Source organism: Paenibacillus sp. JT22N12, from assembly GCF_056269365.1.
This window is the reverse complement of sequence record NZ_JBWDNU010000002.1, coordinates 692,057-749,727: the sequence shown is the minus strand read 5'-3', so window position 1 is coordinate 749,727 and position 57,671 is coordinate 692,057. Positions and strand designations below refer to the sequence as shown.

General features: G+C 50.0%; 36 protein-coding genes and 1 pseudogene (1 of these 37 cut by a window edge). 8 read left to right on the top strand and 29 right to left on the bottom strand.

Going from position 1 to position 57,671, the window contains the following annotated elements:
• The first annotated feature begins 414 nt into the window (after positions 1-414).
• Positions 415-975 (top strand): cupin domain-containing protein, encoded by a 561-nt coding sequence (locus AC0YOA_RS08710; protein WP_475786271.1) that lies wholly within the window; start codon positions 415-417, stop codon positions 973-975.
• A gap of 315 nt (positions 976-1,290) precedes the next feature.
• Here AC0YOA_RS08710 and AC0YOA_RS08705 read toward each other — a convergent pair whose 3' ends face one another.
• From AC0YOA_RS08705 to AC0YOA_RS08695, 3 genes are all read right to left on the bottom strand, one after another.
• On the bottom strand, positions 1,291-2,643 hold the full coding sequence (locus tag AC0YOA_RS08705; protein WP_475786270.1) for an esterase/lipase family protein: 1,353 nt from the start codon (positions 2,641-2,643) through the stop codon (positions 1,291-1,293).
• A 502-nt stretch (positions 2,644-3,145) separates the two neighbouring features.
• A complete protein-coding gene (locus AC0YOA_RS08700; protein ID WP_475786269.1) occupies positions 3,146-3,418 on the bottom strand; it encodes a DUF4386 domain-containing protein in 273 nt (90 codons plus the stop codon).
• Positions 3,419-3,516: 98 nt separating this feature from the next.
• Positions 3,517-4,068 (bottom strand): glutathione peroxidase, encoded by a 552-nt coding sequence (locus AC0YOA_RS08695; RefSeq protein WP_475786268.1) that lies wholly within the window; start codon positions 4,066-4,068, stop codon positions 3,517-3,519.
• 310 nt (positions 4,069-4,378) lie between these two features.
• On the opposite strand from AC0YOA_RS08695, the gene AC0YOA_RS08690 reads away from it, so the two are divergent.
• Complete coding sequence (locus AC0YOA_RS08690) at positions 4,379-4,843, top strand: CHRD domain-containing protein (RefSeq protein ID WP_475786267.1); 465 nt, start codon at positions 4,379-4,381, stop codon at positions 4,841-4,843.
• 152 nt (positions 4,844-4,995) lie between these two features.
• Here the strand turns inward: AC0YOA_RS08690 and AC0YOA_RS08685 are convergent, their stop codons facing one another.
• A complete protein-coding gene (locus AC0YOA_RS08685) occupies positions 4,996-6,966 on the bottom strand; it encodes a 5'-nucleotidase C-terminal domain-containing protein (protein WP_475786266.1) in 1,971 nt (656 codons plus the stop codon).
• Between the two features lie 512 nt (positions 6,967-7,478).
• Between AC0YOA_RS08685 and AC0YOA_RS08680 the strand changes: the two genes are divergently transcribed.
• The 3 genes from AC0YOA_RS08680 (at position 7,479) to AC0YOA_RS08670 (ending at position 9,486) form a co-directional block, all read left to right on the top strand.
• Positions 7,479-7,643: a MerR family transcriptional regulator gene (locus AC0YOA_RS08680; RefSeq protein ID WP_475786640.1), complete on the top strand. Its 165-nt coding sequence runs from the start codon at positions 7,479-7,481 to the stop codon at positions 7,641-7,643.
• Between the two features lie 71 nt (positions 7,644-7,714).
• On the top strand, positions 7,715-7,903 hold the full coding sequence (locus tag AC0YOA_RS08675; RefSeq protein ID WP_475786265.1) for a hypothetical protein: 189 nt from the start codon (positions 7,715-7,717) through the stop codon (positions 7,901-7,903).
• Positions 7,900-9,486: an MFS transporter gene (locus AC0YOA_RS08670; protein ID WP_475786264.1), complete on the top strand. Its 1,587-nt coding sequence runs from the start codon at positions 7,900-7,902 to the stop codon at positions 9,484-9,486. The genes AC0YOA_RS08675 and AC0YOA_RS08670 overlap by 4 nt, the downstream gene beginning before the upstream one ends.
• A 131-nt stretch (positions 9,487-9,617) precedes the next feature.
• Here the strand turns inward: AC0YOA_RS08670 and AC0YOA_RS08665 are convergent, their stop codons facing one another.
• The 14 genes from AC0YOA_RS08665 to AC0YOA_RS08600 all read right to left on the bottom strand — a co-directional run bounded on the left by AC0YOA_RS08665 (position 9,618) and on the right by AC0YOA_RS08600 (position 31,970).
• Positions 9,618-10,529, bottom strand: a complete 912-nt coding sequence (locus AC0YOA_RS08665) for a phytanoyl-CoA dioxygenase family protein (RefSeq protein ID WP_475786263.1) — start codon at positions 10,527-10,529, stop codon at positions 9,618-9,620.
• Positions 10,530-10,612: 83 nt separating this feature from the next.
• Positions 10,613-12,211 carry an ABC transporter substrate-binding protein gene (locus AC0YOA_RS08660; protein ID WP_475786262.1) on the bottom strand — a complete coding sequence of 533 codons (1,599 nt, stop codon included), beginning with the start codon at positions 12,209-12,211 and terminating at the stop codon, positions 10,613-10,615.
• Between the two features lie 67 nt (positions 12,212-12,278).
• Positions 12,279-13,232, bottom strand: coding sequence for a carbohydrate ABC transporter permease (locus AC0YOA_RS08655; protein ID WP_379114043.1), 954 nt, complete (start codon positions 13,230-13,232; stop codon positions 12,279-12,281).
• Positions 13,233-13,245: 13 nt separating this feature from the next.
• Entirely contained in the window at positions 13,246-14,187 is a 942-nt protein-coding gene (locus AC0YOA_RS08650) for an ABC transporter permease (protein WP_210037790.1), read from the bottom strand.
• 225 nt (positions 14,188-14,412) lie between these two features.
• Complete coding sequence (locus AC0YOA_RS08645; RefSeq protein ID WP_475786261.1) at positions 14,413-16,038, bottom strand: response regulator transcription factor; 1,626 nt, start codon at positions 16,036-16,038, stop codon at positions 14,413-14,415.
• Entirely contained in the window at positions 16,031-17,824 is a 1,794-nt protein-coding gene (locus AC0YOA_RS08640; RefSeq protein WP_475786260.1) for a sensor histidine kinase, read from the bottom strand. Before AC0YOA_RS08640 ends, AC0YOA_RS08645 begins: the two co-directional genes overlap by 8 nt.
• A gap of 298 nt (positions 17,825-18,122) precedes the next feature.
• Complete coding sequence (locus AC0YOA_RS08635; RefSeq protein ID WP_475786259.1) at positions 18,123-18,524, bottom strand: hypothetical protein; 402 nt, start codon at positions 18,522-18,524, stop codon at positions 18,123-18,125.
• 234 nt (positions 18,525-18,758) lie between these two features.
• Positions 18,759-20,603, bottom strand: coding sequence for a Calx-beta domain-containing protein (locus AC0YOA_RS08630; RefSeq protein ID WP_475786258.1), 1,845 nt, complete (start codon positions 20,601-20,603; stop codon positions 18,759-18,761).
• A gap of 75 nt (positions 20,604-20,678) precedes the next feature.
• The gene (locus AC0YOA_RS08625) at positions 20,679-21,302 is read right to left on the bottom strand and encodes a Calx-beta domain-containing protein (RefSeq protein WP_475786257.1); all 624 of its coding nucleotides are present in this window, start codon (positions 21,300-21,302) and stop codon (positions 20,679-20,681) included.
• A 141-nt stretch (positions 21,303-21,443) separates the two neighbouring features.
• Positions 21,444-21,599 carry a hypothetical protein gene (locus tag AC0YOA_RS08620; RefSeq protein WP_475786256.1) on the bottom strand — a complete coding sequence of 52 codons (156 nt, stop codon included), beginning with the start codon at positions 21,597-21,599 and terminating at the stop codon, positions 21,444-21,446.
• A 297-nt stretch (positions 21,600-21,896) separates the two neighbouring features.
• Positions 21,897-22,757 carry an oxidoreductase gene (locus AC0YOA_RS08615; RefSeq protein ID WP_475786255.1) on the bottom strand — a complete coding sequence of 287 codons (861 nt, stop codon included), beginning with the start codon at positions 22,755-22,757 and terminating at the stop codon, positions 21,897-21,899.
• 272 nt (positions 22,758-23,029) lie between these two features.
• Complete coding sequence (locus AC0YOA_RS08610; RefSeq protein ID WP_475786254.1) at positions 23,030-23,902, bottom strand: helix-turn-helix transcriptional regulator; 873 nt, start codon at positions 23,900-23,902, stop codon at positions 23,030-23,032.
• A gap of 187 nt (positions 23,903-24,089) precedes the next feature.
• The gene (locus AC0YOA_RS08605; protein WP_475786253.1) at positions 24,090-25,256 is read right to left on the bottom strand and encodes a HupE/UreJ family protein; all 1,167 of its coding nucleotides are present in this window, start codon (positions 25,254-25,256) and stop codon (positions 24,090-24,092) included.
• A gap of 114 nt (positions 25,257-25,370) precedes the next feature.
• Positions 25,371-31,970, bottom strand: a complete 6,600-nt coding sequence (locus AC0YOA_RS08600; RefSeq protein ID WP_475786252.1) for a lamin tail domain-containing protein — start codon at positions 31,968-31,970, stop codon at positions 25,371-25,373.
• Positions 31,971-32,362: 392 nt separating this feature from the next.
• Here AC0YOA_RS08600 and AC0YOA_RS08595 point away from each other — a divergent pair, with 392 nt between their 5' ends.
• Complete coding sequence (locus AC0YOA_RS08595; RefSeq protein WP_475786251.1) at positions 32,363-34,513, top strand: helix-turn-helix domain-containing protein; 2,151 nt, start codon at positions 32,363-32,365, stop codon at positions 34,511-34,513.
• A gap of 4 nt (positions 34,514-34,517) precedes the next feature.
• On the top strand, positions 34,518-36,158 hold the full coding sequence (locus tag AC0YOA_RS08590) for an extracellular solute-binding protein (protein WP_475786250.1): 1,641 nt from the start codon (positions 34,518-34,520) through the stop codon (positions 36,156-36,158).
• A 40-nt stretch (positions 36,159-36,198) separates the two neighbouring features.
• Here the strand turns inward: AC0YOA_RS08590 and AC0YOA_RS08585 are convergent.
• Positions 36,199-36,480, bottom strand: a pseudogene (locus AC0YOA_RS08585) (transposase family protein); the annotation flags it as partial.
• 173 nt (positions 36,481-36,653) lie between these two features.
• Here AC0YOA_RS08585 and AC0YOA_RS08580 point away from each other — a divergent pair.
• The gene (locus AC0YOA_RS08580) at positions 36,654-43,835 is read left to right on the top strand and encodes an S-layer homology domain-containing protein (RefSeq protein WP_475786249.1); all 7,182 of its coding nucleotides are present in this window, start codon (positions 36,654-36,656) and stop codon (positions 43,833-43,835) included.
• A 149-nt stretch (positions 43,836-43,984) separates the two neighbouring features.
• On the opposite strand, the gene AC0YOA_RS08575 is transcribed toward AC0YOA_RS08580, so the two are convergent.
• The 10 genes from AC0YOA_RS08575 to AC0YOA_RS08530 form a co-directional block, all read right to left on the bottom strand.
• Positions 43,985-44,356, bottom strand: a complete 372-nt coding sequence (locus AC0YOA_RS08575; RefSeq protein ID WP_475786639.1) for a transposase — start codon at positions 44,354-44,356, stop codon at positions 43,985-43,987.
• Between the two features lie 115 nt (positions 44,357-44,471).
• Positions 44,472-45,299: a 5-deoxy-glucuronate isomerase gene (gene iolB / locus AC0YOA_RS08570; RefSeq protein WP_475786248.1), complete on the bottom strand. Its 828-nt coding sequence runs from the start codon at positions 45,297-45,299 to the stop codon at positions 44,472-44,474.
• A gap of 41 nt (positions 45,300-45,340) precedes the next feature.
• Positions 45,341-46,210: a class II fructose-1,6-bisphosphate aldolase gene (fba, locus tag AC0YOA_RS08565; RefSeq protein ID WP_475786247.1), complete on the bottom strand. Its 870-nt coding sequence runs from the start codon at positions 46,208-46,210 to the stop codon at positions 45,341-45,343.
• Positions 46,211-46,276: 66 nt separating this feature from the next.
• On the bottom strand, positions 46,277-47,737 hold the full coding sequence (locus AC0YOA_RS08560; protein ID WP_475786246.1) for a CoA-acylating methylmalonate-semialdehyde dehydrogenase: 1,461 nt from the start codon (positions 47,735-47,737) through the stop codon (positions 46,277-46,279).
• Between the two features lie 21 nt (positions 47,738-47,758).
• On the bottom strand, positions 47,759-48,754 hold the full coding sequence (gene iolC, locus AC0YOA_RS08555; protein ID WP_475786245.1) for a 5-dehydro-2-deoxygluconokinase: 996 nt from the start codon (positions 48,752-48,754) through the stop codon (positions 47,759-47,761).
• Positions 48,755-48,914: 160 nt separating this feature from the next.
• Positions 48,915-50,780: a 3D-(3,5/4)-trihydroxycyclohexane-1,2-dione acylhydrolase (decyclizing) gene (gene iolD, locus AC0YOA_RS08550; RefSeq protein WP_475786244.1), complete on the bottom strand. Its 1,866-nt coding sequence runs from the start codon at positions 50,778-50,780 to the stop codon at positions 48,915-48,917.
• A gap of 26 nt (positions 50,781-50,806) precedes the next feature.
• Complete coding sequence (locus AC0YOA_RS08545) at positions 50,807-53,956, bottom strand: alpha-mannosidase (protein WP_475786243.1); 3,150 nt, start codon at positions 53,954-53,956, stop codon at positions 50,807-50,809.
• 27 nt (positions 53,957-53,983) lie between these two features.
• The gene (locus AC0YOA_RS08540) at positions 53,984-54,736 is read right to left on the bottom strand and encodes a sugar phosphate isomerase/epimerase family protein (RefSeq protein ID WP_475786242.1); all 753 of its coding nucleotides are present in this window, start codon (positions 54,734-54,736) and stop codon (positions 53,984-53,986) included.
• Complete coding sequence (locus AC0YOA_RS08535) at positions 54,733-55,674, bottom strand: aldo/keto reductase (protein WP_475786241.1); 942 nt, start codon at positions 55,672-55,674, stop codon at positions 54,733-54,735. Before AC0YOA_RS08535 ends, AC0YOA_RS08540 begins: the two co-directional genes overlap by 4 nt.
• Before the next feature lie 33 nt (positions 55,675-55,707).
• Positions 55,708-57,671: the 3' portion of a glycoside hydrolase family 2 TIM barrel-domain containing protein gene (locus tag AC0YOA_RS08530; RefSeq protein ID WP_475786240.1), read on the bottom strand. The gene runs 1,078 nt beyond the window's last position; the window shows 1,964 of its 3,042 coding nt (coding positions 1,079-3,042); the start codon falls outside the window, past its right edge; it ends in the stop codon at positions 55,708-55,710.

Below are 57,671 nucleotides of genomic sequence, written 5' to 3'. Positions count from 1 at the left end.
CAATTTCACGCTATGCAGTAACATGATTGACATAACGTTTTTGTGACATCTTTCCAATTTCCCTTGTTTGGCTCCCAATAGAACAAGAAGAAACGGCTGTCGCCGTCCTTTGGCTCCGATGACGGTAGCGGTGTTCGGACCGACTTGCTCTGCCTAAGGATAAAGAGTTCCGCGTTCCACTGCACATAACTCACGTTCATGTGTCCAAATCACTTTTTGACATTTCATTTATTTTTTTTGAAAACTCGCTAAACTCTGGCAGGAACCTGATCCTGACCATAGAATCCTTTACAAAAAAGCGGAAACTTCAATTCAAAACCAGATTAACTAACTGGCTATCCTATTACCTCTTTCCTCTTTACTGGGTGCGGATAACGGCTGAATTTTATAAGTAAGTGACAGGGAGGGAGTCTATTGAGCGGTACCACTGAACGGAAGCTAGCGGGAAGGGAAATTACAGTAGGCAAAACATTGGTTCATCCCGATGGTCGGGCTGTCTCTTTTTTGGCAAAGGGAACGGACGAGAAGGGGGATTTTCTGATCATCGAACATAGCGTTACGCAACAGGGAGCAATGAACGGCCCCCACTGGCACCCGGTACTGACGGAAACGTTCCTGGTAGCGGAGGGTCGTATGCGATTCGTTGTGGATGGGAAGGAGACCATTCTCGAGGCTGGCGGACAACTGACGATTCATCCGAATCAGGTTCATCAATTCTGGAATATCGGCGATTACCAGCTGGTAGCTACTCATGAAATTCGCCCGCCGGGGTTGCACGGGAATATGTTCGTCCTGATTCACAAGCTGGAGTGCGAAGGCAAGCTGACATCAAAAGGAATTCCGCGAAATCCGTTGTGGCTGGGAGTCGCTTGGGAGTGCATTGACGGTTACCTCGCCGGACCTCCCAAATGGGTACAAAAAGTATTATTGGGAGGCTTGGCGAGGTTGGCCAAAGCGATCGGGTACCGGTTTTGATATCGGGGGACAAGGAATATGTCATTTTCCAGCTAAATCTTGTAGAGCGATTGGCGCTTTATTACGAACAGGCGAAGGGAACGCAGTAATTACCATTTGACCGTCTGGTACCTTGAAAGGCACCGTCCTATGGCCTTCCTTTTCCGTTCTCTCTCGGGTTTTGTCGGGAATGGGATTAAGTTCTTGTCATTGAAACTTGACAAGAACATGATCCCATAAAACAAAAATACCGCGATTTCCACGGTATTTAATGAGTCATGTTTTATCACCCGACAATCACGATTGCGAGACTGTCGGAGGTATTCCTCCATCGACTCAGTGGATTTTGTCGAACCAACACACTTTATTTGGTCCAGTAAGCGGAAGCGGTTCTCGATTAAGCCGTATTTCTACGAGTGTAGTTGTGTACGGATGGAAAAAATTCACTCTGCTATCTTTAAGCAAACTGGATAGTTTCAGAGAAGCTTGCCAATTACCATCTTCATCAATTGAATCGGGGATCGCGGATGCTCCTCCGACATATCCACGGTAGGTAACCATGGCAGTTCCAGAAGATGCAATGATTCGCAGTTGGAGACTCTTTAGGGTTTCAACCTTTAATTCACTCAGATTGACATGAAAGCTCCGGAGGCTGGGGTCATTGCTATAAATATGCACGTCCATGTCAAACGCCTGAAGTTCCTGTTCATCTTCATTTTCGCGACTACCTTCAAGCCGGATGTAATAGTCATTAATCGGATCGCCTCGCTCATCAACAGCACGGATCACAAATTGCTGCCATTTCTCAAGATTAGCTAGCGTGCTTCCGGTTCGGCTTGCAGTATAGCCATACCATTCGTTTAGTGCCTGCTCGCTCTCTACCTCAAGTGCTCGATGAACGAAATCGACAAGCTCGTCCGACGGTTCACTCATGATCGTTCCATGGTCAATTCCCTGGATGGGAATCAACGGAATGTCAACATTGCTCCAATTCGAGAATAAAATCCTATCATTCTCCTCCCCGCTCCTTGTTAGATCCAGGGTGATCTTCCGCGTATTTAACGCGCAGCCCGCCCATCTGACTGTACCGTCTGTACCTGGCTCACTAACCAGCCTCTTTATGCCATGGTATCCTTCTGTTCCACAGAAAATAAAGACATACGGCGTATTGTTATTGGGGCCGTAAAAAGGTTTGTTTCCAAGCAAGTCTTTCTCCGCCAATTCCCACGAGAAACGGCTACCGAGCTCAAGGCTGTCCAAGATGCGGTTCCCTGCCTCCAGGAAGTCTGGCCCCAGTTCCTTTCGGCCAACAAAAATACCTCCCAACCAACTGCGACCCTTGTGGGCAAGAGGAGACCCGAAGCTCGCTGGGGCTAAACCGATAAGGTGTTTTAAACGATCCCTCCGTTTGACAAATGCCGAAAGCCATGATCGGATGACCAACATCCCAGTCGAATGAACGATTGCATCGAACTCTTCATCGCCATTTAACCCAATTTTTTCACGGAGTGCTCGATCAAATCCTTCAGCAATGTCGGGAATTGACACCTCGTTAGTTAGAGTCTCATAGGTGATCACATGAATGGTTTCCTTATCATATCCTCGGCTGTAAAGCTTGTTGACCCAAGTTTCAAAGGAGTTGCCTTTACTTGAGTAACCGTGAATTAAGACAACTGGTCGTTTTTTCATAAACGGTCTCCATTTTAATAGAATCTATAACTGTATGATCGGCATCTGACTAAATTTTAATATTAATTGCTTGTCATACGAGGGCACCCCTGCGGGAATATCCAGATTGTCACCGGCTTCTAAAATATGGGTCTTGTCGTCAATATATAAAATTTTTTGTCCGCTACGGAGATTCGTAATGGTATGACCTGAAAATGTCATTAGCAGCCTCCCCCTTGTACCAGGAAAGTGAAAGCAGAATTCGTCCTCTATCTTTTATACTACTTGCTTTGAGCATGGAATGCTATGGAAGCAAATGTCGAAAGAGGTTAAGTATTCGTTTAGCCCGTATTGATGATGACATCAATATCAACCTGTCCAATCCGGTCCTCAAGCTCAAACAGCAGCCCGGAGTTTGCCACATCCGCAACACGATTATCTTGCCCTGTTTCGCCGGGAATGGGATAAAGATCTTGTCAAATCGGTATCCCATAAATGAAAAAACCAATATATAAGCGACTTTTTAATGGGACGATGTTCTCGTCTCTCGACAAGGCTCAATCGGTGCGTACCGGCAGTCTGGGTTAAATCCTTTAATGATTAGCCATATAGCCAAAACCAATTGTTGAACGGCTATTGGAAAGTTCAACATCATGTAGGTTGCATCCAGACCGATGAAGCGAATCATAAATAATAAGCTTGCCAATATGGACAATGTAGACCCAATAAGACCCGAAACTGACAACCAACGTGGAACTAATTTTGTTTGGTAAAATAGGCAGTTAAACAAGAACATAGCAAAACAAGGCTACAGTTATCCGTGTAATAAGTAGCGACAAAGATACAAGTTGACAACCTATTAGCTGGTACAGTTTAAACACCAACCGAATTCATTTACTTTAAAAGAAGAGATTCAATATCTGGCTCTATGCCTAATGGTTCCGTCGCAGTTTCGTATCTACCATAAACATAACCGTTCCGATCTATCAAAAACTTTGAGAAATTCCACTTGAACCCGTCACCGGCGTATATGTCCGGATACTTTTCCTGCAGAAATTCCTGCATCCTTTGACCGTCAAAGGTCTGAGTATCGTATCCTTGAAATGGCGCTTGCTGCGTTAGATATTGAAATAAAGGATGAGCAGATGGTCCCCTAACCTCAACTTTTTCAAATAACGGAAACCTCACTCCAAAGTTGCTCTCACAATATTCATGTACTTCCGAGTTGCTCCCCGGCTCTTTCTCGTTGAATTGGTTACAAGGAAAACCGAGTATTTCAAATCCCTGCTCATGGTGACTTTCATAAAGTTTTTGCAGATCAGCGAATTGGCGAGAATAGCCGCACCTACTGGCAGTGTTGACAATAAGGAGAACTTTTCCACGGTAAATTGACAATTCAACGGGCTTACCGTTAATTGCGTTCACTTGAAGATCATAAATAGACATGAGATCATTCCTCCTCTTTATTATAAATACATAATACAGCTGCAGACTATTATTGGTCTAATATATAATAAAGATATCATTTATAGGTATAAACAATATATTAACAAAACTTTATCACTAATTGCAAAAAGGATGTCCATCCAATATTGCTCCAGTATACTGCCACTTATGAAATCGAAGTCAATGGTTAACTCACTTGACTCCATATTCAGAAAGTAAACAAGATTGTATAGTCTCTTGCCGAAGAAAACTTCATAATAGTTGCCTTGTCAAAGAACCAGAAGTCCTGAATACCAACAGACTTGGACAGATGAACAAGCCATCACCTTCCACTCGGAATAGAATACCGTATCAACGCAAAGGGGTGAAGGATATCAAAACATTCAGGGCTATTTTGAAAGGAAGAAACGAAGTACCTCCTGTAAGAACAATTGCTACAGGAAATGCAGTTTTTCAGCTTAACCGTACTGGTGATAAATTATTTTTTAGACTTGTTATCCGAAATATAAACCGGGTAACTCAAGCCCATATTCATCTTGGGCAAAAAGGTGTAAACGGTCCTGTAGTAGCGTTTCTGTTCGGTCCGTCCAAATTTGGCATTTCCGTGAAACGAGGGGTTATTCGGGGAACCCTGACTCGCAATGATTTAGTCGGTCCTCTACAAGGTAAGACAATCCGTGATCTCGTCCGTGAACTTGAAAGAGGCAACGCCTATGTCAATGTACACACCATACAAAATCCAGATGGAGAAATCCGCGGCCAGATTTTTTCGTAAATCGTACTTGTTCTCCATACATGCCAAAAAGCACCTCTCCAATGGATCGGTGCTTTTTGCAATTCTAGAATCGTTTAAACACCCAAATTTATAACTCAAGACCGCTTAACGAGACTCATCCTCCCATAACGCCCTTCAACCCTAGGCTTATTTTATTCAATCAACCTCCATAGCAGATAGGCGGCTTCCGCACGCGTGAAGCCTTCCTTTGGCTCGAACATATTTTGCAACCTTCCTGTCACAAAACCTTCTTTGGCCAAACCGGCGACCGCAGCTTTAGCCCATTCCGATATCCGGTCGTTGTCAGCAAAATCCGTCGTTTCCGTTTTGGCAACCGATTGGCCCGTGGCTTCCAACACCCATTTCATGATAACGGCCATTTCTTCCCGGGTCAGAGGCGATTCCGAATTCAGACCCTTCAAGCCGTCTTGATTCCATGCCGCTGTGCAATCCATCGAAAATGCTTTATTCAGAAGATCGGCAAGCTCCGTTTGAGATAAGGTTTCACTGGGTGCGAAACGACCTGCGGCTGTACCTTCCATGATCCCTTTGCCGGTTAGTCCGTAAACTCCTTCTTGTGCCCAGTGGCCATACGTAACGTCTGCGAACCCGTTTACCTGGATCCGATTGTCGGTTTTGATGTTAATCTTGCCAAGCTTTTCCGCATAAGCGATAAGCAGTTCCGCATCAGTTAAAGCTTCATTTGCGGCTACGATACTTTTAGCTTTCCCAAACATAGTGTAATTGTCGCCGCCCGTGAACATATAGTTGGACAATGCAAGCTTGTATCGGGCATCTTTGATTACGGGCAGACCGTTAACCTCTGCCTTATCAATCCGCTGTCCCACAGGCTTATCGGAACTATACGAGTACGATATGCCAGAGACTTGCAGGAAGCCGCCTGCTAATTGTTCCGTTGCTGAAACGCCATTCTCAAGGGCGGCGAGCAGCATTTCCCCACTTACGTCCGCCACGACGATTTTGTTGCCGAAGGGCAAGATGGATTTGGCATCCTTTAAAGTGAAATCTCCTTTTTGGGCGCTTGCGCGGATGCCGCCGCCGTTTGCGAATGCGATGTCGGTTTTATAGTAATCCTTGTAGGCGTCCGCGATCAAATCGCCGATGGCAGTCTCCTGGAAACGGGATTCATGGTTGTCCCCATAGGACAGATCCGTTTCCGTTACGGCAATCGTTTTCCCCAATTCCTTATCCAGCCGGGATTGATACTTTCTAGCCATTTCCGCCAAAGGCGCATCGTCCTTGACGGTTTCGTCCGCCTTCATTATCTCGTGCGCCAGCTTCACTTGTCCGTTGGAGTCCTTGGTAATGTCCAATCGAATTACTGACCCCATGTTCCCCTGGGGAGAGAAAATGAACCTTTTCCCTCCGTCGACATCGTAGACGAACGACTTCTCTTCTGCTTCTTCCTCGGTAAAAACGACCCTGATGTCGGGAATGGCTTGAAGCAAGGATTTATCGTCGATAACCGGTTCCTGGGTCAGCGCAATGATGAGATCGGGCTTCTCAACCTGTTTCATCATCCCAACCGCTTTTTTGGCCGACTCGATAACGCTTAACTGCCTGACATTCTCGACCTGGGTCGTCGTATCCATGGCGCTGGTCAAACCAATGACACCTATTCGAATGCCCTGTCTGTCAAATACTTTATACTCCGGTACTTGGCCAAAAGGCTTCCCGTCCTTGCCAACAAGATTGGACGAAATCCAAGTGAAACGGGAAGCCTTAATTAATTCGAGCGCATTCGCCGTTCCTGCATCAAAATCATGCTGGCCGAAATTCGCCAGATCAAGCGGAATCGCATTAAAGGCTTCAACCATAGGAAAACCTTTGAATACTCCGCCGAAAAGAGTACCGCCGCCCAGGTCTCCGCCGAATGCAACGATTTTATCGTTTTTGACGTTATCAACCAGCGTCTTGATCCGGGCAACTCCGCCCCGGTCTCCAAAATCATCTGACACGGGGCTGATTTCATGTCCGTCATTAAAATACAAAAAAGAAACCGTATCCATCATTTTCGATTCCGCCCGAACCGGTATATCCCAACCAAATGGAACGGTAACAATTAACAGCAATAATATAAAATGAAAAATACGTTTTGACATGTACGCTCAATCCCTTCTTATGAAGCCGAAGAATGCAGGCTTTTTCCTGTATAAGTTTACAGCTAAGTGAAAATATCGTGCCAGAGGTCTTCGGTACCCTTCCTGAGTACCATTGCCGACGATGCTGAACAGCGTATTGATAATCACTTGTGGATTAATATCTGACAAAATCATATTAAACCGGTTTTATAATCGTGATGTTACTGATTTATTAAGTTAATTTGAATATTCCTTCATTTCCCATACCAGTTTTTTTGCCATATAGTGAAACCGGTTTAATATCGAATTAATAGTTTTCCCCATAATGATGGCCTCTGATGAAGCGGAAGATCGCGATGCTGCGATTTTGACATGGCTTTTCGTTAAATTTGACATGCCCTCCTACACAAAATTATCAGAAACTTTATCTTAACACTTGAAGCTTACGCAGCGTAATGTCTTATAATCAAACACACCGGTAAATACCTCGCGCGAAAAAAAGGGGATGATCCATGAAACGAAAGTGACACAGGATCTACAACGAATCGGATATTGAACGCCTGCAGCATATTCTGTCATTGAAGGAGCTCGGCTTGCCGCTGTATCAGGTCAAATCCGTTGTTGCCGGCAAACATTTCAGCCTTTTTGACATCGTTTCCTTTCAAATTGCCAGTCCAAAAGAAAATATAACAGAATAATGAAGCGTTGACCGTTCAAGACTTCATCGGTGAACATCCGAATGAGCCAACCAAGGGAGGAAATATAAATTATGAACGAACGATCTGTAAAGTACGCTACCTTTGTTATCGAGCGGAATTATAGCGCATCGCCGGAGCGGGTATTCGCCGCTTGGTCGGACCCATCGGCTAAATCCCAGTGGTACCCGAAGGCCGACGAGCGCGAGCATGGGATGAAATTTATGTTGGACAAGCTAGGCGAGCAGTGGAAGAACGAATGATGAACGCTGTGAATGGGAATGAGATGCATGCCGGCATTCGGGAATGGACAGGGCTCGCGGTACTAGCCCTGCCCGCTCTTCTCGTCTCGATCGACCTTTCCGTAATGATTCTCGCACTGCCACACATTGGCGCCGATCTCGGCGCGGACAGCGCCCAGCAGCTGTGGATCATCGACATCTACGGCTTCATGCTCGCAGGGTTTTTGATCACGATGGGCACGCTGGGTGACCGGATCGGCCGCCGCAAACTGCTTTTGTACGGCGGGTTGGCCTTTGTAGCAGCCTCGTTATTGGCCGCATTCTCCCGAAGCGCTGAGATGCTTATTCTGGCACGCGCATTACTCGGTATCGCCGGGGCGACTGTATCGCCCTCTACGCTAGCCTTGATAAGCAACATGTTTCGAGACCACAAGCAGCGCTCTCTAGCCGTTGGCATATGGTTAATGTGTTCCATGGGCGGCATGGCGCTTGGACCGGTAGTTGGAGGTATCATGTTGGATCACTTCTGGTGGGGTGCGGTATTCCTGCTGGGCGTCCCGGTCATGTTGCTTCTGGTCATAACCGGGCCGCTGCTGCTGCCCGAGTACCGTCACCCTGAACCCGGTCGGTTGGATTTGACCAGTGTCGCGTTATCGCTGGGTTCCCTCCTGCCGGTCATATACGGCCTCAAGGAAACCGCCAAGCACGGTCTGCAAATAGTCCCTTTGCTGTTCATTTTGACGGGTGCCGTCCTTGGCACTATGTTCGTATTGCGGCAGCGCAGGCTGACGAACCCCCTGCTGGACCTTCGCCTGTTCGCGAGTCCCGGCTTCAGCGCCGCACTGGGAGGTATGTTCGGCATCACGCTGACAGGCGCGACCATGCTCTTCGTCGCGCAGTACCTCCAATTCGTGCAAGGGCTGTCGCCGCTTCAGGCAGGGCTGTGCATGCTCCCCGGTGTAATTGCGTCGATGGCCGGGATGTTCCTCTCGCCGCTCATCGCGCGCCGAATCCGCCCAGCCCGCATTATCGGAACGGGTCTCTTGATCTCGACAATTGGCTGTCTGCTGCTGACCCAAGTTGAGTCCGGTCTCACGATTCTGGTGATCGGATATATTTTCTTCAACTTAGGCACAGCCCCGCTGCCGAGCCTCTCAAGCGACCTGATCATCGGTTCGGCCCCGCCCGAGAAGGCGGGATCGGCGGCCGCCATGATGCAGACCAGTGGCGAATTCGCCTTCGCCCTGGGCATCGCGGTCCTGGGCAGCATCAGCACGGCCATTTACCGCGACCAAGTCGCGGACTCCATTCCTGCCGGCTTGCCGGCGTCCGCAGTACAAGCATCCCGCGACAGCTTGGCCGGTGCCGTGGCCGTAGCTGAAGGCCTCCCCGAGCAGATAGGTACGGCACTTCTCACCGGCGCCAGCGCAGCTTTTACCGGCGGAATGCACGCTGTTGCGGCAGCCAGCGGAGCTATTATGCTAGGTATCATCATCCTTGTCGTGACGCGGCTCCGGCACGTACGACCAATCGGGGAGACTCCGTCTAACCAAACCGGCAGTATCCCAGAAACAGTATTAGGTGCTGCCAAAGAATCAAGTTAGTTGCACTGCATAGTCAGAGATTCTAAGCACCGAAAATCGTTGATTTGTTCTTCAGGAGTTTCGTCCTTGTATAAGGGCAAGTTCGTTGCTTGTAATAAAAAAACACCCGCGAGGGTGCTTTTTTACGATGTTTATCGGTTGAGGGCCCGTTTGACGCTGGCTTCCAAAGGTGAATAGTCCGTGCCATCGTTTCGGTCGAACTTCATCCGCTCTTTCAACGGAGTCGTGCGATTGCACATGAACCGGGTAATGCCGCTATGATTTTGCGAAGGGGTGTGATACAGGAACGGATGGCAGAGAATAACGTCGCCCGGCGATGCTATCGTTTCAATGACCTTCAGACGGGTACCGTGCTCATCGATGTATGCATGGTCCATGAACTTGCCAATCCGATCCTCCCCCGGCAGGAAAGCATCGCCGGCCTGACCCGTCAATGCGGCAAGCCAGGGATGCTGAAGGCTGCACTCGTCGATCCCCTCTTGCGACTCGACTCCCTCCGTCTTGCTTGCCAAATAGCGGGCCACGACCTGATGCGATCCTTCCGCTACCAAGGTCCCGCCACCGTGCTTCCCAATCTCGGAAAATATGCATAAACAGAGCAGTCCCTGCTCCGATGCGTCGACGTAATGGCGAAAATGCGCTCCGTCCCAGTGCCAGCCTGCCGCAGGCACATCCCATTCTTTGTCTCCTCCAAGTCGGAAGTTGACCGGCCACCAGCCCCACGTTGGGTAATTCCGGTTCGGGTCGCCGTTCCAAAGCACCTTCTCCGTCCATCGGCCGACGCCGATCAAGTCTTCGATAGCCCCGCCCAGCCGCTGCGAATTGCATCTGTCGAACGACGGGCTGCGGAATGATTCCTGCACAAACAAGATCGGCTTATCCCATGTTGCCGGATCACCCCGATCGATGCCATACCTTATTAACTGCTCCCATAAGAAATCCTGCGATTCGAGCGCCAGCGCAGTGGGGAATGCCTCCTCCACTTTGACCCAGCCAAGCTCCATAAACTGTTCGATTTGTGAGTCCATCAGTACTTTATTCATGGAAATTCAGTCTCCCTGTTGTCCTGGATTTAAGAAGGGCTAACGCAATTTGCACGTTAGCCCCGGCCGCTATTCCATCCAATTTACTTGGATGCCTTCCACTCATCCAACTGCTTTTGCACTTCCGCGTAAACTTTATCCATGCCGATCGATTTCATTTTTTCCAGGAATTTCGGAAGCACTTCCTCCGGATCAACCGTGCCGGTATGCAGACCAGGCGTGAATTCTTTCACGGCATTCTGGAATGCGGAAATTTCGTTTTTCACCGGTTCGATGTTGAAATTGAAGCCGAGCAGCTTGGATTCTACCGCCTCTCCATTGAACCTCTCGAACTCATTCCATTTTTCCGGATTTTCGTTGTCGAACAGATAATCGTTGAATTGATTTCCGAACATGAAGGGCGTACCCGGGTTATAGCCCGACGTAGTTCCGTCTATTCCTTCCGGGTAGGAAATGATGTTGTCTGATTTTTTGACATAATGCTTGCCCTCGATCCCGAATGAGAGCAAATTGACCAGGTATTTGTCGGTATAGAGCAGGTTCAGGAACATCATGGCTCTCTCCGGATCCTTCGATGTAGCAGAGATCGACATCATGGAACCGAGCGCGTCTCCGGTTGAAATAATTGGCTGCGTGAGCTCGACCTGAACCATCGGAACGCCGTGGGAATTGGTCTTCTCCGCATCCTTGCCGGGCTTGAGCTGATCCGTAAAGGCAAACCATTGGCCCGCTTTGATTGCGCCGTCGAAATCCTGAAGCGTGGCTGCATCTTTGTTAATATAGCCTGCCTGATACCATTTGCGCATCAATTCAAGCGATTCTTTATAACGGGGATCCGCGTAAATATTAAATACCTTCAACTCATCCCCTGCCGCTTCACGGTCGATCGCAGCGCCCCCATCCGTCATGTTCAGCACTAGTTCGGCTTCGTTGCCGAACGCGACCGTATTATCGATAGGATTGACGCTTTTGTTCATTAAATAAGGCGTAATACCCGGCTCGTTCTTCTTGATGATGTCCAGATACGGCTCCAGGTCGGTCAGGGTCTTGATGGTGCTGATATCGATTTTATATTTCTCGACAAGCGCCTTGTTCAGAAGCAGGCCGCGTTGGGACGCGATTTCTTTATTAACCGGCAGGCCATAGTTTTTCCCGTCGTACAAGCCGCCCTTGAGCAGGGCCGGATTAAGAATGGCCTTGGCGTCCTGGCCGTATTTTTCAATCAAATCGTTAATCGGCAGGTACGAGCCTTTCTCGACTCTCGAGAAGTAGTTATCCCATGAGGCTGCCCAGTTAATATCGAAGGCTTCGTTCGATGCGAACTTCAGGTTCATTTTGTCCGGCCAGCTGCCCCAATCGACAATGGTCATTTCCAGCTTCGCATTGATTTTATCCTTCAAATATTTGCTGGCTTCCTCGTTGATGAGCGCGATATCTTTTTGTGGTACGCCCGGCACGAACATCTTAATCGTATACTCCGGCAAATCCGCTGCTGCAGGAGCGTTTGCGGCATCGGTGCCATTGGCTGCATTTGCCGCAGCCGGCTCGGTCCCGCTTCCGTTAGAATCGTCCGCAGGCGGCGGCGTGTTGTTGGCATTGTTTCCGCCGCACCCGGAGAGAACCAAAACGGTCATAATCATTAATGCGAAAGCGGTAAGCCTGACCCTCTTCAAAGCGTTCATGTTTCATCCTCCTAGTAGATGTTATTTATGCTCACCGGCAATGCCGGATACAGCCGATCATCAACATTTATCCCTTGACCGCCCCGATCGTCAGCCCTTTGACGAAGTACTTCTGGAATATCGGATAGGCCAGTACGATCGGTCCCATACCAATGATCGCCATCGCCATACGCACCGTTTCACCAGGGAGCTTGGCGATGGCTCCGCCGGCATTGCCGGTATTCGCTGCGTTCGAAACCAGGAACTGCAGGTTCATCATCGTTTTATACATCAGGTACTGCAGGCTGACCAGTTTATCCTGCTGGATGAATACCAGGGAATTAAACCAGTCGTTCCAATAGCCGATCGTATAAAACAGCGCAATCGTCGCCATTACGGGCGTGGATAGCGGCAAAATGATCCGGAAGAAGATTCGAAGCTCTCCCGCCCCGTCAATGCCGGCCGATTCGATGATTGACGGGTGGATGGAGGTTTGGAAGAATGTCCTCATGATGATCACGTAGAAGGCATTGAACAGCAGACCTGGAATAATCAGCGCCCATATCGTGTCTCTCATGTCGAGCCAGTTCGTGAACACGATGTACCAGGGAACAAGCCCCCCTCCAAAGATCATCGTAAAGAAGAGGAAGAAGGAGAAGAATGTGCGGAAATCGAAATCCTGTCTGGAGATCGGGTAGGCGAACAACGCCGTCATCAGTAATCCGAGTGTCGTCCCGATTACCGTGACAAGGATAGACAGTCCATAGGCATGCACGATTTGCGTTGCATCGTTCAGTAGATAAGAATAGGCATCCAGGCTGAACTGCCTCGGAATAATGTTGTAGCCGTGAAGCGTCACCTGCTTCTGATCAGAGAACGAAACGGCCAACACGACGAGAATGGGAAACAGGCATAATACGGTATAGACCCAGAACAGGATGTTCAACACCACATTCGTTACCGGAGAAATCGCGTTAATCTCATTTGACTTTACATGTTGTTCCACATTCAAGGCGGTCTGCTGCTGCATCGTTGTTTTCATCTCAAACCCCCTCCTAAAACAGTGCGTTTTCTTTATTGATTTTGCGGACGATCCAGTTGGATGAAAGTACGAGAACGAATCCAACGACAGCCTGATAGACGCCGGCAGCCGATGACATGCCGAGATCGCCGATTCGGAGCAGCGCCCGGTATACATAGGTGTCGATGGTCTGGGTTACCGGATATAAAGCGCCAGCATCCAGTGGAACCTGGAAGAACAAGCCGAAATCCGAGTTGAATATTTTGCCGACGGCGAGCAATGTCATGATCGTAATCACCGGCATGATCAGCGGAAACGTAATGCGCCTGGTCTGCTGCCATTTGGAAGCGCCGTCAATTAACGCAGCCTCATAATACTCGTTGTCGATGCCGATGATGGCTGCCAAATAAATAACGCTCAGATAACCGATGTTTTTCCACAAGTTCACAAGCGGTAAAATATAGGTCCAGTATTTGGGCTCGGCATACCAGGCAACCGGTGATAATCCGAGCGGTTCCAATACATTTTTGTTGATATAACCGAATTCCTGGCTTAACAGCGATAATCCGAGATAACCGACGATAATCATGGAGAGAAAGTAAGGCAGGAACATGACGCTTTGATAAAATTTGGCCATGATCCGGTTGCGGAGCTCATTCAGGCCAATTGCGACGGCTACGGCAACGATGGTGTTGAGGACAATGAATACCGCATTGTATAGCACCGTATTCCTGGTAATGACCCAGGCGTCCGGCGTTTTGAACAAGTACTCGAAATTCGCGAATCCGTTCCATTCGCTGCCCAGGATGCCTTTCTGATAGTCAAAATCCTTGAAAGCGATTATAGTTCCAAACATGGGCAAATAGTTGTTCAGCAGCAAATATAGCGTTCCGGGCAGCAGCAGCAATAGCAGCATCTTGTTCTTGCTGAGCTTCTTCAGGAACGATTGCCGCCGGACCGCCGCTTTCTTCTGCATGCAGGTTCATCCTTTCCTTGTCTCGATTAAGAAGTCTGTCAGCTTATTATAGGTTACTGTCTGCACCCGAAAAATAGCGTATTGTGACCGAAGTAACGTTTTTATGATTTCTATGGCGCAAGAAGAAACGGAGGCCGCCGTCCTCTGGCGGTATAGATGCTATAGGGAAAAAAAAAGAGACCGCCCTCCACCCTTATGAAGTGGAGACGGTCCCCCCGCGCGCGACTACCCGATCGCCTGATACCGTTTGCGGAAATCCTGCGGCGTAATCCCGACCTGCTTCTTGAATGTCTTCGCGAAATGGGACAAATTCTCGTAGCCCAAACTATCGCAGATATCGCTGACTTTCATATTGGATTTGGTCAGCATCTGCTTCGCCCGGTTCATCTTCATCGAAATGATATAATCCATTAACGACATTCCGGTCTCCCGCTTATACAGCCTGGACAAGTAGGCGGAATTCAAATAAACCGCTGAAGCGAGTTCTTCCCTTGTAACGCTTTGAAGATTGCTTTCCACATATGCATTTACTTTCTCGACAAGCGCCGAGCTCTCCGTCCTGTTCTTATCGAAGTATTCGGCCGTCGACAGGATCAGCTTGCGCGTCCATGCCAAAAACTGGGTCACCGAACGCGTTGCCGCTGCGGCTTCCGTCCATTTGGAATTCCCGAGAAGCTGCTTGACTGACCCGCCCTTATGATGAACCGTCTGATAAACGAATCCCAGCAGCGTATGATACAAGGCATCCAGCGTTTCCGAACTCATCCCGGACGCCGCATCGCCTCTGAACAATTCCTCGATTTGACGGATGACCGCTTCCGTTCTTCCCGCTTCGAGATGAAGCGTCCACTCCGCCGGATCGAACGCGAACGAGGTCATCTTGCGCGGAAGGGGAGCATCCGCACCGTCATTAACCTTCAAGAACAGGACTTCGCCGGTATTGACGATATTGCTTTGTTCCAATTCGATCAGCCGGTGATAGACGGGACTGATATCCGGAATCGGTACGGCTTCCCCGATGTAGCAGGACAGACTGCAGTAAAAATAACGGGAACAGGCTCTTATATAACGCTGACAGGCTTCTTTGAGTTCATCCTGGGAATACGCCTTGGGATCCGGCCAGTATAACAAAGCAAACAAAATGCCGTTGCGGTCTTCGATCACGTCTCCTTCCACTTCCCGGGGCCGGAGCAGCTCGGACGCGGCGTTGCGGAGCGCATATATCAATATTTCTTCATCGCGCTCGGTAAATTCCCGATCCCAATGCTCTACGCTGAGCAGAATCGGCATGACATACCGGTCCTTGCCTATTTTTACCTGATACTTGTTCATGATCTCGTCCCACTGCTCGGGATACGGATGGATGCGCTTGGACAAGAGATCCTGCCAAAACAGCTCCTTAAGCAGCGGTTTCTGGGATTCCTGAAGCTTGGCATACGTCTTGTACATCTCTTCGAAACGTTTTGCCTCCTTGTTGTTCTCCACCTCTGTCAAAGCCCGCTCCACAATGGTCCGGAACTGCTCGTAACGAATCGGCTTCAGCACATAATCGAATCCCGAGAGCTGAACGACCTGCCGGGCGTAATTGAAATCCGCGTGCGCCGTAAGCATAATCGTCACTGTAGCCGGAGAATGTTCGTTCGCCCACTCAAGCAGTTCTACCCCGCTGCTGCCGGGCATTTCAATATCGCAAATCATGACGTCAATGGGGTGCTGCAGCAGAAAGTCTTTGGCTTCTTCCGCATCGTACGCGCAATACACGTCGGAGAACCCCAGCGACTCCCAATCAATGCCGACTTGAACGGCTTGTACAGCATAGATTTCATCGTCTACGATAAGCAGCCTATACATCTGTTTGGTTACCCTCCTTGCTTGCGTCAAATGGGATCCTAAGGGTTACTTCCGCGCCTCCGCTCAGCTCGCCGCCGTTATTGCCAGGTGTACGATTTTGAAATTGGATGCTTACCGACCTGCCGTATTTGTGCTTGAGCCGGTGCTGAACGTTGAGAATACCGAGGCTGCCGCTATTTGCGGTTTCGGTTGTCAGGCCGCTGTTTAAACGCTCCAACGTTTCCGTTGAAAAACCGATGCCGTTGTCGGCAATGACGATTTCCATGACCCGGGGGTTCTCAGAACAGGAGCGCGCTTCTACCGTAATATGAAAAACATGCCTCCCCGTTTTCATTCCATGCACAACCGCATTCTCAACGAAGGGTTGAATCATAAGCGGCAGCACACTCTGATTTTTGTACTCACGGGGCACCGTCATCTCGAAGGTCAGCTTTTGGGGAAAGCGCAACCGCTGAATCTCCAGATAGTTACGGATATGCTCCGTCTCTTCCTCCAACGTGATATATTCCCTGTTAGCCCGGGTAATGAACCGGAAAAAATCGGTCAGGTGATGGGCCATTTCCATAACCAGATCATTATGTCCAAGCTTCGATAAGCTGTGTATGATATTCAGCGAGTTGAGGTAAAAGTGCGGGTTAATCTGCGATTGCAAATGTCTGAATTCCGCCTCCTGCGTTTTGAGCATTTCTTCGTATACGTTAATCTTCAGCGACTGGATCTGGGAAACCATCCGGTTAAACGTTTCATTCAGAAATTTGAACTCCTGGGTAGCCCCTTCGCTTAAGCGAATGGAGAAATCGCCCTGCGCCGTTCTCCGCATGCCGCGGATCAAGGAATTCATCGGCTTGTGCAGCACCTGCTTGAGGACGATCCAGAAAATAATAAGCAGGAGGACAAGACCGATCGGGATCAAGACGAGTCCGCGCTGAAAATAAGGCAGCTTCTGAAGGAGATCCGTATCCGGTATCGTAACGGCGAGCATTACGGGTGCCTGCATCACCGGAAAACCAACCAAAATATAATCTTTGTCGTTGGCCGGATTTTTCATAATTTGATAGGGCTCGGTTTTGACCGACAGCTTCCGCACCATGTCCTGAAGACTGGTATTATCCCACGTCGTATCCGTCAGCGACACCGCATTATTGGAAATGAGCATCGCTTGTCCCGTAGGCCCGAGATCCAGTGAGCGCAAATCCTTCATCAAATTCTCGACAGGAATGAGCGCGCCGACATAAACGTTCGGTTCAATCTGGATCTGTTCGGTCCGCACCAAATAATAACGCTGCGCGTCTTCAACGATTTGCCAGGTATGGCTGTTGCTTAGCGATCCATTTTGAATAAACCGGGTAAGCATCTCGTTCATCTTCTGGGAGCTGGCATAATCGACCTGCGATGCGATCAATTCGTTATATTTCTCCGTATACGTGAAAAACGTATCCACAACCACATAAGAATTCGAGGTAATTTCATCCTGGAAGCTGTTATAGATGCGTTGCTTGGCAAAAAAATAATTGCTGCTCCCCTCCGGATAAATGGAAAGTCCGATCAAATCCGAGTAATAGTTTTTGCTGGAAACGAGCCGCAGCAAATAATTGCCGACCTTCTCGAGGCTGTTATCAATCTGATTCACATGAATGGAAAGAAAATTGGTCGTAGACTGCGAGACTTCGTCCCGGACAACATTCATCGCATACAGATTAAGCATGAACAAAGCGACGGCCAGGGGAACGATAACGGCGATAAAACCAGCCAATAGTCTAAAACGCAACGTTTTCGTGAACGTCATGGAATGGCACCTTTCACTCGGGGATTCAAATGTACGCGCTTTCTACATAATATAGCAGGAGATTTGATTCCAGTCAGCAATTATTCCGAACCATAGAATCCGTTCATACCCTTTCCATGAAATTCATTAGGCTTATCTTAAAATTTAACCTGCTTATTTTCAATCCTTATCTTCATTTTGATCGTTGGGTCATCATCCTGTTCGCAAAAAAACCGGTGATCATCTTCGCATCAGGAAGACGGATCACCGGAGTCGTTGCTGCAAGTATAAATTCCCGATACTTTGCCATTGGTGAACGTTACGTAATTGAAGCCTGAATAGCCCATGTTTCCACCGTATTTCCGCTTGAAGAGAGCGAGCTTTTGGACGACGGGTTGCCCCAGGACAGAAGCACCTGTTCCTTTGTCATGCCCATGGAGATTTTCTCCGCCTTCACGGCATTCCATACAGCGGATGACCATTTATATTTCTTGTACGGATCGTAATTTGTAAAGGAATAGCCGTCGGTCAAGGTATCCTGAACATTTGACGCCGGCATGGCGTAGGATTTCAATTCTTTGTTTGATGCTGTTTTAAACACAATTTCAAAATAAGGAACCATCATCCAGCAGAAGCGTATTTCCCCCGACAATATCAACAATTTTCGACTGAGCAGCAGCGGCAGCAGCGGCGGTCTCCGCTGTCCAATTTGCCGAGACAACCAGCAAGCATAATACGAGAAAAAAACCTAATAACCGTTTTATCTTTCCAACCTCTCCTCAACTCTGAATATAATAGGTAAAATATACTAGGGTTCGATAGTATTCTATAAGATTCGCTATAATTTTACAAATATTTCTTATCTGCTTCATGTGCAGGATTCCCTTTTGCAAAAAAAAGACTGCCGCGGCAGCCTTGTCGATATTAAGCTAAATTTAATTCGCTTCGCTACGGCTTATCGGGTAATTAGATGATCCTTATCAAGAATGTGTACGGCTGCCTCGTCTGTCAGGACGGTTGATGTGCCGTTGATAGAGCTCGTAAGCCTGACGATAAAGTCTTCGTTATATTCGATGAGATGATCGTCATTGATCTTTATCGTTATTGTCTTGCTGGTCTCGCCGTCCTGGAAAACCAGCCATTTATTCTCCGCCACCGCAAAGTCAACTCCTGCTGTGGCGCTCCCCGAGTACGCGGTATAGCCTACGTTTGCAATTCCCTGCGTGTTGCCTGACCGGATGACCTTGAGTGCCACCAAACCGGATTCCTCAATCGTATAGTAAGTCGGGGTTTTAAACGATATGATAGGAGCTGAGTCGCTCTCGGTAACGGTCACCTCCGCATTGGCCAATTCCCCCAAGACCGCTCCTTCTGATGTGCTCTGTAATGAAACGGTGAAGGTTTCGGTTCCTTCATGGATAAAGTCATCGATCAGGGGAATGTGGAGCTTCTTGCTCATTTGGTTATCCCCGAATGTCAGCCAGCCCGATATGGCGGTAAAATCAGAGCCCGACTCAGCGGAACCGCTGCTCACTGTATAGTAAACGGAAGCTTCGCCTCTGATGCTCCCTGTTCGAATGACTTCGACTACTGCCTCTCTGGACTCCTCAATCGCGTTGTAAGCGGCCGATTTGAACTGCAATACCGGCGTCGCTTCGCTGCCGCCATCGCTGCTCAAAATATCGATAAAAACCTCAGCCGGATCCATCACGATATCATCAGGTCCCGATGTACCCGTTATTTTTACGCTGAACCTCTCCGTTCCTTCAGCGTCTTCATCGTTTATTATCGGAATGGTAATGGTCTGGCTATCCTCCCCGTCAGAGAGAACTACGGAGCCGCCGGGCACTTCGTAATCGGTACCTCCGACAGCTGTTTGACCGGTGACCACATAATAGACCGTCACGGATCCGGTAGGAAACTCCCTGCCTACCTGGAGCGAGACAGCTCCGTCATCTTCATTGACCTCCACATGGCTTGGGGATAAAAATCTGACCCTGTTAATTGTATCGTTATTGATAATAATGACAGACATCAGCGGCTCCCCTAAAGCGGCTCCCCCGGTCGAATTGCTTAAGATTACACTAAAGTCCACTGTAAATCTCTCGTACTTGGTGTTATCGATAATCGGTATCTCAATACGTTTCCATGACTCTCCGTCTGCAAACACAAGAGTCCCGCTCACGCCGATGTAATCGATATTTTCCTGAGCCTCTCCGGGCGTCGTTCGATAATCAACCGCTACGGTCCCGTCTGTACCTCCCGTGCGCTGCACGATCACTGCCGCATACTCATCCTCTTCATCGATATGAATATATTGGAATTCCGCTCCCGGTTTGCTGTCAAACTTCAGCAATCCCGGTCCGTGCGGAGCTTGATTGTCATCCAAAACCTCGATACGTGCTCTTGGATACAGCCCGTATTCAAGCCCCTGCCCTTCGAGCCCCGCAATAGATGCCTCGATCAGGCGGTTCCCCGTTTCCTCGGCATCGTTCATGACCGGGATGGAAATGGCCTTCGACACTTCTCCTTCCGCAAACGTGTACCATTGGCTAATGCCATCTATGGCTATTTTCACGCTTCCTGTACCATATCCTCTTACCCGGGTGACATTCAGCGAAACGGTTCCGGCCGACTCAGGTACGGAAATAAAATCCGTTTCAAAGGATACCTCATTGAGAAGGGGTTGGGCATTTACGGTGCCTTGAATGAAGGGAAGCGTGAGCGCAAATGCAAGCAATAAGGCCAGCAGAACAACTAACTTTCTTGTTGATTGGGGAATAATCCATGTTTTATCCAACTTTAATTCCTCCTCGATAATGGACTGACCATTGTCTTGATACAATCTGCTGCTCATCCAGATTCACGGTTCTGCTTATTTAAGATGATCCTTATCGTAAATGACAACCTTTGTTGACGTTCCGGATGACAAGCTCACATAGAACTGTTCCATGTACTCCACCAATTGATCATCCAAAATGGGAATTCGTAGTGTCTTGACTGTTTCTCCAGCCTCAAACGTAAGGTTGCCCGTCACCGGGATGAAATCGTCATTGCCTGCCGACTGGGCTTCCGTGTAATAATGAACGGTCTCCTTCTCTTCGGTGCTGCCCTTGCGGACAACAGGAATGCTGGCCTGCCCCTCCTCCTCAATAATATTGTAGATTCCGCTCTTGAACCCGATATTCAGACTCACATATTTCTCCGGATAAGGAATAAATACTTCTCCGCCAGATGGATTACTTAGCCTTAATCCAAAGCTCTCATCTCCTTCGTAGTCAGCATCGTCTATGATTGGAATCGTAATCCACTTCGCTGCTTCCCGTGGCGCAAATGTTAATGTGCCGGAGATCCCTTCATAATCGCTGCCGCTTTGGGTTGAACTGTCAAACGTCTCATAATCGACATGAATTTCGTCGTTGGACGGATTGTGACGTATGATTTGCAGTGTGTAGTCGTGTGAGCTTTCACTTACAGGTTGTGGCCGTTGATGTTTCAAAAAAGTCTTGATTGAGCAGCACAATGGAAAATAACTCTACCGGTTTATTGGTAAAATCTATTCCAAACCACGAGCTTTCAGGAACGAAGTCGTCGTAAATCGGCAATGTAATCGTCTTTGAGGCTTCTCCCGCAGCAAATGTCAACAGGCCATGAGAGGCTTCAGCGTCATATCTTCAGCAGCATCCCCCAAGGCATGAACATCTCGTTGTACCATCGGCACAATCAGTGAAGCAGCTAGAATGAACGCTGCGAACAGGGACGTCCTGATAGTCAGGCTTCTTGAAGTAATCCTCATTGTCTGCATCTCCTTCAGCTTATAGTGAAAAATTTGAGTGTCATCATATAAAAAAAACATGCAGCTGTCCTTATATGACTGGACAAGCTGCATGTTCTAAAGTTTTCATTATAATAACGTTAGATAACCCATAAAATTCAAGAGAAACATTTTGTATCTAATGTAAATTTATAGGATACCCTGTTGATCGTCAAGAGTAAAATAGACTATGCCTCTAGGCCCTAGTTTACAAAAATCCTTTGCAGGAAATGAATTTCGGAGACGATTTTATCAGAAATAATGCTCTGTTTCGATTCATTATTTGACATCGTCATGATCTGTGCCCGTTATTACCTCATGCCATTCGTCGATTTCTGTCTCAAAACGAGCCGTCTTATCGCGATAGCGCGCCAGTGAATCACTGCCCAGCGGCAGATGGACCGGCGGATTCTCCGATTCGGCTAATGTAATGAAGGCCAACGCCAGTTTCTTGGGATCGCCGGGCTGCTTCTTGTTTACTTCCGTAGCAAAATCCCGCATTTTGCCGACTGTATCCGCATAATCCGCAATAATATTTCCGGTCCGGCTCAAGGAAGTCGTGTCCAGGAAATCGGTACGGAAGAAGCCTGGCGCCACTACAGTTGCATGTATACCTAACGGAGCCAGCTCCAGCGCCAGCGCTTCCGTAATTCCTTCGACTGCAAATTTTGTGGAACCGTATATCCCCCAGCCGATATAGCCGCTTAGCCCGCCAACCGATGAAATATTGATTACATGTCCGGAACGCTGATTGCGCATGTGTGGAAGCACAGCACGTATGACATTCAATAATCCGAAGACATTCGTTTCATAATTTTGTCTGACTTCTTCACCGGATGCTTCTTCGACTGCGGTTAACAATCCATAGCCCGCGTTGTTGACGAGAACATCGATTCTGCCAAATTTTCTGATGGTCTGTGCAGCGTTATCAATGGCCATCGCCTCGTTCGTAACATCCATTACTGTAACAAGAAGGTTTTCGTTGTTGTTGAATTGCGCTGCCAATTGTTCCGGCTTGCTCCGGACCGTGGCTGCGACTTTATCGCCTGCTTCGAGAGCCGCTTTTACGATCTCAAATCCGAATCCTCTTGCCGCGCCTGTAATAAACCATACTTTTTGCTTTGTTTTTTTGATTGACATGGATATTCTCTCCCTTAGCTTGAAGTGCTGACCGCCTTCTCTATTCATGGTTCCAGGCTGGCTGATACCATAACTATATCAGAGCATAAATGGATCTACTTTGCTTGGAAGTCCAGAGTATTTGTCTATTTAGCTCAAAATCATTCGCCATGCCGCCATGTACCTTTGCTCAGGCAATGAACCCGCAGAAATGAAAAAAGCACCTTTTTCAAGCACCGGATCACCATGCGGTCTCCATTGATTGAAAAGAGGTGCTGATATATTTTTCTCGATTACTTAAGCGAGGATGGAGAGTATCCAAACCTTTCTTTGAATACTTTGGAGAAATGGGCTGCATTTTCAAATCCAGTTGAGAAACAGGCATCTGTAACCGATAAGGATGAATGGGTTAATAATTCTTTGGCAATATCCAATCGGCGATTTCTGATCCATTGTAGAGGCGAAGTATTGTAAATCGCCTGGAAATCCCGTTTAAAGCTCGATAAACTACGTCCTGATAAATAGGCAAGATCATTGAGAGAAACCGGGTTTGTGATATTCTCCTCAATCACCTCGGTAATATTCTTCCTTTCTTTACGCTTCAGCATAAAAAACTGGAATAAAAATTTTTCGTTGGCATTTGCCACATCAAACAATAATTCCAATAATTTAACCTTAACCAATCCATCCTCTACCTGTTCCGGTTCTTTGAAGTAGGGTTTGAGAGACTCGATATAGCTGACAAGCCGGTCATTGACCGCGCTGATAGAAATTGGAACGATTGCGGCTGGGTACACGTTCTGCAGATCCGCCATTTTGATAAACTCCGTAATCAATTCTTCTTTCAAAAAAAACATCATGTAGTTCAGTAAATAGTTTGACTCCTCTTCCCCTGACTTCTCAAACTCGACCACAATCGACTTTTGGAGCAGAACCATTTCATTTTTACAAACCGTAAACTCCTGATCGCCGAAATGCACCATGTATTTTCCGTCAAGCACAAATAAAAGCAGATGGTCCTCCAGCAGCATAGTCCCCTTCTTGCCTTCTGTATGCGTACAGGTCTCGATCACGGTCAGATCGTTCATTCTTAAAGCCGCTTGATAGTAGGGGGCTTGTGTCAAATCCTGCGGAACTTTTGATACTTTCCTGGTTCGCAGCGCCATTGCTCCTACCTCCTTTTTTTTCGAAAGCCACAGAAGGTAACCGAAGTTAGATGGCCTAGTTTTCCTTTATTGATTAAATCATAACCTCCTTACTCCTCTAATTCAATAAAGAGTACACCTTGATGCTGGAATGTTAATAGTTGTTAAATTCATTTTACTTGTTGTAGTCATAAAAAAACCATAACCATTACACTGAAATAATACGTGTTACGAACCAATAAAGGCCAATTACGGCAATAACGGCGGAAACACCGTAATTGATATACTTGTAGTTCCTGCTGCGCCCCCCGGCCCAGAATAACAGCGGAAGCAGCACTGCCAGCACTGCCAGCTGACCAACCTCAACACCGAGGTTAAAGGAGAACAATGTCAGCAGAAAGCGGTCTCCGAGTGCACCGCGGAGCACCTGAGCAAAACCAAAACCATGGATCAGGCCAAAGGATAGCGCGACGATCCAGCGATGCCGAAGCTGCTTGAACCAGATATTCTCGATTGCGACATAAGCAATGCTAAGAGCAATTACCGGCTCGACAAAAGAAGCCGGCAGGTTCACAATGTCCAGTGCAGCCAGCGCAATCGTGATGCTGTGGCCGACCGTAAAGGCAGTCAACACTTTAAGATAATTCCATTTGCGCTGCTGAACAAGAACCAGTGCGGTCACGAACAACAAGTGATCCGTACCCGTCCATATATGTTCAATCCCAACACCGATATAGTTCCACATGGTAATCAGCCAGTTGGGCAGTTCAACCGTGGTTGTTGAGCTTTCGGTTTCTGCAATTTCCAGCTTATCTGCCACCATATGGTTATCACGGGTAAAGATCATATCCCTCGAGTACCCGCCAGCCCGAATCGTTGTGAAATTCTGATGACCCGGGTCTTCCTCGTAGAAGAAGTTGTAATCGATTGAATACGTCTGCGCTCCAGACGGAAAGGTGTAATCCAGCTTCACATATAAATAGGGGGCATCGCTGCGCTCCTTAATTGCTATGTCTTGAAAGGAAGGTTCTATTGGCATGTCCCCGCCCTTTATATGAAGCGATTCCGATATAAGCGGTCTGATTTCTTCTTCCGTCCATATCGGCTGCTCCTTTGGCGCATTTGCATTAGAATCGAGAATGAATACTCCGCCGGAACGCAAATCCATCCACTGCGTCACTTCCTGAGGATCCAGATAAAGCTCATATGAGATCCGTTGTGTATCCAGAGTAATGTCAGAATAACCATAGCTGTTCAAATGGGCGAAAGCCGGCTTTGCCAGACTTGGTAAACAAACGGAAAGCAGAAGCAGCATGCACAATCTTTTAGCCAAACGATGCATTCTTCCGTTATGAAGCAGATAGGTGATATTCATTGCGTCTAAATCCTCCTAATGTAAAACGAAAGAGTCTCATAACAACAAGACTCCTCCGTTTCTTAAAGCCGATCCTTTCCAGTCACCATTACCTTTTTAATGCGCAGCTTCCATTTAAAGCTGCTGCTGCAGCAAGTAAATCACTTTTGCACTCTCGGCCCGCGTTGCAGGTACGTTTGGAGCAAAGGCGTTATTCCCTTGTCCAATCATCAGTCCCAGCGCAAAGGCCTTGTCGACAGAGTCCTTCGCCCATTTGCTGATCTTATTCAGATCGGTGAACGCAGCTTTGCCGCCTGCACTCATTCCCGTTCCTTTGTGGTGCTCAAGAGCCCGGATTATCATGACGGCCATTTCCTCACGTGAGATTTGCTTGTTCGGGGCAAAACTGTCTTTGCTTACGCCCGATACAATTCCCGCTGCTACCGCTTTGGCTACCGAGTCGGCATACCAACTGCCAGCCTGAACATCCTTAAAACCAGTAACGCCTGCCGCAGAGTCGGAAAGACCAAGTGTTCTGGCAATAAGAGCAACAAACTCTGCACGGGTCGTTGCTTGCGCCGCTCCAAAGCTGTTCGCCGAGATTCCTTTAACAATTCCTTGGAAGGAAAGCTCCTGCACGTAATTGTACGCCCAATTTCCTTCTGCTACGTCTTGGTACGGCTTTTTATACTCCAACACAACATACATACCCGGCAGATCAACAGAGGCGGAATAGATACCCTCGGTGTATTGGCCGCCAATCCATGTTAATGTACCGTTTGCTTCTATCCGGTAGATTCCTGCCAGCTTGTTATTGCTGACAGAGTCCGCCGCTAGTTCAATAACAAATGGCTGTGCCACACGCTCAACCCATGTTGTCTGGCCCGCTCCATTACGGATACCGACCCTCATGTTGACTGAAGAACCCTTCGATGTCATCGTGGCTCCAAGCTCCTTGCCATAGCTCAGTTCAGCATTGTCAGCGGACTGTGCCGGTACATGCTCCGTCATGATAACTAGCTCGCTTCCATCCTTCACCTGACCGTTCAGGGATTGAAGCAGGGCCGCCGGCAGCGTAAGGATTGTGCCATTCTCCATTTGAAGCTTCACGTCACGGCTGCCGATTTTCTTCAATACATCGGTTGAGAGCGCGACTCCTGTCCTGCCTTTGCCTATAATGAGAACGATGCTGTCATTACCCGCCGGAATTGAAGCCGGCGCAATGACCAGGATGCTTTCATCAGCAGGTGCAGGTACCGGTGTCGGCTTCGTATCTCCTGGACCTGATCCCGGATTCGGGCCATCGTCTTCACCTGGACCTGGGTCCGGTCCGTCTCCATCGCCTGGACCCGGATCCGGGCCGCCCCCCGCAGGGTTGTTGCCGGTCGTGAACCGCCAAATATCCGACACCGTTTTGCCGTTATTAGCATCCTCGACCGCCGCGTACCAATAATACACCGTATCAGCCGCTAGGTTGGGCCAATCGGCTGCTGCTGTTCCTTCGCTCTTCACGGCCAGCTGACTGCCAATGACGGAAGTTCCATACACGTTGACCCCGATATAATCGGTTGCTACCTGTTTGCTTGGATTTTGCGTCTTGTACGGGAATTCAAAATCATCCTTGCCCGGTTCATCAAAATAATTATTATCATCCATATAAGCGGAATAGGTGCTTACATGCACTTTACCTTCGGATAAATTAAAATCCAGAAAACGCATGTAGCCTTCGCCGCCTTGACGGCCGGATTGATAATCCGCAAGCATCTCAACGACCGTGCGCTCGCCGACATGCTTGATATTAAATGCCACACCGTGCAGGTGGCCGCATAATACCATTTGAACATTATCGTTTTTGGATACAATCTCGTTCCAGATCATCTCGCCTTGACCGGAATAATCGCCCGTTGGTGAGATATATTCATGCGTACCGATAATGACATAGCGGTTCGGATACTTTTTGAGCACCTCGTTCGCCCATTGAACCGTTTCCTCCCTGACGTTCCAGCCCAGATACATAATGAGGAAATCCTGCCCCTTGGCGGATACGAGATCGTAATGGTCACGGTTATTGTTCAGATCATCCCCGTACGTTGGTTGATTCTCAAACCGGTCGCGCCCAAAATACTTATAATATTCCGAATAATTTCCTTCATTATGATTGACGTCATGGTTCCCCGTTACTACACCGTAAGGGATGCCCGCATCCTCCAGATGTTTCATACTCTTGCTTGCAACTTCCCACTCGTCCGGACGGTTAAAATCATCCACAAGATCGCCCGTATGAATGGCATAAGCTACTTTCTTGTCTTCCTTGTGATCGGCGATGTATTTCATCTCGCGATCGAAGATCTCCGGGTAGGAATCTGCATAATACTGGGTATCGCTAGCCCAGGCGAATGAGAAATCCACTCCATCGGACGAAGCAGGCACCAGATCCTGGATGAGCACATGAATGGTCTTGTCTCTTACCATATCGGCCGCTTTAACCTTCGCCTTCAGCTGAAAATCCTTGTCGCCAATACCCGAGGTTGCTGAAACCCATTTACCCATATTGAAGTTCCAGGTATACATGGTAACCTGCCGGTCCGGAAGCGAATGCCCTTCCCAAACCACTTCAACCTCAGCAATCGCATCCGGCTCCTGATTGAGCTTAAAGTCAAAACGCTGATACGGGAACAATCCTTCTGCATCCGTAACATAGTAGCTGCTGTCCTTCTTCGAAACATTCGCAATCGCTTCACTTGAAAAAGGTGTTTCTCCATCCGGATTAAGCACCAATGGCGGCTCTCGATCAATCGAATTGGAGTAAGCGGCAATATCCGACTTCTCGTTAAAATCGTACCGGTACGCTTGTCCGAACGTCACATTCAAAGGATCGCCATTCGGATCGCTTACCTTCACACTCAAGCTGGCATTGCGATCCACGTCAGCCGCATCTGGTGCCGGCTGCGGATCCGCAGGCATGTCCGGCAGATCGTTCTCTACCTTGAACAGCGCGGTACGTACCGCTTCGTTACCCGCTTTATCGATGGCTTTTACCTCGAATACATGATCACCCATTCCAAGCTGGGAGGCCAATAGCTTAGCCGGCAGTGTGAGTGCCTCGCCATCCAGCGTAGCTGCAGCCGAAGCGACACCGGAGGTTGCATCCTTCAAAACCGCATCAAAGCTTATTTGCCCGGCATACGTCTTGCCATCTTCGATCGAGAAGGTATCGAATACAGGCAGCGTATTATCGACAATGGCTTTCAAGCTTACGCTATCCGCCCCGTCTGCAAGTACGAAGTTATGCTCGCCGTCTGCAAGAGTTGTCGTATCGAGCTTGCCGTTAATTCCGTAGAACAAGCTGTCCGGAAGATCAATTGTCAGTTCCAGATACTCCAAATAATTCGTTCCGTCCCCAACCGATTGTCTTGCCTCCGGATCAACAGTCGTAAACTCATTCACATTCAGCTTCTTTCCTCGGGCTGAAGCAATGGTTTGATCGGATCCGTCTCCAAGATAGATATGAATATTCTGGATTCTAAAGTCATCATTATTGCCTTCTGTACCTGTAGGTGAAACCTTGTTCCCTGCCGTGATGATTATTTTGTTCACACCTGGCTTCAGGAAGCTCTTTGGCAAAGTCACGAACTTCTCATCCAGATAACTGGCATCCGGCAGTAAGGTCGCGAGCTCGCCGTTAATGATGACCCCATTGTTGAAGGAAGCCTGCATATCATCCGCTCTGAATGTGAGGTACGCATCCTTAGACAGGGCTTTCTCTGCCGGCAGGGCTTTACCGTCAACCGTCAAGCCCAGCGCTTGTCCGCTAACGGCCGCATTACCTTGAATAGTAGTGGTTCCACGAAGCAGAGCACCTTCCGCAAGGTCGAACCACAATGGACCCTCATTGTCAGAAATATAGCTCAAATGACTGACTGGCGCTCCGCCATCTGTCGATGCTGCTTGATTCAGACCATCAGTCGCTACAAAGTAGTAATCAACAGAGCTTGCGCCCAGCAGATGTTCCTTTGCGATTACGGCGGATGTGTATTGGTTTGGATTCGTTCTTGACCGAACCATGTTGACCTCAGTGAAATCCATATCCATATTTCGTTTATACATGACGCTGACGCGTTTGAGCGCATGCTCATCTGTCACGTTCGCCGTAAGCGTCAAGGCCCCAAATTTTTGCGGCGTATCGATTGAATTAAACGATATGACAGGCTTTTCTGCATCTGTTTTCACTTGAACCACATCGTCTGGAACCTGTCCCGGATTCAACATTCCCGGTGTAGCAAGCTGTCCAGCAGCACGCTTGTACATCTTGTTGGAGCCGTCCTTGGGATATTCATAGACAACGCTTGTGCCGTCATCATTGATTTCGTCCAATTCGACGTTATACCAGGCTTGCGACACTGCACCCTGAACATGCTCTACCGGGAAAGCAGCATCAGGAGCAAGGAGTATACGTCCTTCGTCGCTGTTGGACATGCCGATGGAATATAGGGACGTCACTTGGGATTCCGGCAAATTCACACCCCAATGGGTGTTGAAGGTGCTCAAAGGCTTGTTCTTGCTAAGCTCAGACTGTACCCAGACGACAGCTGTATCCATCGTCGAGAGAATTAAGTCCTTGCTGATATCCCATCTCATCGTTACGCCATGAGAAAACTCATAGACGATTTGATAATCTTTCAAGTTAACCGTTTGGTCAGAATTGTTATAAACCTCAATATATTCATAACCGTCGCTTCCTTTATTATCCGGAACGAGCTCGGTTATTAACAGCTCAGGGATGGCGGAGCTGATGCTGTTGAAGACCCGAATGTCATAAGGCTTCTTGGTTTTCACAGGGTTGCTGCTTACATGTGAGCCATCCGTTGCCTCAATATAGTAATAGATATGCGTTATATCTATCAAAGCAGCAGCAGGAATCACAGCTTGATAGGTTGAACCCGCTGTGTTCTCCATCGCCATGGATGTGTATTCCGTGTCCTTGTCCGATTTATAAAAGAGGCTGGCACCGGTTACTGACTGATCGTCTGTAATATCAGCCGCAAGGGTCAGATCCTTAATTCCGGTAGAGCCTACTGACTGGTTATGTTCAATAATCGGAGCAAGAAAGTCGCCTGGGAGCTCAACCGGCGCCGCAGGAACTTGTTCTGCCAGCGTCCTGCCTGGCGTAGGGGGCGATTTGCTTGCAAGCTTCGCCATCATCAGACCGCCGTTTGGATTAACAGTATAGGTCACCGACGTGTTATTCAGATCATCCGTACTGCTTCCTGCCACATTATACTGGGCGGATACGACAGTTTCACCTGATTTTGCCACAATGGATATCGTGCGGCCCGGAGCATTTTCCAGGTTGCCCTCGCCAGTAAAATCAGCGATATCTGCATCTGTCAAAGGAACCGGCGATATTTTGTATGCCTCATTAAATTTGTCTATCGTTCCATTCACATCTGCCGAATAGGCACGCAGTACCATGGTACTGCCAGGCTGGATAGTCTTATTGTCCTTGAACTCAAAAGTCCGGACGGGAAGATTGTTCAAGTCGCCTGTCGTAATCCGGTACTGCTGCAGCGGGACCGGTTTATTGCTGTTGTTATAGATCTCGATATACTCCCAGGCAGGTATGTCTGCCCCGCTTACGTTTGGCGAATTGAATACGATTTCCGTTATAAGCAGATATGGCTGCTGAACAGCTTGTACGATATTCAGATCGTAAGCGGAATTCTCTGCCTCAGGACTGCGTACAAGACCCAGTCCATTCTCTGCCTCCATATAATATTGAACTTTATCTGTTCCTTGCATAATCGTCTGAGGAATGATGCCCGCAGCAATTGAATTCCCATATACCGCTTCACTGACACTCATTAATGCAGGCGTATACGCGTTATCGCTTTCTTTTTTATAATGAATTTTCACGGAAGTCAGCGGCGTACTGCTGTACACCTGTGCCGTAACCGCCAAATCCTTGGCAGTCGTTGTTGTAACAGCCGGCGTATACGTTAAGACCGGCTTCGTCGTGGGTACAGGAAGCGGATTCAGAGCCGCAGGAACTTGACCGGGCACCAGGGTACCCGGTGTAGGTGCCTGTTTCGAACCTGACTTCACCATGTTCTTGCTGCCGCTTGGGTCGTACTTGAAGATGACGCTCTTGCCATTGCCGTCATCGCCGTTCTCCGTTGAACTTATTGCCGCGTCATTATATCTGGCTGAAGAGATCGCCTCGTTGTCGACACCGCGTTTTACAGTAACGGTATAGGTGCCTGTATTCGCTAAATTGCCTCCGGCAGACTGATCCATAATTGCGGTTTGTTCCTCTGCAAGCGGCGGATTAACAGCGTACGCGGTATTGAATTTATCCAGCGTGCCGTCAGCCGTATCTGCCTTGCCCCGCACTAGAATCGTGTGGCCAGGCTGTACAATCTTATCACTTGGCATAGGCCACTTATAATTGGCTGAGCTGTTGTAATTCTCGCGGAACAGGTAATAATCACCCAGTGTAATCGGAGCCGAGCTGTTATTATAAAGTTCGACATATTCCCAAGCGTTGATGTCCGCTCCATTCACATTGACAGAATTGAAGACAATTTCCGTAATCAATAGATCTGGTGGAATGGAAACACCTTCGGCATGAGTCACTCTTACCGTCGACAAGGTTGTGACAGGGAAACCTGTCATGACAAGCGCAGCCGCTATGAGGCTTGCCAACAGCCGGGTGGCTCGTCCTTTAAATCTCTTCATCTCCAGTTTCATCTCCCGCATATTCATTATTTGTTCATGATGCATGGCCATCATAAAACGCGGGAAGCAGGAAGACTATTAACATGTTATTCGATTATTGACGGATATTTGGAGGATATCATAGCACATGAACAAATCCTAAATTAGGATAAAGATCGTAAAAGAAGATAAGCGTTACTTTACCTCCCGGTTACTTTCCCCTAACACAGAGTTAATCTTTGTCAGCTATGATGAAGAATGGTTGCCAAACCGTAGTCATTCATCGTGTTGACATGGGGGGTGAAAACATAAAGGAGCTCATGCTTAAACGAACCGGAATCTCCCTTTTTATAAAAGTATTTATGTGCTTTCTGGCAGTTATCCTCATCTTCTCTTTATGTTATGGACTAGCAATGTCTTTCTTCAAAAAAACGATCAAATCCGATATCCTTCAAACCAATCAGACTAACCTGGCACATATCTCCGATCGTTTTCATACGCACCTCAGCCGTCTCAAAACGCTGCTCTTCGAAATGAATGAAAACCCGCAGTTAATCGGATTTAATCACCAGCTGCTGATGGAAGCTGAGAATCAGGTTGATTATTTGAAGGCCGCGCTTGTCATCGAAAGTTTCAAGAATGAGGTTTTCAAGGAGCAGAACTACCTGGAGAGCCTACTGGTCCATTTCCGCTCTACTCCCTTTGCCTTCTCGCATATGGGAAGCAGCAGCGCGAGTCTTATGTTTGGACAATTGTATGTGAGCCGTATGTATACCTCCGAATTCTGGCATAAACAATTTGAAACCCAAGCAAATTTTAATATTCTTCCTGTTGACCCGTTTATGATTGATCACCAAGAGAAACCTCTTCTATCCCTTACCTTTCGCAAGCCAGACAGCAATTACCAGCTGATCGCCTTACTGGATATGGACAAGGCTTATGCCTCATTTGCCGGAGAGGCTGCACTGACTGAATTTATTATGCTGGACGCTGATGGATCTGAGCTGTACCGGACAGGGAGCTTGTCCCATGTTCCGCTGCCGGTGGCTGATGCCAAAGAAGATTATGTGCTCCACGATGGAAATTATTATTTTCTGAGCCGGAATACAGACGGAATGACTTATATTTCCGTCGTTCCTAATGCCGACGTAACGCAGCAGATCAGCCGTCTGAATGTTACTTTGCTGCTCATTCTGGCCGTATCGTTATCCCTGGCGCTTGCAAGTGCTTATTTATTCAGCAAACGAATCCAGTCTCCAGTGAAGCGTCTTCTGACTGCGGTTCTTAACAGCAAACCTTCACTTGGCAGCAGTCACTTAAAGGAATTTAGTCTGATTCACTCCAAAATCAACGATTTACTAAGCGAAAAACAGGAAATCGCCGAGCTGTTTCAAAAGCAGAATTCCATTCTGACCAGTTATACCTATATGAGTCAATTGAAAAGCATCAACACGGACATTAGCGGATTTGAGGATTTCCTCTCTGAAACGGACCAAAGCTGCATAGTCGTGCTTTATACACTGCGCTATCGCAAAATCCCGAATCCGGAAACCAACAGCCTTGATGACAGTCCACTCGCGCGGCAGATTCTGGAGCGTATTCATCTTCAGGTGTCTGATCGCTATCCCGGCTCGAACACCTTTCAGATTGAGATCAATCAGATCGTATCTGTTTTCCCGGAGGCCGAACGCGAGACGCTCAAGGAATTCATGAAGGAGCTTAAATTGCTGCTGATCAGAGATTTGCATAATTGCGCCGTTACAATCGCTATTAGCACAAGATTCGTGCAGCCCTCTGAATTTTATCAAGCCTATCAGGAGGCGCAGCAAATGAGTCGGCAGGTCAGCTTGTCCGCTGAAACGCAGATTATATCGGAAGTGCACGAGCATTCCCCGGTCGCGCTAAGCCAGAAGCAAGAGCAATCCCTCGTTGCCAGCCTGCAGGCTGGCAACGAGGAAGGTGCTGTCCAGATTGTGGAGCAGCTGCTGGAGCAATTGAGCGGCAATCAATCCAGACTCAACCATTACGAGGAACTGGCTGTGATTATCAGCTCCAAGCTTATGACAGTCATGGCCTCTCTTTCACTCGGAACAGAGGCCTGTAATCAGCTTGTACTACATAGCGAAAGACTTAAGACATCCTTCACAGCCGAAGAATACAAAGATAACTGCCATGCCCTGCTGTCCTTTGCCTTCTCTATGATTCAAGCCAAAAAGGAGGAGCAGGATCCGGTAGCCGCGCTTGTCATGGACATTCTTCAAACCCGTTATGCTCAAGATCTATCCTTAAGCTACCTGGCCGATCTTCTCAACATGTCAAGCACGTATCTATCCGTTTATATCAAAGATAAGACAGGCGCCAATTTCAGTGATCACTTAAATGGGATTCGTGTCCGCAAAGCACAGGAGCTCTTAATCAGCACCGAAATGAACATCATGGATATCAGCAAGCAGGTTGGCTACTCCAATTTCACTTCCTTCAATCGTATGTTCAAGAAACAGACAGGAATGGCTCCCACCGAGTACCGGAAGCAGCAAATCATGCAAATTCATAAGATTGGGTGATGAAATGAGAGAAACAATTCTGCGTCAATTCCCGTCCCGGAGATGGCTGTCTGTTTCACTCGCCGCAATTGCGTTCCTCACCTTGCTGGTTGGCTGCGAGGAGAAGATCGCAGCGCCTGAAGAAGACGCTGTTCAAGAAGACGCGCCGTTAAACAACAGCGGCATGCCTATTGTGAAGCAGCCTCTTTCTCTCCACTTCTTTACGGGAACCGGACTCTCTAACCCCTATGAAGATACGCTGGTATGGCAAGCCTATGCAAAGATGACCAATATTCAAGTCCAATTTGACCTTGTGCCCTACGACGCTCTTGCGGCCAAGCGAAATCTCGCATTGTCTGATGGAACGTATCCTGACGCCTTCTATGCTTCCCAGCTGCAGCCCATGGAATTGGATCAGTATGGCAGGCAGGGGTTGCTGATTCCACTCGATGACCTTATCGGGCGCTATGCACCTAATTTCAACAAGCTGATGCTCCAGTATCCCGAAATCCGAAAAGGACTTACGATGTCCGATGGACACATCTATTCCCTGCCCTCGTTCTATGATCCACAACTGCTCTCCGTCTTGGTTGGTGTTCCTTTGTGGGTAAACCAGGAGTGGCTGAGCGCGCTTGGTCTGCAGGAGCCTGCCACCGTCGATGAGTTTTATTCGTACTTGAAGGCAGTAAAGAATACCGATCTCAACCACAACGGCATGCTGGATGAAATCCCTTATGCCGATAATGGAATCAGCGATCTGATCAACCAGCTGAAGGGTGCGTGGGGTCTGGGAAATCGAGGACTTGGCCATCCTTTCGTGGATGTCGATACGAATACAAATACACTTCGTTTTACACGGCTTCAACCTTCCTTTAAGGAACTGCTGGTATTTCTTAACAAGCTGTACAAGGAAGGTCTGCTGGATAAGGAAATCTTCACCCTCGATTACAAGGCATTATTAGCTAGAGGAGCAGCTGGAGAGCTCGGTTCTACCATCGTTCCAAGCCCAGAGACGTTAATGAACCAAAAGTCATTTATCGGGCTTGGAGCGCTCAAGGGTCCTCACGGGGATCAGCTCTATTCGCAAATCAAGGCACCGCTGGCCCATTTAGGGGCATTTGCGATCACGGACAAAAATCCAAATCCAGCTGCAACGTTGCGGTGGATCGATTATTTCTACGGCGAAGAAGGCGCAACCTTCTTCTTTATGGGCAAGGAGGGCATTACTTACGAGAAGGAGGCTGATGGGGAATTAAGGTATATAGAAACCATCTTCAAACAGTCACCTGGCTTGACCCATGAAGAAACGCTCTCCAAATATGTCACCTGGCTGGGCGGAAGCTATCCCGGTGTGGTTAGAGCAAACTATTTTAAAGGGTCTGAGACGCTGCCTCCTTCCATGGAAGCTGCGATGAAGGCCGAGCCTTACGCCGTGAAGGAAATTTGGTATAACTTCAACTATATCCCGGAAGAACAAGAGATTATGTCCTCCATCGGCCAGGATATTCAGGATTATATCGTAAAAATGGAAGAGAAGTTTATTAACGGGACCCTCCCCTTCACTTATTGGGACCAGTATGTGAGTGACATTAAGCACAAAGGCCTAGCCGCATACATGAAGGTATATAATGACGCGTATGAACGTTATAAGAAGCTGAGCACCTAAGCGAAACTTTTTAAAATTAATAATTCTATTTTGGCTCAACCTCAAAATCAAAAACAAACCCAACCTCGCAGCTTGTGCAAGACATCCGAATGGACGGCACATGCAGATAAGTTTTCTTCTTAAATACCGAAAGGTACCGGACGGTCCGCATGTAATTGCTTCCTTTCCGGATGACATTTTGATCGGATTGACAACACGGGCAGCATTGTTTGTCGCTGAGCGGTAAGGCTTCGATGTGAAGTATATCGGTATCCATGGACAGGATTTGGTGTATCCCTAGCTCTGGCAAATCGAGCATTTCATTGATATACGGAGTCTGCATCTGTCTATTCCTTTTTGTTGTTCGGTAGGACCTACAACCACTGATTTCGGTTTTGATCCAAAATTATTTTACACTTTTTTACTAAAAATTAACGGACGGTTCACGGCTTTTATTATATTGTTTTAATTGTATTTAATCATCCGGATTAATCCAATTTCTAAGGAGGAACAAACATGCTTCCCATTTTGAAAAAACATTCGTGGACAATGCGGGGCAACCAGCTTTTCAGTCTGTTCCTTGTCCTCGCGCTGCTCCTCGGCGCACTGCCTTTGACCGCGAGGCCCGCAGCTGCGGCGGGTGTAGAAAACGAGTCCTCTCAAAAAGACGGCCAAACTGTATTTACCACATCGAGCAGCAGTAGCAATGGGGTGGCTGAACCTGCCACAAGCCACGGCGTTTATCAAATCTCTTCTATTGATGACTTGCTTTGGGCGGGGGGGAATCCCGACAAGAATTATGTGCTGACAAATGACATTGATCTTTCCGGGCAAACCGACTGGATACCCATCGGCACAGCAGACGCCCCGTTTTCGGGAAGCTTCAACGGCGCGGGCCATACCCTCACCCTCAATATCAACCAGACAAGACCTCAAAACGGTATTTACCTTGTGGGTCTGTTCGGTTATGTGTCGGGTACCGTTGTGAATCTGACTGTCGGTGGTACGATCAACGCCACCATTTACAGCGGTTATGTCGGCAGCGTTGCCGCGAATATTGCAGGGGGCAGAATTATCAACTGCACGAGCAACGTGGACATCACCGTGCAAGGCGCGACAGGAATCGTTCATGCAGGTGGGATCGCGGGTTCTATCCTTAACAAAGGCAACCCTGGCGGTACCATCGCAAACTGCACGAATAACGGAACAATCAACGTAACATCGCCCACGAAAGCTGCCAATCCTGGTGGGGATCTGGGCACCGGCACAAATGGTTCTGTCGGCGGCATATTGGGCTTTGTTACAACCTTTGCAAAAGGCGTTGTCGCAACTTCCGTGAATAACGGCGATATAACGGTGACGAACGGCAGTAATAACGTCGGCGGAATCGTGGGCATGACTTCTTCCAGCAACGCTGCAACCAACGCCGATATCACCTACAGCGCCAACAAGGGAAATGTGACCATTTACAACATTGCGGGCGAACGTGCGGCCGGTATCATCGGCTATATTAAAAGTGGGCGTATCGATTATAGCTACAATACCGGCAATGTCATTGCATATGCCGATGGCGGAAGCACCGTGAAGAACGGTGGTAACGGATACTACTTTGGTATTCTTGGCTATGCCAACACAAGCAATCTGGAGATTATATACGCTTACAACGCTTCTCCCAATCCGCTGGCAGCTGAAATCGGCTACGCTAAAAACGCTTCGAACCTGACTTTTCAAAACTTTTATATGGCAGGCAGATCAGAATATGGTTCCTCGGATCCGGCTGGTACGCCTGGCACCACGTTCAACTCTGCTGCCGATCTGTTGACAAAAATCACTGTCACAGAGGACGGTGCCAATGCGTACACCTCCAACCCCGAGGGAGGATATCCACTTCTGTATTTTGAGAAGGCACGCACTCTTGCAGACCAGGATTACGATGGCATCATAGAAAAAGAATCGATAGGCAATGATCTCAACACGATTTATTACTTCGTTCAAACAAACGGATCGGTCGATACGCAGGGGCTGACTGTGAATGCCGCCCTTACAAAAGATTCCACCACCATCGAAAATGCCGAGCTTGCCGCGCTTCCTTCCGGCGGCAGCGTGAGAGTCGGCGATATCACATATGTTGCCGCTGACGGCTCCACGCTTTATAGCGTTGCTATGAACAGCATCCCCGACAATTTATGGACTGAAGCGACCATTACGGCCCAAAAAGACGGTCAGACCGTTTTCACCAAGACGATAACCAACAGCAACGCGCCGACGATGCCCGGAGGCCTGCCCAATTATCCGGACGGTACCCTTAGCAAAACTTATAACAGCGGCCCCGGATTGGCCAACGATCAGTATTCCGTAACAAATGAAGACTCAGAAATGGTTGTAGTCAGTGAGACAAGTGCGGAAACCTTTAATGCATACGTTCAGAGTCTTCTTTCAAACGGCTTTGAACCGATCGCCCATACGGAGACCGACGGCAACATCTATGATTCACTGAAACAAGGAAGCCAATATTTCTATTTATATTACACAGCCCATTCTCATCAGGCCCGCATTATCCAGGATAATTCCACCAATACACTTTTATCCGATTTGGATTCTGCAACTATAGGGAGCGGCAGCACCGAATTCTATCTATACAGCATTGATTATGCCAATGGCATAGGCCCGGTAGATCCATCAAAACATTGTGATTGCGGTGCCCTGATGATCGTCAAATTGGCGGACAACAGCCTGTTTGTCATTGACGGCGGACATCAGAATCAGAGCAGCGAAGCTGCGCAGTACGGCCTCATGAAGTTCATGTACAAGATTACTGGACAGCCATACGGTTCAAAAATCAACATCAGAGCCTGGTTCTTCTCCCACGCGCACGGCGATCATGTATATATGGCGCACGCCTTCGTTGACGCCTATCATGACAATCTGAATGTGGAAAGCGTATTGTTCAATACACCGTCTTTCCAGACCATGAGAAGCGGCTATGACGCCGGTACATTTTTGATGAAGCAAAGCTTTATCACAAGCTTTCCCAACGCCAAGTATGTGAAGCTGCACACTGGTCAGCATTTTAGTCTCCAGGGGGTCGGGTTTGATGTGCTGCATACCCACGAGGATGCCGTGAACAGCAGCGGCGTCACCACCATTACTGATTTTAACGATACCAGCACGGTATTTAAGCTCACGATGGACGGCAAAACCTTTTTAATGCTGGGAGATGTCAATACCCTAGTTCAGAACGATATGCTGCAAATGTACAGCGCCGATACCCTGCGCAGCGACATCGTGCAGGTAGCTCATCACGGTTATAATAATCTTGCATCCTTGTACGATGTAGTCGATGCATCTCTGGCAATCGTCCCCAATTCCGAGGTAGGCGCGAAAGATAATAATCCGGTTGTATATAGCGGATACGCTAAACCCGGTGTGCCGGTGTTGTTTGCAGACCCGGATACCTACAAACTGATCGTGAAAGACGGCAATGTCGAATTCACAGCCATCCCCAGCTACCGCGAGGATATGGAGCTTTACAGTGTAACGAATGTTACCCTGAACATCGGCTCTGACCAGACACAGCGGAACGTGGTTTGGTACAGCGACGCCCCGACCGCAGGAAAGGTGCAGCTCGCGCTGAGATCCGAACTGACGGGCGGTGAATTCCCGACAGAGCATCAGGAGTTCGCTGCGGTGGCTTCCGACACCAATGTGACCGGGTTCAAGAGCAACAAAGCGACCATCACGGGCCTTGCCGCCAACACGGAGTATGTCTACCGCGTCGGCACTGACGACGGCTCGTCGCCGATTTACAGCTTTAAGACGCAGAGCTTTACCGGCGATTTCAGTTTCCTGTTCGCGGGTGATCCCCAGATCGGAAGCAGCGGCAACGTCGCAAACGACACGGCCGGCTGGACCAACACGCTCAACAAATCGGCCGCCGCTTTCCCGCAGTCCAGTTTCATAATCACCGCGGGCGATCAGGTGGAAACCGCGGATACCGAAACGCAGTATAATGGATTGCTTAGCCCCAATGTACTCAAATCCCTGGCGTTGGCCGTCGACGTCGGTAACCACGATGTAGCCAGCAACGCTTTCTCCCAGCACTTCAACATGCCGAATGTTTCCTCCCTGGGAGGGGTCTCCAGCGCCGGCAGCGGCAGTGGCGACTACTGGTATATCTACAATAACACCCTGTTCATGTCGATTAATTCCAACAATCTCAGTGCGGCAGAACATTCGCAGTTCCTGCAGGAGACGTTGGATGCGCACGGTCAGGATGTGAAATGGAAGGTGGTCACGTTCCACCATTCGATTTACAGTGTCGCAAACCATGCGCTGAACGACGATATTTTGCAGCGGCGTGAAGATATGGCCCCTGTTTTCTCGAAATTTGGAATTGACGTCGTATTCATGGGCCACGATCATGTGTATACACGCAGCTACATGATGAACGGCACAACCCCGGTCATCCCGGAAGGCGGCGTACCATCGAGCGTGACGAATCCGGAAGACGGACAGGTACTCTACATCACTGCAAACTCCTCGAGCGGCAGCAAGCATTACGCCATTCAGAATGCGAGTTTTCCATATGCCGCGGTGAAGAATCAGGAGAATACGGCTAATATTACGAAGGTCGACATCACCGGCACCTCTTTAACGGTGAGCACCTACCGCGTTTCCGATATGAGCGCAGTGGATACCTTCACAATCAACCGCGATACGCTCAAGTTCCAGGATGCGCCCACAGGCTTATCGGGCGTGGCTCCGACGACGAACGCGAATGCAGACGGCAAGATCACGGGCGTCTCGGTCGGAATGGAGTACAAGCTTTCGTCGGTTGACGTGTATACGCCTGTTACCGGCAGCGAGATCACAGAACTTATCCCCGGCACGTATCAGGTACGCTATGCCGCCAAAGAAGGCTACCATGAGAGTCAGCCGGTCGACGTGACGGTACCCGCTTATCTTGTAAAAATCGGAACGGCAAGCGAATTGACTGCATTCTCGGAAGGGTTCGGCACACCGGATTATCCGATTGACGGAAACTACGAATTATCGGCCGATATTGATATGGAGGGCGTGACTTTTTCGGCGATCGGCGGAGGCGGCTCACCAACGCCGTTCTTGGGCACATTTAATGGACAAGGCTATGTCATACGCAACCTGGAAATTACGAGCAGCGACAATAACACCGGGTTATTTGCCTACCTGGGCACAAGCGGAAGAATTGTAAATGCGGCTTTGGTGAATGCGGATATTAGCGGAGGCCATAATACCGGCGCCATTGCAGGAACTTCCACCGGCATGGTGGAGAACAGCTATGTGGATGGGAAAGTAAGCGGCGACAGCTATACGGGCGGGATTGTAGGCTTGCTCCATGCGGGCGTCTTGCAAAATTCCTCCGTAACCGCAGATGTGTACGGAACGAGAATCGGCGGCTTGATTGGGGGTACCGGTTGGAACAATTCCGGTTCGCCTCTTACAACGAAGGATACGACAACGGGCAGCGTCATTCGTAATAACTTTGTGGCGGGTTCGGTCACAGGACCGGACGGAGGCGAGTATTTCGGCGCTGTCGTCGGTGACATGGGCGGTTCGTCAGGCAGCCTGCTCCAAACCTTCCGTGGCAATACGGTCACGAATACGGTATATGGGGACGGCCTTGGCAAATTGGCTGGGTACTGGTCCAGCGACAGTTCAATCATTGACGCAGATCAAATCAACTACTATGACGGCGCCAAGCTAAGCACGAGCGGATTGCCTTCGGAAATCGTCTCTGTGTTTGCGGATAAGGCAGCCGCCGACTTCACGCAGCAAGAAACGTTTGAGGATCTGGGATGGGACTTTGAAATTCATTGGGAGTGGGATGCGGCGAACAATGTACCCGTACCCAGAATGATCGATATCGGCGAAGATGGAGATAACCTCGTAACGATTAATGCATCGGCAGGTTCGGGTGGAACCATCTCTCCTAGCGGATATATTTTGGTCGAGCGCGGACAAAGTCAGACGTTTACTTTCACGCCTAACGAAAATTTTGAAGTGGACACGGTAGAGATAGACGGCGTGGAGAACGCCGAAGCTGCCGAGGCGGGCGAGTATACGTTTGAAAATGTGGACGCCGAACACACGATCGACGTTACCTTCAAGATTTTCGATCGGATTGTCTCCGATCTGACGGTAGACGGAGGCGCCGTTACGGTAGACGGAGATGCGGTGGACAGTCCCGCGCAAGTCAAGGAAGGCGTACAAGTTACGGTAACGGCCGACATTCCGGACGGGCAGCGACTTGTCAAATGGACGGCGGACGGTCTCGCGAATGACAGCTATACCGAGAATCCGTTCATGTTCACAATGCCGGCGAACCCAGTTTCGCTGAGGGCCGAGTATGAAGACATGCCGGTATTTAACGTCGATTTGACCAATCTTACGGTGGACGGCGACACAGTAAGCGGATTTAGCGCCGACAAGACGAGCTATACGGTGAATGTGCCGTACAGCAAAACATCCGTGACAGTTTTGGCAACTGCGGCCGACGAGACCGTCGATGTTGCGATTGAAGGTGGCAACGATCTGGTCGTAGGAGACAATGTCGTAACGGTTACTGTGACGGCAGAGGATGGGGAGACGAAGAAGGTGTACTCGATTATCGTCAACCGCGCTGCCGAATCGGACGATGACGATGGCAACGGCAGTGGAAGCGGAGGCGGAGGATCGGCAACGCCATCTGGAATTACGTTGCCTGCCGGCGTCGGCGGCACGGCCCGGTTTGAGAATAACGCCGTTACGATCACGGTTCCCGCCGGGGCATCGGAGAAGCAATTAACGATTACGGTTCAGAGAGTGTTGAATACTTCGCAGCTCGTAACCGATGATGACGTGCTTCTTAGCCCGGTATATGAAATTTTGAAAAACTTCACGGAAAATTTTTCGAGCCCGGTCACGATTACCTTAACGTTCGATCCGGATTTGGTCGGCACGAACCAAACCGCCTCTATTTTCTACTACGATGAGGAAGAGATGGAGTGGGTGGAGATCGGAGGCGAAACGAGCGGCGAGCGGATTACGGCGGAAGTCGATCACTTTACGAAGTTCGCGGTATTCGCCGTAGATAAAAAAGTTGATGAAATTCCCGATAACGAGCCTGAAGCAACCGCGGAAGTGACGTTCAGCGACATTGCGGGCCACTGGGCGGAAGCAGGCATTAAGCAGGCGGCTGCGAATGGAATCATCAACGGCTATACCGACGGTACATTCAAGCCGAACGGCGAGGTTACACGCGCCGAGTTCGCGGTCATGATGGCTCGCATGCTGAATCTGCAAGGGGGCGGAGCCACCTTGGCGTTCACCGACACGGGTACAATCGGCGCATGGGCGAGACAAGGCATCGCACAGGCGGTGCAGGCCGGATTCGTGAAAGGCTATGAGGACGGCAGCTTCCGACCGAACGCGCAAATCAGCCGTACCGAGATGGCGATGATGATTGCGAATGCGCTTGGCATCGCCAATAACACTAATGCGGCAACCCCATTTGCCGATGACGCCGAGATTCCGGCATGGGCCAAAGCGGCAGTCGCGGCGGCTGTGGAGAACGGCCTCATTCAAGGCGTCGGAGACAACAAATTCGCGCCGGACAAGACGGCAACAAGAGCCGAGGCGACGCTCATCCTGATTAGAGCGCTCGCGTTCGCCAATAAGTAAAGTTTCTTCTGTTCACAATAATAGCCAAGCCCCCGTCACTAGAGCCGGGGGCTTGGCTATTTGTGGCGCGCCCGGCATGGGCGATAACTTGGCGGTGAAAGTCCTCTACAGGCTTGGCAGTAGGAACTGTTAGCCAAGGGTAAGACCCTCTATGTCAATATAGAATGTATGTTCGGATTGGTGACTAGACTATTCCTGTCGTCAAGTGGATCTTTCGCCCAAGGTTCCCATCTAGCAGAGCACCATGCGAGCTCATGAAGTGCATTTCGAAATGGCTTCACACAGGAAGTGCTTCTTCGAGCTTTGGAGTATTTACCGCTTTGAAATGCAACCGGTGAAGTGCCGGCTAGAGCCTGTACACTGGAACACGAGGAGTACAAAGAACGATTGTCACCCCATTCAGCTAAGGGCTGGGGAGCAAGCCTTTTGCCGGATCCACGCAGGTCTCTAAATATCTCGGCATCGTAATGCTTCTCGAATAAGCTGCTTATTCGTTTGTCGTAGTTAGCCAGCTCCTCCACTAGAACTAGCAACTGCTTTAAAGAAAGGAGCACCACATCGGATGCTCCTCCACAATTTCAATATGCAGCATTTATGATATACATGCGTCTTTGCAGCAGGCATTACCCGGGATTATCAGACTCCCGGCAGATTCGCCGGCTTCGGCATAAGCCAGGCGTGATTCGGATCATTATAGAACTTCCACGTGCGGACCGGTCCCGCCATCACGTTCAAATAATAGACCTCATAGCCGGGCGGCGCAGATACCGGATGATAACCCCTGGGCACGAGTACGGCTTCGCCGCTCGCAACGGAAAGCGTCTCGTTCAGCGACCCGTCATCCGTATACACCCGCTGTACCGCGAATCCCTGCTCCGGCTGGACTTGGTAATAGTAGGTCTCCTCCAGCAGGGATTCCTCCGGCAGAAAATTTCTGTCATGCTTATGCGGCGGGTAGCTGGACCAATGGCCGCCCGGGGTAAACACCTCAACGACCAGCAAGCTGTCCGCTGCCTCGGATTCCGGCAAAATGTTGTGAATGAGCCGCTCTGTGCTTCCTTGTCCACGAAGCTCGACCCCCACCTGCCCGGGAGCGATCAGACGCGCAGGCTGCGACCCTTTGCCCGGGGCCCAGCAGACAGCGATTCTCAGCTCGGTCAGCGCCGTTACGGCAAAGCTGTCTCCGGAAGGAACATATACGGAATAAGGCGGAATCTTCTCAAACACGCTCATGCGCTCGCCGATCTGCTTCCATTCCAATTTGTCCGTGGCAACATCCGCTTTGCCTCCGAGGACAACGATGCAGGCTTCCTGATTGCCGGTTGGGCGGCTAAGCCGTTCACCGCTGCCCAGCGCATATACTTCGAAGCCGACATGCTCCCAGCCTGCGGACTCCGGCGTAATCCGGAGCAGATTGCCTTCGGCATCCGGGATCTGACTTGGTTTTATGATAAGATCGCTCATCTGGACCACCTCTCCTAAGTATGACTCGAATCCGTCATCGGTTACGCGTTTGCTTTGCCGGATGAACCGAACTCGCGAATTTTGGCCTGCACGCTCCGCTTCACAGCTTCCCGTCCTGCCCCCAAATATTTGCGCGGGTCATATTCGGAATCATTTTCCGTCAAATAAGCGCGGATTGCGGCCGTGTTGGCCATTTGATTTTCCGTATTCACGTTGATTTTGGCTGTGCCCAGCTCAATCGCCCGCCGGATCTGGTCAGCCGGAATACCGCTGCCGCCATGCAGAACAAGCGGCAAGCCGGTCAATCGCCCGATTGTCTCCATCCTGTCGAATCCAAGCTTTGGCTCGCCGCGGTACGGACCGTGCACAGAGCCCAGCGCAGGAGCCAGACAATCGATGCCGGTTTCCTTTGCCAGCCGGACGCATTCCTCAGGCACCGCATACATCGCTTCCGCTTCGTTGACGACGAGATCGTCTTCCCGTCCGCCGATTCGGCCCAGCTCGGCCTCCACAGAGATATTGTAACGATGCGCTTCCTCAACAACCTTTTGCGTAATCCGGATATTCTCCTCGAGCCCGTGATGGGAAGCGTCGATCATAACAGACGTAAAGCCGGCGCGGATTGCTTCTGCGCAAAGCTCGTAGGACGTACCGTGATCAAGATGCAGGGCAACAGGCACCGTGATCCGATAGTAATCAACGAGCGACCGGACCATTCCGGCAATGCAGGACAGACCGCCCATATAGACGATATATCCCTCGCTCAAACCAAGAATAACCGGAGCTCGCTCCTCCTCGGCAGCCTGCAGAATCGCTTGTGTAAACTCCAGATTATTCAGATTAAACTGACCGACAGCGTATCGGCCCCTGACAGCTTCATTCAACATTTCCTTCATCGAAACCAGCGGCATTTCCCCATCCTCCTTTTTTTATAAGTGTAATGAGAACAACCTTATTCTGCAAGGGAGACCTTAAGCTTACCAGCGGGAGGTTACCATTTTCTTTCTCGTATAGAACTCGACGCCGTCCGTTCCATTCGCATGCAAATCGCCGTAAAATGATTTCTTCCAGCCCGAGAATGGAAAGAAGGCCATCGGAGCCGGAACACCCAGATTTACACCAAGCATTCCTGCGTCGATCGTTTCACGGAACTGCCGGACATTCCCGCCATCCCGGGTAAAGATGCAGGCACCGTTCGCAAATTCCGAGCGGTTGGCCAGATCAATGGCTTCCTCCAGGCTGTCTACGCGCACAACTGACAGCACCGGCGCGAATATTTCATCTTTCCAGATCTTCATGTCGCTGGATACCTGATCAAAAATCGTCGGCCCGACAAAGTATCCGTCGCCGCTGATTGCGGCATCCTTGCGTCCATCGCGAATCAGCGCTGCTCCTTCCTTCACGCCTGCTTCGATATATCCCAGTGTACGTTCCTTATGCTGTTCCCTGATGACAGGACCGAGGAAAACTCCCTCTTCCATACCGTTGCCGATGGTGAGTTCGTCTGCCGCTGCGACGAGCTTGCCGGTAAGCATCTCAGCCGCTTCGCCGACTGCGACAACAACGGCACATGCCATGCATCGTTCACCGGCGGAGCCAAATGCCGCATTAACAATTTGTGCGACCGTATTATCCATATCCGCATCCGGCATAACGATGGTGTGGTTCTTCGCGCCTGCGAGGGCCTGTACCCGTTTGCCATGCGCTGTTCCGGTTTTGTACACATACTCGGCGACCGGCTGGGAGCCGACGAATGAAATCGCCTTGACGTCCGGATGCTCCAGCAGACCGTTGACGACATCATGCGCTCCATGCACCAGGTTCAGAACACCGTCCGGCAGGCCCGCTTCCTTGAAGAGCTCAACAAGACGCTTTGCAAGAAGCGGTGTACGCTCGGACGGTTTCAGCACGAATGTATTGCCACAGGCAATGGCCAGAGGAAACATCCAGCAAGGAACCATCATCGGGAAATTGAACGGCGTAATTCCGCCTACAACGCCTATCGGATAGCGGTACATGCCCGATTCTATGTTGGTGGCGATGTCCGGAAGCTGTTTGCCCATCATCAGCGAAGGTGCTCCTGCGGCGAATTCAACACATTCGATGCCGCGCAGCACTTCACCGTGAGCCTCTTGATAATTTTTTCCATTTTCCATTGTAATGATTCTGGCAAGCTCATCCCAGTGATCCACCAGCAGCTGCTGATATTTGAACAAAATACGGGCCCGGCGGGGAACCGGTGTTTTGCTCCATGTTTTGAAAGTGTCTTTGGCATTTAGGACGGCCTGATCAAGATCCCGTTTGGAGGACAAGGGAACGTAGGCTAGAATTTCTTCCGTTGCCGGATTATATACAGGATCATAATTGCCTGATGTGGAAGCGATCCATTCGCCTCCGATGAAATTTTTTAACTGAGCTGGCGTATTCGTTTGAGACATATCGGGAATTCCCCTTTCGGATTAAGCTTGTTTGGAAGCGAGCATAAATTGTTCAACCTGCATGACAGTCGGCATGGCGTCGGAGCTGCTGTGACTGGAAATAACGATGGAGGCGGAAGCACTGCCGAATTCCATGCTGCGGGCTGGACTCCATCCCTGCATCAGACCATAGATAAAACCTGCCGCATAGGAATCGCCCGCCCCGAACGTCTTAATGACCTTGGCGGGAAATATCGAGCCCCGGTGAGAGCTGCCATCCTTGCCGTAGGCGATGGAGCCGTCCTTGCCGTGCTTGATGACGACGATCTCGGCATGACAGCCGAACCATTGCGCGGCTGTTACTTCATCGCTGCGGGTCGGATTCACGGCGAACCGCTCCAGCATATCGAATTCTTCCCGGGTTCCGATAATGATATCGCTTTTTTCGGCTGCCAGATGGTAATAGATCGCCGTTTCCTCGGGAGATGTCCATGTATAAGGGCGATAGTCGATATCGAAGATGACCTTTGTTCCGTGTTTGCGGGCGTATTGGAGAGCAAGCAGCACGGCTTCCCGGGAGGGGCTTTTCGCCAGTGCCGTACCGGAAACAAGCAGTACCTTGCTGCCCGCAATCAGCGACTCGTCGACTTCTTCCGGCGCCAGCAGCAAATCGGCGACATGATCGCGGTACATCAGAATGCTGCAATCCTCCGGACTTTTGATTTCCGTGAATGCAAGACCCGTTACCGCGCCTGTCCGGTCTGTAGTAATTCCGGATGTTTCAATATCGTTATTCTGCAAATATTGGACGATAAACCGGCCCATCTGGTCATCGGCCACTTTGCCGATGAAGGCTGATTTCATGCCAAGCCGGGACATGCCGATACAGATGTTGGCCGGTGAACCGCCCACATATTTCGTGAATGTCATGGTCTCTTCCATCGGACGATTAATCTCATTCGCGTTCAAATCGATGCACAGACGGCCGATCGCCACAAAATCAAGAGCTTTGCCTGTGGCAAATGAAACAGTTTCCATCTTAATCCCTTCTTTCGATTCGGTTGGAGAGGCTCCCTGCAGGCGGATGCCTGTGTTACCCCCACCTTCTCCCATGTGCAGGCCAGCGGCCTGTCGTAGGCTGGCCTGCTCAATAATGGGCAGGCCTTAACCATCTATATTTGAATGTTCCGTCCAATCCTTAGTAAGGCCGTGCAGCCTTCACATTCTTGCGCATTTGCTGGTGCGCTTCCAGCACCTTGCCGCTCACCGACACCTCGGGTACGCCGACATGCCACCATGACTCGTAGCTGTCCGTGTTCGTCTCCGGAAGCACCTTAATCTCCACAAGCACCGGTCCCGGTTCCGATTTGGCCTGCCGAAGGGCTTGCTCCAGCTCGTCCGCCGTCCGCGCCGTATATGACGCTGCCCCCAGACTGCGGGCATGCGCGGCGAAGTCGATCGGCATATAGGAACCGTTTAAGCGGCCCGTCTCCTTGGCGCGGAAGCGGAATTCATTGCCGAAGCCGTCGCTGCCATGTCCGCGCTGCAGGTTGTGAATGCACTGAAAGCCATGATTGTCGAACAGCAGCACGGTCAGCTTCACGCCTTCTTGAATGGCGGTTACAAACTCGGAGTGCAGCATCAGATAGCTGCCGTCGCCTACGAATGAATATACATTCCGGGACGGCTCCGCGAGAGCTGCGCCGAAAGCGCCGCTGATTTCATAGCCCATGCAGGAGAATCCATATTCCATATGATACGTCTTGGGCTCGACAGACCTCCAGACCCGATGCAGGTCGCCAGGCAGGCTGCCGGCAGCGCAGACAATGACGTCTGTCGGTTCTACAAATCCGTTAATGACGCCGATCGCTCTCGTCTGAGTCAATCCCTCATTGCTTTCCAGCGCATACAGGCGATTAACTTCTTCATCCCACTCTGCTTTGAGGCCGCTGATTCTTCCTTCTGTATAGCCGGAGCGGTACCCTCGCTTGGTTAAAGCTTCCTGCAGGGCAGCGATCGCTTCCTTCGCATCAGCCGTAATCACTGCGGCATCCATCTTGACCGCATCGAATGCGCTGATATTCAGGTTCAGGAAAGCGGCATCCGGATTCTGGAAGGCGGATTTGGAGGCTGTCGTAAAATCAGAAAACCGTGTGCCGACGCCGATGATCAAATCCGCTTCTGCGGCGATCCTGTTGGCCGCAAGCGTGCCGGTTGCACCGACGCCGCCAAGACTCAGAGGATGATTCCACGGGACAGCGCTTTTTCCAGCCTGCGTCTCCGCCACGGGAATACCGAAGGCTTCAGCGAACGCAAGCAGTTCCCGCGCTGCAGCCGCATAATGCACGCCGCCGCCTGCAATAATCAGCGGCTTCTTCTTGCCCGCAACCAAATCCGCCGCACGCTCAATCGCATGAGGAGAGGCCGGACGGCGGTCAAGGGTGTGGATGCGCTTCTCGAAGAAAGAAGCCGGATAATCGTAAGCCTCCGCCTGAACATCCTGGGGCAGCGCCAATGTCACGGCGCCAGTCTCCACAGGGTCAGTGAGCACCCGCATCGCATGAAGCAGCGACGACATCAGCTGCTCCGGGCGGATGATCCGATCCCAGAACTTGCTGACTGGCTTGAAAGCATCAGTCGCAGAGATCGAATAATCGGTTGGAACCTCCAGCTGCTGCAGCACAGGATCCGGCTGGCGGGAGGCAAAGTTATCTCCCGGCAGCAGCAGGACCGGAATACGGTTGACTGTCGCCGTCGCTGCGCCAGTCACCATGTTGAGCGCACCCGGTCCAATCGAGGTCGTGCAGGCAAAGATCTGGCGGCGATTCTTCTGCTTGGCATATGCGGTAGCGGCATGAACCATCCCTTGTTCATTTTTGCCCTGGATGAATATCAGCTCGCCGGCCTGCCGCTCGAGCGCTTCGCCAAGCCCCGTTACATTGCCGTGTCCAAAGATACCCATGAAGCCCCGGACAAACTTGGTTTCTTCGCCATCCACGGACAAATACTGCTGGTCCAAAAACTTCAGCAAAGCCTGTGCCATGGTCAATCGGATCGTTTTCATCGGCAAAACCTCATTTATATCAGATTTCATGATTTAACCTCAAGCTGTACAAGAAAGGTCTTGATTTCATATGGCTTCAGCGCGAATTCGCCATCATGAATCCCGGCCTCTCCAAGCTTGCGTTCCATCAGATCGCATTCCTCCAGCGAGCGGATTCGAAGATCGCTGCCGAGCTTCACTTGAGTGCGGATACCCGCAAACTCATGGACACGCAGCACCAGCTGCTCGCCGTCCTCCGCTTTCTTGACGGCATCCACCATCACATTGGGAGCGGACAATCGGAACATCGAAAGCGAATGGAGATCCGCTCCTCCTTCGAAGGCGGTCAGCGGGTTATTCAGTGACCACGCCTCTTGAACGGTACCGCCAGCATACCAGTCTCCCTCATGCGGGAGGAGCGCATAGACAAAGGAATGCTCGCCGATATCCGCATCCGGATCCGGATTAATGGCCGATTTCAACAACGACAGCCGGATCACATTATCCTTGATGTCATAGCCGTATTTGCAATCGTTCAGCAGGCTTACGCCGTATCCGCGTTCGGATAAATCCGCCCATTGATGGCCGACCGATTCGAATCTCGCCAGGTCCCAGCTTGTGTTCCAATGCGTGGAACGTTTAACATTCCCGAACTGAATATCATAGGTAGCCTCTGTGGAGCGCACATCCACGGGGAAAGCGACCTTCAACAGCTGCTGGTGCTCCTGCCAGTTGATGTGCGTACGGAAATCAATCCGTCTGCTTCCTGAATAAACCATCATCCGCTGCGATATCCCGGACTTCCCGTAGCGCCACTTGAATTCAACAACCGCTGCGAGCGGACCAGTTTCCACAAGCTCGACAGAAAGCAGCTCGGAGATTGTCCGCATCTTTTCCTGATAGAAAATATCGATATCCCAGGCATCAAAATTAAGCGGCTTGTCTTCAAATACCTGCAGCACATTGCCAATTGCGTCATTGGCCAGAACATTCCGGCGATTGTCCAGGTCGTAAATGCGAACCAATTGGCCGGATTCGTTCCACTCGATCTCATAATGAGGTGTCTTAAGCAGGCTGCCCTCTATAATGAAGGGAGCTTCGGCAATTCCGCCAGACGGCTGCGCGGAATCAACCGCATAATGAATGGCTGCCATGCCTAAAGAAGGCAGACCGGAAGCTTCAACGAGCCAGCGTCCATTGGCATACTGCGAAACCAGTCTTTGGCCATCCTGATTCGTCCATATGCTTCCGGGAGGCACATTCTCCCCGGTTATTTCCAGCAAATCGTTTCGTTTCCAGGACGAGCTGTTAAAGACGGTCCATGTACCTTGTTCCTGTCTGCTGCCAACAAGGGAAGCGGCCTCGTTCCAAGCTTCTGTGGCAATCGATAAGGCTTGCGCATACTCCTCTTTGCTGTCCGCGTACACTTCCTTAATGGAAGAACCGGGAATGATATCATGAAACTGATTGCGCAGAATGATGGTCCATCCGCTGTTCAGCTGCTCTTGGCGATAACGGCTCCAGTCGCTGCCCATCAAGACAGCCAGCGCGCTCAGCCATTCCGTCTCGCGGTAGAGAAGCTCGAGCTTGCGGTTCATCCGTTTATTGTAAGCCTGGCTTGTATAGGTGCCGCGATGATATTCGAGGTAGAGCTCCCCGTCCCATACATGCACGTAGCGGTCGGTCTCCTCGACGGTTTCATGCAAACGGTCGAAGTAATCATCCGCCCGCCCAGCCTTCACATTCGGCAGACCAGGCATCGTCTCCAGGCGGCGGCGCATCTCAAGCATCTCCCGGTTAACGCCGCCGCCTCCATCGCCATAACCATAAGACAGCAGAAGCTCTTGATTCACTTCTTTGTCCTGATAGCCGTCCCATGCCCCTTTGACGGTTTCCGGCGAGATCAAGCCGTTATAGGTATAGAAGAAGTTGTTGGCTCCTTCCCAATCGTCCGGTGTCGTAATAAAATGCGTCAGAACCTCGGAGCCGTCGATTCCGCGCCATTTGAAGGTGTCATGCGGCATCCGGTTGAACTGGTTCCAGCTGATTTTCGTAGTCATAAAGGTTTTGAAACCGGATTTCTTCAAAATTTGCGGCAGCGCCCAGCTGTATCCGAAGACATCGGGCAGCCACAGGTACGTGCTCTCCACGCCAAATTCCTCTCGCATGAACCGGGTTCCAAACAGGAACTGCCGCACCAGCGATTCCCCGGAGGTCAGATTGCAATCCGCCTCCAGCCACATGCCGCCGCCAATCTCCCAGCGCCCTTCACGGATCCGGTCTCGAATTTGCTCGTAGATTTCCGGGTAATCCTTCTTGATATAGGCGTATAACTGAGGCTGCGTCTGCAAAAACACATAGTCAGGGAAGCGTTCCATCAACCGCAGGACAGTAGAAAATGAACGGGCGGATTTCTCCCGGGTATGCTTCAGTCTCCAGAGCCACGCAACGTCGATATGCGTATGTCCGACACAGGTGACCGTAACCTGATGATGCTTCTCGAATCGGGTCAATTCGGCAGATAGCAGCTCTCTTGCTTCATATACCGAATCATAATAAGCAGCAGAGCCGGGCTCGGACCAATCCACCTTGAGGAATGCGCGGTCCAGCGCTTTGATAAGACCCATGCGATCAGGGCTTCCTGCATCCAGCACCTGAACCGTTTCAAGAACAGCGGTTCCCGTGTAGTAGAAATCGTCAACCCTTTCATCCAACCAGCACAGATCGGCACGGTTTATCGTATGCTTTATCTCGCGCGGCTTGCCGCCTCCGTCCAGACCGGACCACAGCCGGATATCCAATCTTCCGGATGTTCCGGCGGATTGCTCCGGCAGAAAAACCTCTTGATGGTAGGAATCGACGCCTTGATACGGAGAGCCGTTCCAGTAAAGCAGCGATTCAAAGCCCTCATTGTTGCCTCCGCCGGTCTCACCGAAGTCGAAGAGCGCAAGCACCGTTTTACCGTTCCATTCCTGAGGAACCTCAATGCTGCGGGAGAGCCAGATATACCGGTCGCGGCCGCTCCAGCTATCTCCGGTCTTCAGCTCAAACGTCGGAGAGACGTCCATTGGCCTTGCCCCTGCTGCGCCATGCTCGTCCTCCGCTGCGGAGAAGCTCCCGAGCGGTATAAGATTGCGATAGCGGGTCTCGCTTAACTCATGCAGCCTCGCCTTCAGCTTCTTTTCTGCAAATAACATGTCATCCTCACCCTTCGGGACTCAACTTTAGAGAGCCTGCTCCAGCTTCAACAAATTTTCCAGGCTCAGTGCCAAGCTGTCCATCGGTTTTCCCGGGCAGTAATCCTGTTCTACGGCGAACCATTCGACTCCATGATCCTGGCCCCAGCGGAGAATGGGAGCAAAATCGATAAGGCCGGTACCAATTTCCGCGAATGTTCGCCGATCGTCTGCCGTCATATCCTTCAAATGCAGAATCGGCATGCGATTAGCGTAATTGCGAATGAACGTAAGCGGATCCTGGTCGGCTTTCAGAACCCAATACGTATCGATTTCGGCATAAACAGCCGGATCCTCAAGCAGATATTCGAGGGCAAACTTACCGTCGATCAGGGTATGAAATTCAAAGTCATGATTATGGTAACCCACCCTGTAGTCCATGCCTTTTACTTTGGCGGCTACATCAAGCAGATCTTTCCGCACACTCCTGTACCCTTCCAGATTCTGCAGGCCATCCGGCAGCGAGTGGCAGATGAAATCTTTCGTTTCGAACAGGTCCGCTTCCTTAAGGACAGCATCCAGATCCGTCTTCATCCGTTCAAGACCGACATGCATGCCTGCGGTTTTCAATCCCAGCTCCTTCATAAGAGAAGAGATATCCCGGGCGGAGTTGCCGTGCAGCCCGTCGATTTGAACGGCAGCCCAACCCATTTTGCTCAAATCTCGAAGGACGGCTTCAAAATCCTGTTTAATTTCGTTTCGCAATGTATACAGCTGTGCAGCCAGTTGATGTCTGATCATTTTGAAATTTCCTCCCTTTGTAAATCCAGCCATTCCACTTCCTGTGCGGTTAATTCAAGATTCAACGACAGAATGGAAGACTCAAGCTCCTCCGGATTACGCGGCCCGATAATTGCGCTGGTCGGGAAAGGCTGGTAGAGAACATAGGATAAGGCAATTTGTATAGGAGTAACCTGCTTCTCTTCCGCCAGCTTCACGGTGCGGCGGTACCGTTCCCAGTTGCCGCTGCTGTAATAAACTCTTACCATTTCCTCATTGGACCGGTCTTCCGGCGTAAAGTTCCCCGAGAAAAATCCACCCGCTTGAGCAGACCAGGACAGCAGCGGCAGCTGATTGCCCGCATGCCAGCGGCAGGTATCCTCGTCAGCCGACACAACGCCTTCCCATCTGGGTTCGATAGGCTTCGCCAGGCTCAGATTGGAGCTGCTGAAGGCAAAGCCTGTCAGCTTGTGCCCGGCGGCATATTCATTGGCTTCCTGGATGCGCTGGTACGACCAGTTGGAAGCGCCGATTGCCCGAATCCGCTTGGCTTGAAGATGCTCATTCAATTCCTCCATAATCGGTCCGACCGCTACGCTCGGATCATCGCGGTGAAGAGCGTACAAATCCACATAATCGGTGCCCAGCCTTTCCAGGCTCTCCATCAAATCTTTTCTGATCGCCTGCGGATTGACCCGCGGACCCGGACTCCCGTCATCGTGATGGGCGCCCTTGGAAAGAATGACGACCTGCTCCCGCAGCTGCTTTTCCGCCAGCCAACTCCCGAGTATTTGTTCTCTTCCCCGATACTGATGAGCCGTATCAAAAGCATTGCCTCCGGCTTGAATATAGGCATCCAGCATCATCCGCTCGGACTCGCCCAAGTTCCTCAAATCCCCTGTCCCCATGATCAGACGGGAAATTTGCTTGTTTACTCCTTCAATCTGCATATATTTCATCTTATTACCTCCTTGGCATATCTCAGCGAGCTTTTATTCATCCTCTTTAAACAGCGGCTTCAGCCTGAGTTCGAACTGGAATTCCTTTTCGTTCAGACGGTAGGGCTCAGCCAGCTCCGGTCCGCAGGAATTGGAGCCTACGCCGCTCATCCGGTAATCCAGATGGACGATCGTTTCCTTTCTCTTCGCCAGCTCCCAGCTGTGTGCGGCATTCGTCAGGTCCTCCGGCGTAAAATGCGATGCGTGGAAGGAGAATCCCTCCGATGCGGAGAATTGAAGGCCCATGCCCTGCTCATTGGATAGGATTGCCCAATCCGTACCATACCTCGCACCATTTTCCTGAGGCATGATGTAGTTTTCGAACATTTCGTCAACGCTTGTCAGGAACCGGCCTCTTCTGACGCTTTGGCGCTTGTCGATGTAGCTCTCATGCGGCCCGAAGCCGGAATACTCGACTTCCTCCATCCCTTGCGGCATGGACAGCCTCAGTCCGAAGCGGGGCAGATAAGGAAACTCGCGCTCTTCCCCCATCTTCACCTTTACCAGCAGATCGACCGCTCCACTCGGGCTCACCCTCCAGCATGCTTCACCTCGCAGGATCGTAAAGCGGGAAACAGCGCCTATAGAGAACCGGGTTCTGACTTCGATTGCCCCTTCGCCGGTTTGTTCCCAATCGCATTGATACACCTTGGTGAATGCCCGGTCATAGCCTTCATCACGCCATTTTTCCTTCACATGCATATCATTGTCTGTCGGCGCCCGCCAGATCGAGAACCGGGCGGGGGCATCCAGCATCTCCACTCCGTTCCTCGACAACCGCTGCAAAGTGCCTTCAATCAAGTCAAATTCATGCTGGAAGTCAAAACCTTCGACCGTCAGCCGATGTCCCCTCTGCTCTACTTGAATTTGCGTCTGCCGCGCATGCACCGCTTCAGGCTTCGGATCGCTTTGTACACCGCTCTTCCATTCGAGCTGCTGGAACGTGATTTCATGCCCGGCTTCCGCCCAGGCTGTTTCCTCCTTCAACCAGCAGGATAAGGTGAGGACAAACTGCCCATTAACCGCCTCCGGCAGTTCGTATGGAAGGCTCACAATCCGTGAGCTGTGAGGCTCGATCCCGCCAAGCTCCAGCTGCCCTTGGTGAATCATCTGTCCATCGTGTTCCAGCTTCCAGAAGACGCCCGCATGGGAAAGATCAATAAAGTCATACAGGTTCGTGACCTTAATCTCTCCGGTTGGCAGGTTTTGTTCCTCGATGCGGATGGGAGCAATAACCTTCTTGAGCTCCAGCAGTCCCGTGTGAGGCTTGCGGTCAGGTGTGACAAGTCCGTCGATACAGAAGTTGCCGTCATTGGGTGTATCTCCAAAATCGCCGCCATAACCATAAAAAGGCGTTCCGTCCTTAGTCTCTGTCTTGATCCCGTGATCAGTCCACTCCCACACGCAGCCGCCCATCAGCTTAGGATGGCGATAGATCGCTTCCCAATAATCGTTCAAATCGCCGGGACCGTTCCCCATCGCATGACTGTATTCACATAGAAACAACGGCTTTTTGTTATTCTCATCGCGGGCATACGCTTCTATCTCTTGCACAGAGGTATACATCCGGCTTTCCAGATCCAGGCATTCGACATGAGGACTGCCTTCGTAATGAGGAGCTGCCCCCTCGTAATGAATGGGCAGGGAAGCATCACGCAATTTCGTCCATTCCGCCATCGCGATATGATTGGCCCCATAACCCGACTCATTTCCCAATGACCACATTACGACGCAGGGGTGATTCTTGTCCCGTTCAACCATTCGGACAGCCCGTTCCACAAACGCTTCCTTCCATGACGGATCACGGGACAGCTTATGGAAAACCCCATTTTGAAAATCGCCGGCGCTTCCGATTCCGTGACATTCCAGATCGGCTTCATCTACAACATAAAATCCGTATTCATCGCACAGCTCCATAAAGCGGGAATCATTGGGATAATGGGAAGTTCTGATCGTAT

What these genes read in the sequence shown, in the direction of transcription:
- AC0YOA_RS08705 (WP_475786270.1), bottom strand. Translation starts at nt 2,643, where the DNA reads ATGAAAAAACGACCAGTTGTCTTAATTCACGGTTACTCAAGTAAAGGC.
- AC0YOA_RS08700 (WP_475786269.1), bottom strand. Translation starts at nt 3,418, where the DNA reads ATGTTCTTGTTTAACTGCCTATTTTACCAAACAAAATTAGTTCCACGT.
- AC0YOA_RS08695 (WP_475786268.1), bottom strand. Translation starts at nt 4,068, where the DNA reads ATGTCTATTTATGATCTTCAAGTGAACGCAATTAACGGTAAGCCCGTT.
- AC0YOA_RS08690 (WP_475786267.1), top strand. Translation starts at nt 4,379, where the DNA reads ATGAACAAGCCATCACCTTCCACTCGGAATAGAATACCGTATCAACGC.
- AC0YOA_RS08685 (WP_475786266.1), bottom strand. Translation starts at nt 6,966, where the DNA reads ATGTCAAAACGTATTTTTCATTTTATATTATTGCTGTTAATTGTTACC.
- AC0YOA_RS08675 (WP_475786265.1), top strand. Translation starts at nt 7,715, where the DNA reads ATGAACGAACGATCTGTAAAGTACGCTACCTTTGTTATCGAGCGGAAT.
- AC0YOA_RS08670 (WP_475786264.1), top strand. Translation starts at nt 7,900, where the DNA reads ATGATGAACGCTGTGAATGGGAATGAGATGCATGCCGGCATTCGGGAA.
- AC0YOA_RS08665 (WP_475786263.1), bottom strand. Translation starts at nt 10,529, where the DNA reads ATGAATAAAGTACTGATGGACTCACAAATCGAACAGTTTATGGAGCTT.
- AC0YOA_RS08660 (WP_475786262.1), bottom strand. Translation starts at nt 12,211, where the DNA reads ATGAACGCTTTGAAGAGGGTCAGGCTTACCGCTTTCGCATTAATGATT.
- AC0YOA_RS08655 (WP_379114043.1), bottom strand. Translation starts at nt 13,232, where the DNA reads ATGAAAACAACGATGCAGCAGCAGACCGCCTTGAATGTGGAACAACAT.
- AC0YOA_RS08650 (WP_210037790.1), bottom strand. Translation starts at nt 14,187, where the DNA reads ATGCAGAAGAAAGCGGCGGTCCGGCGGCAATCGTTCCTGAAGAAGCTC.
- AC0YOA_RS08645 (WP_475786261.1), bottom strand. Translation starts at nt 16,038, where the DNA reads ATGTATAGGCTGCTTATCGTAGACGATGAAATCTATGCTGTACAAGCC.
- AC0YOA_RS08640 (WP_475786260.1), bottom strand. Translation starts at nt 17,824, where the DNA reads ATGACGTTCACGAAAACGTTGCGTTTTAGACTATTGGCTGGTTTTATC.
- AC0YOA_RS08620 (WP_475786256.1), bottom strand. Translation starts at nt 21,599, where the DNA reads ATGAGGATTACTTCAAGAAGCCTGACTATCAGGACGTCCCTGTTCGCA.
- AC0YOA_RS08615 (WP_475786255.1), bottom strand. Translation starts at nt 22,757, where the DNA reads ATGTCAATCAAAAAAACAAAGCAAAAAGTATGGTTTATTACAGGCGCG.
- AC0YOA_RS08610 (WP_475786254.1), bottom strand. Translation starts at nt 23,902, where the DNA reads ATGGCGCTGCGAACCAGGAAAGTATCAAAAGTTCCGCAGGATTTGACA.
- AC0YOA_RS08605 (WP_475786253.1), bottom strand. Translation starts at nt 25,256, where the DNA reads ATGAATATCACCTATCTGCTTCATAACGGAAGAATGCATCGTTTGGCT.
- AC0YOA_RS08600 (WP_475786252.1), bottom strand. Translation starts at nt 31,970, where the DNA reads ATGAAGAGATTTAAAGGACGAGCCACCCGGCTGTTGGCAAGCCTCATA.
- AC0YOA_RS08595 (WP_475786251.1), top strand. Translation starts at nt 32,363, where the DNA reads ATGTCTTTCTTCAAAAAAACGATCAAATCCGATATCCTTCAAACCAAT.
- AC0YOA_RS08590 (WP_475786250.1), top strand. Translation starts at nt 34,518, where the DNA reads ATGAGAGAAACAATTCTGCGTCAATTCCCGTCCCGGAGATGGCTGTCT.
- AC0YOA_RS08580 (WP_475786249.1), top strand. Translation starts at nt 36,654, where the DNA reads ATGCTTCCCATTTTGAAAAAACATTCGTGGACAATGCGGGGCAACCAG.
- iolB (WP_475786248.1), bottom strand. Translation starts at nt 45,299, where the DNA reads ATGAGCGATCTTATCATAAAACCAAGTCAGATCCCGGATGCCGAAGGC.
- fba (WP_475786247.1), bottom strand. Translation starts at nt 46,210, where the DNA reads ATGCCGCTGGTTTCGATGAAGGAAATGTTGAATGAAGCTGTCAGGGGC.
- AC0YOA_RS08560 (WP_475786246.1), bottom strand. Translation starts at nt 47,737, where the DNA reads ATGTCTCAAACGAATACGCCAGCTCAGTTAAAAAATTTCATCGGAGGC.
- iolC (WP_475786245.1), bottom strand. Translation starts at nt 48,754, where the DNA reads ATGGAAACTGTTTCATTTGCCACAGGCAAAGCTCTTGATTTTGTGGCG.
- iolD (WP_475786244.1), bottom strand. Translation starts at nt 50,780, where the DNA reads ATGAAAACGATCCGATTGACCATGGCACAGGCTTTGCTGAAGTTTTTG.
- AC0YOA_RS08545 (WP_475786243.1), bottom strand. Translation starts at nt 53,956, where the DNA reads ATGTTATTTGCAGAAAAGAAGCTGAAGGCGAGGCTGCATGAGTTAAGC.
- AC0YOA_RS08540 (WP_475786242.1), bottom strand. Translation starts at nt 54,736, where the DNA reads ATGATCAGACATCAACTGGCTGCACAGCTGTATACATTGCGAAACGAA.
- AC0YOA_RS08535 (WP_475786241.1), bottom strand. Translation starts at nt 55,674, where the DNA reads ATGAAATATATGCAGATTGAAGGAGTAAACAAGCAAATTTCCCGTCTG.